Origin of the sequence: Blautia sp. An81 (genome assembly GCF_002161285.1) — a bacterium.
Taxonomy (GTDB): domain Bacteria; phylum Bacillota; class Clostridia; order Lachnospirales; family Lachnospiraceae; genus Blautia; species Blautia ornithocaccae.
Genome location: NZ_NFHH01000007.1, coordinates 57672 through 114415 on the forward strand (window position 1 = coordinate 57672; position 56744 = coordinate 114415).

General features: G+C 44.9%; 60 protein-coding genes (2 of these 60 cut by a window edge). 11 read left to right on the top strand and 49 right to left on the bottom strand.

The annotated features are described in order from the left end of the window. Positions 1-152, top strand: partial view of a flavodoxin gene (locus tag B5G33_RS08025; protein ID WP_087417262.1) — the end only. Its footprint begins 325 nt before the window's first position; the window shows 152 of its 477 coding nt (coding positions 326-477); the start codon falls outside the window, past its left edge; its stop codon occupies positions 150-152. 13 nt (positions 153-165) lie between these two features. Here the strand turns inward: B5G33_RS08025 and B5G33_RS08030 are convergent, their stop codons facing one another. The 5 genes from B5G33_RS08030 to B5G33_RS08050 all read right to left on the bottom strand — a co-directional run bounded on the left by B5G33_RS08030 (position 166) and on the right by B5G33_RS08050 (position 4168). After that, a complete protein-coding gene (locus B5G33_RS08030; protein WP_087417263.1) occupies positions 166-1194 on the bottom strand; it encodes an aromatic acid exporter family protein in 1029 nt (342 codons plus the stop codon). Between the two features lie 118 nt (positions 1195-1312). Beyond that, positions 1313-1882 carry a hypothetical protein gene (locus B5G33_RS08035; protein ID WP_442856603.1) on the bottom strand — a complete coding sequence of 190 codons (570 nt, stop codon included), beginning with the start codon at positions 1880-1882 and terminating at the stop codon, positions 1313-1315. Positions 1883-1888: 6 nt separating this feature from the next. Beyond that, positions 1889-2983, bottom strand: a complete 1095-nt coding sequence (locus tag B5G33_RS08040) for a HAMP domain-containing sensor histidine kinase (RefSeq protein WP_087417265.1) — start codon at positions 2981-2983, stop codon at positions 1889-1891. Beyond that, on the bottom strand, positions 2980-3651 hold the full coding sequence (locus B5G33_RS08045) for a response regulator transcription factor (protein WP_087417266.1): 672 nt from the start codon (positions 3649-3651) through the stop codon (positions 2980-2982). The genes B5G33_RS08040 and B5G33_RS08045 overlap by 4 nt, the downstream gene beginning before the upstream one ends. An 88-nt stretch (positions 3652-3739) precedes the next feature. After that, entirely contained in the window at positions 3740-4168 is a 429-nt protein-coding gene (locus B5G33_RS08050) for an Rrf2 family transcriptional regulator (RefSeq protein ID WP_087274841.1), read from the bottom strand. Positions 4169-4593: 425 nt separating this feature from the next. Here B5G33_RS08050 and B5G33_RS08055 point away from each other — a divergent pair, with 425 nt between their 5' ends. Next, the gene (locus B5G33_RS08055) at positions 4594-5223 is read left to right on the top strand and encodes a PBECR4 domain-containing protein (RefSeq protein ID WP_087417267.1); all 630 of its coding nucleotides are present in this window, start codon (positions 4594-4596) and stop codon (positions 5221-5223) included. A 98-nt stretch (positions 5224-5321) separates the two neighbouring features. On the opposite strand, the gene B5G33_RS08060 is transcribed toward B5G33_RS08055, so the two are convergent. Continuing rightward, on the bottom strand, positions 5322-6704 hold the full coding sequence (locus B5G33_RS08060) for a vWA domain-containing protein (protein WP_087417268.1): 1383 nt from the start codon (positions 6702-6704) through the stop codon (positions 5322-5324). 243 nt (positions 6705-6947) lie between these two features. Here B5G33_RS08060 and thiW point away from each other — a divergent pair, with 243 nt between their 5' ends. The 3 genes from thiW to B5G33_RS08075 all read left to right on the top strand — a co-directional run bounded on the left by thiW (position 6948) and on the right by B5G33_RS08075 (position 9409). Next, complete coding sequence (thiW, locus tag B5G33_RS08065; RefSeq protein ID WP_087417269.1) at positions 6948-7472, top strand: energy coupling factor transporter S component ThiW; 525 nt, start codon at positions 6948-6950, stop codon at positions 7470-7472. A gap of 326 nt (positions 7473-7798) precedes the next feature. After that, positions 7799-8362, top strand: coding sequence for a sigma-70 family RNA polymerase sigma factor (locus B5G33_RS08070; RefSeq protein ID WP_087274837.1), 564 nt, complete (start codon positions 7799-7801; stop codon positions 8360-8362). A gap of 3 nt (positions 8363-8365) precedes the next feature. Continuing rightward, positions 8366-9409, top strand: a complete 1044-nt coding sequence (locus B5G33_RS08075; protein ID WP_087274836.1) for a DUF4179 domain-containing protein — start codon at positions 8366-8368, stop codon at positions 9407-9409. A 77-nt stretch (positions 9410-9486) separates the two neighbouring features. Here the strand turns inward: B5G33_RS08075 and folK are convergent, their stop codons facing one another. The 26 genes from folK to B5G33_RS08200 form a co-directional block, all read right to left on the bottom strand. Further along, positions 9487-10305, bottom strand: coding sequence for a 2-amino-4-hydroxy-6-hydroxymethyldihydropteridine diphosphokinase (folK, locus tag B5G33_RS08080; protein WP_087417270.1), 819 nt, complete (start codon positions 10303-10305; stop codon positions 9487-9489). Between the two features lie 3 nt (positions 10306-10308). Next, entirely contained in the window at positions 10309-11124 is an 816-nt protein-coding gene (folP, locus tag B5G33_RS08085) for a dihydropteroate synthase (RefSeq protein WP_204247349.1), read from the bottom strand. Positions 11125-11143: 19 nt separating this feature from the next. Further along, positions 11144-11626 carry an HD domain-containing protein gene (locus tag B5G33_RS08090; RefSeq protein ID WP_087417271.1) on the bottom strand — a complete coding sequence of 161 codons (483 nt, stop codon included), beginning with the start codon at positions 11624-11626 and terminating at the stop codon, positions 11144-11146. 1 nt (position 11627) lies between these two features. After that, positions 11628-12185, bottom strand: a complete 558-nt coding sequence (folE, locus tag B5G33_RS08095) for a GTP cyclohydrolase I FolE (RefSeq protein WP_087417272.1) — start codon at positions 12183-12185, stop codon at positions 11628-11630. Beyond that, positions 12155-12394: a hypothetical protein gene (locus tag B5G33_RS21625; RefSeq protein ID WP_204247350.1), complete on the bottom strand. Its 240-nt coding sequence runs from the start codon at positions 12392-12394 to the stop codon at positions 12155-12157. Before B5G33_RS21625 ends, folE begins: the two co-directional genes overlap by 31 nt. A 71-nt stretch (positions 12395-12465) precedes the next feature. Then, on the bottom strand, positions 12466-13254 hold the full coding sequence (locus B5G33_RS08100; RefSeq protein ID WP_087417273.1) for a hydroxypyruvate isomerase family protein: 789 nt from the start codon (positions 13252-13254) through the stop codon (positions 12466-12468). A 117-nt stretch (positions 13255-13371) separates the two neighbouring features. After that, entirely contained in the window at positions 13372-15183 is a 1812-nt protein-coding gene (locus tag B5G33_RS08105; RefSeq protein ID WP_087417274.1) for an ABC transporter ATP-binding protein, read from the bottom strand. 2 nt (positions 15184-15185) lie between these two features. After that, positions 15186-16910 carry an ABC transporter ATP-binding protein gene (locus B5G33_RS08110; RefSeq protein ID WP_087417275.1) on the bottom strand — a complete coding sequence of 575 codons (1725 nt, stop codon included), beginning with the start codon at positions 16908-16910 and terminating at the stop codon, positions 15186-15188. Positions 16911-16946: 36 nt separating this feature from the next. Next, complete coding sequence (locus tag B5G33_RS08115) at positions 16947-17390, bottom strand: MarR family winged helix-turn-helix transcriptional regulator (RefSeq protein ID WP_087417276.1); 444 nt, start codon at positions 17388-17390, stop codon at positions 16947-16949. 201 nt (positions 17391-17591) lie between these two features. Further along, positions 17592-18023, bottom strand: coding sequence for an MOSC domain-containing protein (locus B5G33_RS08120; RefSeq protein WP_087274828.1), 432 nt, complete (start codon positions 18021-18023; stop codon positions 17592-17594). 41 nt (positions 18024-18064) lie between these two features. Continuing rightward, positions 18065-19039: a GTP 3',8-cyclase MoaA gene (moaA, locus tag B5G33_RS08125; RefSeq protein ID WP_087417277.1), complete on the bottom strand. Its 975-nt coding sequence runs from the start codon at positions 19037-19039 to the stop codon at positions 18065-18067. A gap of 26 nt (positions 19040-19065) precedes the next feature. Further along, entirely contained in the window at positions 19066-20088 is a 1023-nt protein-coding gene (locus B5G33_RS08130; protein WP_087274826.1) for a molybdopterin-binding protein, read from the bottom strand. Further along, positions 20085-21149 carry a sulfate/molybdate ABC transporter ATP-binding protein gene (locus B5G33_RS08135; RefSeq protein WP_087417278.1) on the bottom strand — a complete coding sequence of 355 codons (1065 nt, stop codon included), beginning with the start codon at positions 21147-21149 and terminating at the stop codon, positions 20085-20087. Before B5G33_RS08135 ends, B5G33_RS08130 begins: the two co-directional genes overlap by 4 nt. Next, entirely contained in the window at positions 21146-21820 is a 675-nt protein-coding gene (gene modB, locus B5G33_RS08140; RefSeq protein WP_330396665.1) for a molybdate ABC transporter permease subunit, read from the bottom strand. The genes B5G33_RS08135 and modB overlap by 4 nt, the downstream gene beginning before the upstream one ends. After that, positions 21817-22740, bottom strand: a complete 924-nt coding sequence (gene modA, locus B5G33_RS08145; protein ID WP_242974589.1) for a molybdate ABC transporter substrate-binding protein — start codon at positions 22738-22740, stop codon at positions 21817-21819. The genes modB and modA overlap by 4 nt, the downstream gene beginning before the upstream one ends. A gap of 164 nt (positions 22741-22904) precedes the next feature. Next, entirely contained in the window at positions 22905-23579 is a 675-nt protein-coding gene (locus B5G33_RS08150; protein WP_158229587.1) for an HAD family hydrolase, read from the bottom strand. Further along, on the bottom strand, positions 23521-23922 hold the full coding sequence (locus B5G33_RS08155; RefSeq protein WP_087274823.1) for a winged helix-turn-helix domain-containing protein: 402 nt from the start codon (positions 23920-23922) through the stop codon (positions 23521-23523). Before B5G33_RS08155 ends, B5G33_RS08150 begins: the two co-directional genes overlap by 59 nt. Positions 23923-23951: 29 nt before the next feature. After that, positions 23952-25160, bottom strand: coding sequence for a DVU_1553 family AMP-dependent CoA ligase (locus B5G33_RS08160; RefSeq protein WP_087417280.1), 1209 nt, complete (start codon positions 25158-25160; stop codon positions 23952-23954). After that, entirely contained in the window at positions 25157-26839 is a 1683-nt protein-coding gene (gene trsS / locus B5G33_RS08165; RefSeq protein WP_242974594.1) for a radical SAM (seleno)protein TrsS, read from the bottom strand. Before trsS ends, B5G33_RS08160 begins: the two co-directional genes overlap by 4 nt. Before the next feature lie 22 nt (positions 26840-26861). Continuing rightward, positions 26862-28010 (bottom strand): aminotransferase class V-fold PLP-dependent enzyme, encoded by a 1149-nt coding sequence (locus B5G33_RS08170; protein ID WP_087417281.1) that lies wholly within the window; start codon positions 28008-28010, stop codon positions 26862-26864. Further along, a complete protein-coding gene (locus B5G33_RS08175) occupies positions 27997-29076 on the bottom strand; it encodes an NTP transferase domain-containing protein (RefSeq protein ID WP_158229588.1) in 1080 nt (359 codons plus the stop codon). Before B5G33_RS08175 ends, B5G33_RS08170 begins: the two co-directional genes overlap by 14 nt. Further along, positions 29073-29501: a DVU_1555 family C-GCAxxG-C-C protein gene (locus B5G33_RS08180; protein ID WP_087274819.1), complete on the bottom strand. Its 429-nt coding sequence runs from the start codon at positions 29499-29501 to the stop codon at positions 29073-29075. Before B5G33_RS08180 ends, B5G33_RS08175 begins: the two co-directional genes overlap by 4 nt. Continuing rightward, positions 29488-30087 carry a class I SAM-dependent methyltransferase gene (locus tag B5G33_RS08185; protein WP_158229589.1) on the bottom strand — a complete coding sequence of 200 codons (600 nt, stop codon included), beginning with the start codon at positions 30085-30087 and terminating at the stop codon, positions 29488-29490. Before B5G33_RS08185 ends, B5G33_RS08180 begins: the two co-directional genes overlap by 14 nt. After that, positions 30084-30302 carry a DVU_1557 family redox protein gene (locus B5G33_RS08190; RefSeq protein WP_087274817.1) on the bottom strand — a complete coding sequence of 73 codons (219 nt, stop codon included), beginning with the start codon at positions 30300-30302 and terminating at the stop codon, positions 30084-30086. Before B5G33_RS08190 ends, B5G33_RS08185 begins: the two co-directional genes overlap by 4 nt. Before the next feature lie 11 nt (positions 30303-30313). Further along, entirely contained in the window at positions 30314-32536 is a 2223-nt protein-coding gene (locus B5G33_RS08195) for a pyridine nucleotide-disulfide oxidoreductase/dicluster-binding protein (protein WP_087417283.1), read from the bottom strand. 100 nt (positions 32537-32636) lie between these two features. After that, positions 32637-35384 carry a molybdopterin-dependent aldehyde oxidoreductase gene (locus B5G33_RS08200; RefSeq protein ID WP_087417284.1) on the bottom strand — a complete coding sequence of 916 codons (2748 nt, stop codon included), beginning with the start codon at positions 35382-35384 and terminating at the stop codon, positions 32637-32639. Positions 35385-35545: 161 nt separating this feature from the next. Here B5G33_RS08200 and B5G33_RS08205 point away from each other — a divergent pair, with 161 nt between their 5' ends. From B5G33_RS08205 to B5G33_RS08215, 3 genes are all read left to right on the top strand, one after another. Continuing rightward, positions 35546-35791 (top strand): hypothetical protein, encoded by a 246-nt coding sequence (locus B5G33_RS08205; protein ID WP_242974596.1) that lies wholly within the window; start codon positions 35546-35548, stop codon positions 35789-35791. A gap of 121 nt (positions 35792-35912) precedes the next feature. Then, positions 35913-36767 (top strand): TylF/MycF/NovP-related O-methyltransferase, encoded by an 855-nt coding sequence (locus tag B5G33_RS08210; protein ID WP_087417286.1) that lies wholly within the window; start codon positions 35913-35915, stop codon positions 36765-36767. A gap of 67 nt (positions 36768-36834) precedes the next feature. Then, positions 36835-37863, top strand: a complete 1029-nt coding sequence (locus B5G33_RS08215) for an XdhC/CoxI family protein (protein ID WP_087274812.1) — start codon at positions 36835-36837, stop codon at positions 37861-37863. 283 nt (positions 37864-38146) lie between these two features. On the opposite strand, the gene B5G33_RS08220 is transcribed toward B5G33_RS08215, so the two are convergent. The 3 genes from B5G33_RS08220 to dcm all read right to left on the bottom strand — a co-directional run bounded on the left by B5G33_RS08220 (position 38147) and on the right by dcm (position 42286). Then, the gene (locus B5G33_RS08220; RefSeq protein ID WP_087417287.1) at positions 38147-39700 is read right to left on the bottom strand and encodes an ATP-binding protein; all 1554 of its coding nucleotides are present in this window, start codon (positions 39698-39700) and stop codon (positions 38147-38149) included. 146 nt (positions 39701-39846) lie between these two features. Then, positions 39847-40815: an NgoBV family restriction endonuclease gene (locus tag B5G33_RS08225; protein ID WP_087274902.1), complete on the bottom strand. Its 969-nt coding sequence runs from the start codon at positions 40813-40815 to the stop codon at positions 39847-39849. Further along, positions 40787-42286, bottom strand: a complete 1500-nt coding sequence (gene dcm, locus B5G33_RS08230; protein ID WP_087274901.1) for a DNA (cytosine-5-)-methyltransferase — start codon at positions 42284-42286, stop codon at positions 40787-40789. The genes B5G33_RS08225 and dcm overlap by 29 nt, the downstream gene beginning before the upstream one ends. Positions 42287-42447: 161 nt before the next feature. Between dcm and B5G33_RS08235 the strand changes: the two genes are divergently transcribed. After that, a complete protein-coding gene (locus B5G33_RS08235; protein WP_330396666.1) occupies positions 42448-42915 on the top strand; it encodes a very short patch repair endonuclease in 468 nt (155 codons plus the stop codon). A 49-nt stretch (positions 42916-42964) separates the two neighbouring features. On the opposite strand, the gene B5G33_RS08240 is transcribed toward B5G33_RS08235, so the two are convergent. The 8 genes from B5G33_RS08240 to B5G33_RS08270 form a co-directional block, all read right to left on the bottom strand. Further along, complete coding sequence (locus B5G33_RS08240) at positions 42965-43339, bottom strand: TnpV protein (protein ID WP_087274899.1); 375 nt, start codon at positions 43337-43339, stop codon at positions 42965-42967. Positions 43340-43343: 4 nt separating this feature from the next. Beyond that, the gene (locus tag B5G33_RS08245) at positions 43344-44759 is read right to left on the bottom strand and encodes a plasmid recombination protein (RefSeq protein WP_275532793.1); all 1416 of its coding nucleotides are present in this window, start codon (positions 44757-44759) and stop codon (positions 43344-43346) included. Between the two features lie 242 nt (positions 44760-45001). Then, on the bottom strand, positions 45002-45229 hold the full coding sequence (locus tag B5G33_RS08250) for a DUF5348 domain-containing protein (RefSeq protein WP_087417289.1): 228 nt from the start codon (positions 45227-45229) through the stop codon (positions 45002-45004). Positions 45230-45346: 117 nt separating this feature from the next. Then, positions 45347-46684 (bottom strand): virulence-associated E family protein, encoded by a 1338-nt coding sequence (locus B5G33_RS08255; RefSeq protein ID WP_087417290.1) that lies wholly within the window; start codon positions 46682-46684, stop codon positions 45347-45349. After that, positions 46659-47303, bottom strand: a complete 645-nt coding sequence (locus B5G33_RS08260) for a CHC2 zinc finger domain-containing protein (RefSeq protein ID WP_087417291.1) — start codon at positions 47301-47303, stop codon at positions 46659-46661. The genes B5G33_RS08255 and B5G33_RS08260 overlap by 26 nt, the downstream gene beginning before the upstream one ends. 187 nt (positions 47304-47490) lie before the next feature. Continuing rightward, positions 47491-47661 carry a hypothetical protein gene (locus B5G33_RS21630; protein ID WP_009243121.1) on the bottom strand — a complete coding sequence of 57 codons (171 nt, stop codon included), beginning with the start codon at positions 47659-47661 and terminating at the stop codon, positions 47491-47493. A 17-nt stretch (positions 47662-47678) separates the two neighbouring features. Continuing rightward, positions 47679-48731, bottom strand: coding sequence for a site-specific integrase (locus tag B5G33_RS08265; RefSeq protein WP_087417292.1), 1053 nt, complete (start codon positions 48729-48731; stop codon positions 47679-47681). A gap of 13 nt (positions 48732-48744) precedes the next feature. Beyond that, positions 48745-48936, bottom strand: a complete 192-nt coding sequence (locus B5G33_RS08270; protein WP_009243123.1) for a helix-turn-helix domain-containing protein — start codon at positions 48934-48936, stop codon at positions 48745-48747. Between the two features lie 202 nt (positions 48937-49138). Between B5G33_RS08270 and B5G33_RS08275 the strand changes: the two genes are divergently transcribed. Further along, a complete protein-coding gene (locus B5G33_RS08275) occupies positions 49139-49672 on the top strand; it encodes a helix-turn-helix domain-containing protein (protein ID WP_087417293.1) in 534 nt (177 codons plus the stop codon). Positions 49673-49688: 16 nt separating this feature from the next. Next, positions 49689-50516, top strand: a complete 828-nt coding sequence (locus B5G33_RS08280) for a DUF2971 domain-containing protein (protein WP_087417294.1) — start codon at positions 49689-49691, stop codon at positions 50514-50516. A gap of 205 nt (positions 50517-50721) precedes the next feature. Here B5G33_RS08280 and tuf read toward each other — a convergent pair whose 3' ends face one another. The 6 genes from tuf to B5G33_RS08310 form a co-directional block, all read right to left on the bottom strand. Then, the gene (tuf, locus tag B5G33_RS08285; protein WP_087417295.1) at positions 50722-51915 is read right to left on the bottom strand and encodes an elongation factor Tu; all 1194 of its coding nucleotides are present in this window, start codon (positions 51913-51915) and stop codon (positions 50722-50724) included. 135 nt (positions 51916-52050) lie between these two features. Beyond that, positions 52051-54171: an elongation factor G gene (fusA, locus tag B5G33_RS08290; protein ID WP_087274890.1), complete on the bottom strand. Its 2121-nt coding sequence runs from the start codon at positions 54169-54171 to the stop codon at positions 52051-52053. A gap of 15 nt (positions 54172-54186) precedes the next feature. Further along, the gene (gene rpsG / locus B5G33_RS08295) at positions 54187-54657 is read right to left on the bottom strand and encodes a 30S ribosomal protein S7 (RefSeq protein WP_206423809.1); all 471 of its coding nucleotides are present in this window, start codon (positions 54655-54657) and stop codon (positions 54187-54189) included. Between the two features lie 210 nt (positions 54658-54867). Next, positions 54868-55281 carry a 30S ribosomal protein S12 gene (gene rpsL, locus B5G33_RS08300; protein WP_087274888.1) on the bottom strand — a complete coding sequence of 138 codons (414 nt, stop codon included), beginning with the start codon at positions 55279-55281 and terminating at the stop codon, positions 54868-54870. A 288-nt stretch (positions 55282-55569) separates the two neighbouring features. Further along, positions 55570-56409 (bottom strand): carbohydrate ABC transporter permease, encoded by an 840-nt coding sequence (locus B5G33_RS08305; protein ID WP_087417296.1) that lies wholly within the window; start codon positions 56407-56409, stop codon positions 55570-55572. Next, positions 56410-56744: the 3' end of a carbohydrate ABC transporter permease gene (locus B5G33_RS08310; protein ID WP_087417297.1), read on the bottom strand. Its footprint extends 508 nt past the window's final position; only the last 335 of its 843 coding nucleotides appear in the window; its start codon lies off the right edge, out of view; the stop codon is at positions 56410-56412.

The window sequence follows — 56744 nt, forward strand, 5'->3', positions numbered from 1 at the left end:
TTCCTTTCGCTACTTCCGGCAGCAGCGGTGTGGAAAATTGCGAGAAAAAACTCCGTCAGCAATATCCATCTATAAACTGGAAGCCAGGAAAGCTTCTCAACGGCGCCCCAACGAAAGAGGCTCTGGCAGCTTGGGTAAATACACTGGAATAAAGAAAACGCAGGTTTAACTCCCTGCGTTTTCTTTATTCCAGTAAATCCTCAATTTCTTCTCATCAAGTGATTCTACAAATCTTTTCTTATATATCAGAAATTCTTCCAAATCCATCATAATATGATATACTTTTGCTTTTCCTTCAAATTCCTCCCAGTTTTCAGGCAAAGGAGTCTTTTCCATATCTGCCAGAACCTGGTGGAGGCGTTCCAGCTGAACTTTTGGATTATTCATTTCTGTTACGTGTTCTTTCATGTAAAGGATGTATTCTGCTACTACTTCCGCCTGTTCCGGCATATTCCTTATCTTTTTAATCTCATAGTGGAGATTATGCAAAATCCCATACTGTTTTTCTCTCATCTCAAAATAATCAATGTAATAAGCTGGATGAAAATGCCAGGTATTGTTCTGATACTCATAAGCCTGTTCAATAAAAAATTTCAGTTTATCCTCCAAACGGATAATATCCGCCCATATGCTTCCCACAGTTTCCTCTCTCCTCAGGTAGCCCGCCAGTCTTTCCAGGATTATCTGAAGCTGCTGCTCCGTATAGCGCATATTTTTTATAAGCATTTTTTTGTGAGCCCTATTCCCGTTGAAAAGATTCAGGACGAAAGCCAGGCCAACTCCAATCAGCACCAGGAAAAATTCATTGAGTAAAAAGTCCACCGAAAAATCCTGGGCCGCCAGAATATGGGTAGCAATAACTGCGTTTACCGAAAGGGTATTTCTAAGACCGGTCAGTTCACAAAGCCCTACCATGAAAAAAAGAAAAATTCCAAATCCTATCCAGTCTCCCCGGACGTACTGAAGAATCAGCCAGCATCCTGCTGCAGTTATGAGAAATGTAAGAATACGCAGAAGAGAAAGTTTCAGTGTTCCCCACTTTGTGGTCAAAACAGACAGAAGGGTAATGATCCCCGCAGAAGCAGCATACTCCAGCTGAAGGTATTCTGCTATGTAAATAGCCAGACTGGCTCCTATTGCGATTTTTACAGACAGCAGTAAAATTTTTCCCGCCTTCAGTCTTTTCTCCCCCATTGTCTCCTCCCCGAGCAGTAAAATATAAACCAACTTGTTTTTTTCATTATAACTTACCGGCTTTTATTTGTATACACAAAAGCCGCCTCTTTCCGCTATTCATGTCTTTATATTTCTTTTAATTCAGCAGCTTATTCCCTTTTTCACAGATTTCATAAATCTCATCATATTTCGCTTCTATGAGAGGATTCATCTTTTCTGTCTGTTTTCTGACTCCCCATTTATACAGAAAAAAGGGAAATATCCAGCCCAGAAATCCCGGAACAGCCAAAATAATGCATAACAGTATCAGAGGAGGATCTGCTGTTACTGCAAAAGTGGAGCCGGCCATAAAGGCAGTTCCTATGATTCCCACAGACAGCGCCTGTATCCCAGGACGGGAAGTCTTTTCTTTCTCCAGGTTCTTGATTTCTGCCACACAGGCCTCAAAGTTTCTCTGAAGTCTTGTAAGCTCCATTTTATTGACGATTTTCCTGTTTCTCTTCAATCGCAGCATTATTTTTCTTTGGTGGGGAGCCCCTGTCTTCTCTGGGTATCTGTCATTTCCATACTGCACCGCATTCTCATCCACTTCCCAGCCGAAATTTTCGTATCCGTCTATAAGAAAAGAAATCTGCCCTGGCTCCGCTGATACTTCTTTATATTCATATCCTATAAAGTCCCTATGTCTTCTACTCTCATTCTCCAACATTTATCAACCTCCAATGGCCTCTTTTCCTTCCTTCTGTCTGGGAAGCTTTACTGTAAAGGTACTCCCTTTTCCCTTTTCACTGATAACCTGGATCTCTCCATTCATCAAATCCAGGATTCGCCTTACCAGAGCCAGGCCAAGTCCGTTTCCTTCTTTTGAATGGGAAGTATCTCCCTGATAAAATTTGTCAAATATATGCCGGACGCTTTCTCTGCTCATGCCGCAGCCAGTGTCTGAGACAGACACCTCCACATGATCACTGGTTCCAGTCTGACGTATGGTTACTTTTCCTCCCGGTTCCGTAAACTTAATGGCATTGGAAATCAGGTTATTCCACACCAGTTCCATAAGACTGGGGTCTGCCTGTATTACAGCCCCTTCCTCTATATCTACCTCCAGCTCCAGTTCCTTCTCATCCCATAGTTCTTCGTACTGCAGGATGCATTCTTCCAGCTGACCGCATAGGTCGTAGCTCTCAATCTCCGGGTCGATCCGCTGGTTCTCCAGCTTGTTCAGCTTCAGGATATTGCTGATCAGTGCAGACAGCTTTCCTGCGGCCTCTCGAATATTTTCTGCATATTCCAGCTTTTCTTCTTCACTTACGTTTTTCATCTGGAGCAGTTCCGCATAATTTTTGATAATGGCAATAGGGGTCTTCATCTCATGGGAAACATTGGAAACAAAATCTGTCTTCAAGGTCTCTACGCTTCCCAGTTCTTCCACCATCTTGTTAAAGTCCAAAATCATCACATCCAGATAATCCAGTTTGTCAGAGGTGTGAACTGTGGGAACATACACAGAAAAATCCCCTCCGGCTACCTGCTCGGTAGCTTCTGCCAGCCTGTGAAGAGGTGCCTCGTAAGTATCCTTTATTTTCTTCCTTGTAAAGAAGGTCAGACCTACTGCCACGGCACTCCAGTATATGGTAGGAATAAGGGTCTGAATGACGCTGTTCAATGCAAGAGCGTTCATAAGCACTACCAGTCCCTGATGGATTCCTGACATCAGAAGAATGACTCCCAGATAGATAGCGAAAAGAGAAACTGGAAAAAGGCTGTCCTTAATGATCCGTTTCCCGGTTTTATCTTTCCTGGTCATTGAAGCACCGCCTTATATCCCAGTCCCCGTACTGTCACAATCTTAAATCCATCACAACCAGACAGTTTATTTCTAAGTTTTGTCATATATACATCCACCGCCCTAAGGCTGGTGTCGCTGTCCAGGTCCCAGAATTCGTCCATTAGCTGAGCTCTGGAAAAAGTCTTTTTGGGATAAGAAAGAAGCTTATATATAATATTGAATTCTCTGGTAGTCAGGCTGATTTCCTCTCCATCTACTTCTGCACTCATTCCATCGGCGTCCAGCACCAGGTTTCCCACTGTGATCTTTCTCTCCAGCTCGATATTGGCCCGGCGCAGAAGGGCTCGTACCCGAAGGACAAGTTCATCCAGTTCCACAGGCTTTACCATATAATCGTCGATTCCCAACTGGAATCCTTTCTGCTTGGAAGGAAGATCATCCTTGGCAGACATGAAGAGAATGGGGATTCTCTGGTTCACCTTCCGCACCGTTCGGGCAAATTCGAATCCATCAATTTCCGGCATCATAATGTCTGAAATGATCAGGTCGTAAAGCTGATTGTACATTTCATCATAAGCCTCCCTGGCATTCAGACAGCCCTTCGCCTGAAAACCACTGTCATTCAGATAAGTACAGACAATCCGGTTCAGTTTCTCATCATCTTCCACCACGAGGATGTGTACCATCTTCTTTTCCTCCTTTTCTCTGTCTCTGACAAACAGGATAACTTCTTTCTGTTGCTGTAATGTTTAACTTTTGTTTCTGAATTGTTAATTATACATATTTATTCAGGTCTTTCATTACATCTGCCAGAGTAATGGCCTTCAGCTCTTTTTCCATAGCTTCCTGGACTCTGAGCAGCTTATCATCCAGGATGTTATGGATATTCTTTCCCACAGGACAGTTCATATTAGGATTTTCATGAAAATGGAACAGCGTATTTTCCTCTATGCATTCTACTGCCTGATATACATCCAGAAAAGTAATCTCTTCCAGAGGCTTTACCACAGCGGCGCCTCCGGTTCCTCTCTTTACTTCGATAAGGCCTTTCTCTTTCAGCTGTGACAAGATCCTGCGGATGATCACAGGGTTCACATTAATGCTGGAGGCCAGGAAGTCACTGGTTATCTTATATTCATCCTTAAAATTTTCCATACATGTAAGCATATGTATGGCAATGGTAAATCTGCTTGAAATCTGCATGGGCGTCTCCTTTCTTTGTATTTTATTTTAACTGGCAGCTATTGTAATGTCAATTATTACATTTTCACTCAGACTTTCCAGAAATTTCAGCCTGCCCTCTGTTCGAAACAATCTGTCATAAACTTTCAGCTTAGAATCAAAGTTATTGACATGCTCAAAACAGACGTTTATACTATGATTAACAGTTAAGTTCAACTGTTCTTCTCTGTTGCGGAGAAGTAAAAAATGAGCAAAAAGTATACTTTTTAAAATTACAGCATAAAGTATATAATCAGGTGCAGCTCCTGGTTTCTCTGCTGCGGAGAGTTTAAATATGAGCAGAATAAATTTAGCTGCGTGGAAGGGTTCTGGTCAGTGCAGAACCCTTTCTTTTTCAGAAGAACAGGTCACTTGTCCTACGTCTTTTATCTTATTTCGGAGGTCAAATGTATAGTGCTACCGATTTAAATAATCTTACTATAAAACCAAAGATAAACGACATCACTCTGGAAGTCTTGAGAGAATTCTACGAAATGTTCTTATATCCCTTCATTTTCACATATACTGTCACTGCAAATAACAGTTCCCGCAAAATCAAGTTAGCATTTAATACTCGTAATTTTTGCCATTTATTGGGAGTAGAGTCTATTGCCAAACGCTCTGTAAAATATTCCGATTTACATAATTACCGGGGTGAAGATGGATGGAATAATATTAAAAATGGATTGATAGACATAAAACAGTTAAAGCAATTAAATAAAAAACAGTTTAATAATGTTAAGGCAAAATATGTCTATTTTTATCTGCTTCCTTCATTGTTAGAGAATCCATTAGCTGTAAACTATAATAAAAATAAAGTGAAACCGCCTACAAATATCGACTGTGAACTGCTGTTTTACAGCACATATGATAATGCTGTTATCCACTTAGGCATAGATTGGGATTCACATGAAAATTATTACATCCCCAGAATTTTCTTCGTAGAAAAATTGAGAAAATCAAAAACTATAGATATTCACACAGAAAATCAAGAGCAAGTCACTGTTAAAAAAGAGGATAGAATTATCTTGATATAGGCTGCTCAAAAATTTGTATAAAGATTATTTTTCTTCCAGTTTTTAATCAGGGGTACCCCAAGTCATTTCTGACCTGGGGTACCCCTCCTTTATCAAATCTAGATGTTGACTACAGACTCACAGCATCTGAAGTCTGTATCAATGGTATTAGCGATTACCTGAGCCTTAAATTTTCTTTCTTCGCACATTGTCCCTGGAGTTCCTCCGCATACATTTATGTCATCCGGAACCACAAATTTAACGCATTTTACCTGAATATCCCGGCATCCAGGATAGTGGTGGGCAGGAATTGTCATGGTTTTCAGGCCTCTCTGGTACTCCTTTCCATAGCAGTCAACTTCTGTAAGGATAATCCCCAGAGCCACTCTTTTATCCGGGCACACATTCTTAATGGTGAGGTTAAGTTCCAGTATTCTTCCCTGGGATTCCAGATATACATCCCCCAGATCTATCACAGCAAAGTCCTTACATCCTTCCACTTTAAAGTCTATGGGGCGTGGGCATTTCTCCGGGGTCACCGGCTTCTCGCAGTCTACAATCACATAAGGTTCCGGGAAAATCACCTTATTTCCATCTTTATCGGAATAGGTAATAGAAGCATTCACAAGTTTTTTCCCCGAGGTCTGGCCTATATGCTTAATAAAGAACTCCAGGGAAGCTCCCTCATTTCCGGAAACCCCCAGCTCAGAAATTTTCCACTGAAGTGTGGTGGAATTTACCATCTCAGCGGTACCTTTGCTGGGAGGATTGATGCTCACGATGCTGAAATCTGGGTTTACTTCCTCGTCAATAACAATATCAAGGGCCCCAGGTTTTGAAATGTCAGCCGCTAAATCTGCAAATAAATCCTCCAGTTCTTCCTCATCCGGCGTCACCGCCACATGAGATGCATCCGGGTCTGTGGCCCAGTCGTTAAGCACTTCCACGTCTATTCCATCGTCCCCCAGAAGTCCGATACAGTAGATGACGATTCCTGCATCCCTGGCTTCTGCCGCCACAGGGGCTGGAGGAGCTCCGGCTGTGGTTTTTCCATCTGTAAACATAATGATCACCCTGGCATTGGAGGAGGCGGGATCGAAAAGCTGGATAGCCTTGGAAAAAGCGTCTGCATGGTTGGTTGCTCCCCCGGCAATAAGTCCGTCCACAGCATTTTTTAAATCCTCTGTTGAAGTAATAAGCCCCGTGTCAGCCACGGCAACGCTGGCAAAGCTTACAATACCGATGTGGCTCCCGGAGCCGATATTTCCATCCTGGGAGCTGTCCGTAGACTCATCAATAATATCTATAAAAGTCTTTGCCCCTTCTTTCATATTGGCAAGGGGACTTCCCGTCATGCTCCCGGAACGGTCCAGCACCAGAACAATATCTGTGGGATTGGAAGAAATATCCGGTGCTGCAGAGAGCCCCAGAGTTACTTTCACGATTCCATCGCAGTCTATTTTGGAAACATCTATTTCTTTATTCGCATTTGTTATGCCCATAACATTACCTCCATATTATGATAAGAGAGCAGATAGTTTTGCCCTCAATCTCATAATATGTTGGAAAAACCCGGTGGTCATAGCTGACTTAGCCCCGGGCAGGAATTCTTATTTTAAGGTTGTTTTTGAAAGCCGGGACCTGGAGTACCAGGTAAAAAAGCCCACAGATTTTTTTCAAATTTTCTTTGCTCTGTGATACAATAAGGCCTGGAGAAATTTTTTTAATGAAAGGTTTTGATCAATATGAAAAGTGTAAATGTCCGCAAGCTTGCCCTGGCAGGCATCCTTGTTGCGGTGGGAATTGTATGCTCCCCTCTGTCCATTCCTGTAGGAGCTTCCAGGTGTGCCCCAGTCCAGCATTTCATCAATATACTGGGCGGAGTCTTCTTAGGTCCCTGGTATGCTGTGGGAATGGCTTTTGTCACAAGTCTTCTGAGAAATCTCATGGGAACCGGAACTCTTCTGGCTTTTCCTGGTTCCATGTGCGGCGCCCTGATCTGTGGCCTGCTCTACCACTATACTCGGAAACTTCCCATGGCATACCTGGGAGAACTCTTTGGCACTTCTGTCATCGGCGGAATTTTAAGCTATCCAATAGCTATACTCCTTATGGGAGACTCCTGTGCTGTGTTTGCTTTTGTTCTTCCCTTCTTTGTGTCCAGCTTTGGAGGAACTCTCATTGCCCTGGTACTTGTAACTGCTCTGAAACGTACCAAAGTTCTGGATACCTATCTGGAAAGACTCCCAAAGCCGAAAAAAGGCCTTTAAACCATGGTCCTGTTCTCCCATAACCGTACTTCTGCCCTGGTACGGTCATGTCTGCCAATTTCTCTTATGTAACCGTACTCTCGGACTCAATGGTACGGTTGCATCTCCCATTTTCACTTTTGTAACCGTTCCTGGCAAGATCCGGCTTTTCTGGCCTGAAATTAATTATTTTTTCTATTTTCTGTTGAAAACGGATAGATTTTCCTCTTTTTTTACGAATATAAGGTATAACCATCAGATGAGTTTTACGCTATACTATTTTCATATGGCGCCGGCAGACCATTCTGCCGGATCTTGTATGCATACTTAAGCCAGAAGGAGAGTTTATGAAAATAACGGAACAAAATTTTATAAAGGAGATAAGTCTTGGGAATGAAAAAGCCCTGGAATACTGTATGCTCCACTACGGCGGTCTTGTCCGTTCTGTGATACACCGGCATATCGGCAGTCTGACCCAATATGAGGAAGACTGTATCAATGAAGTGTTCTTCGCAGTCTGGGAAAACATCGCTTCCTACAGGCCGGAGAAAAACCCTTTCGCCAACTGGATCGCAGGGGTAGCCAGACTGAAGGCTCTGGACTGTCTGAGAAGATATTCCCACCATCTTATGGAGCATAGCTGGGAGGAAAATCTGCCTGCCACAGCTGCCCAGGAGGATACGGCCCTTCAGGCCATTGAAGAAGAAATTTCCCGGGAGACCCAGCAGATGCTGGACTGCCTGAAGCCCCAGGATAAAGACTTATTCCTCCGCCTTTATGTAGAAGAACAGGATATGGAAGAAATCAGCCGGGACACAGGTATGTCCAGGCCGATGATCTACAACCATCTGTCCCGTGGAAAGCGAAAGATCCGAAAATTATTTCCCGGAAGAGTCCAGAAAGGAGACTGACCTATGAAAGAATCCATCTACGATTTATTAAACGATATTGACAGCAGTCCGGAGTCCTACCCAGCTGCTCAGGCAACCCAAGAAGACGTAAAAAACTGGAAAAAAGCTTTTAACAAAAAGAGGATTTCCACTTCTTCAGACAGAAAAGCCGCCGGAAAACACCGATGGAGAAAATATGCAGCTGCCGCTGCGGCTGCAGTTGTCCTGATTGGCGTCGGTTCCCTTCCATCGGTCAGAATCACAGCTTACGCTGCAGTAAAATCTGTCACCTATAATCTGGGACAGCTCCTGGGGATTTCCGCAGATCTGTCCCCCTATACTACAGTAGTCGGAGAGTCCGTGTCCAAAGACGGGTTCACTGTAACTTTAAACGAAGTGATACTGGATGAAAATATGATGTACATTACCGATACGCTGACCACTTCCGAAAAGATGGACACTGTAGAGAAACAAATGAAGTATACCGCCGATGCCATGGTATTTATCAACGGCAAAATGGCTTCCAGCGGAGCCAGCGGCGGCATTGAACAGGCAGACGACTATAACCTGGTATCTACTATGGAAATCGACCTTCCCGATGTTGATACCAGCGGCACTGTGGATATGGAAATCCGCTATTCCGTAGCCGGCAAAGAGATTGGCACCATAGCCTTTACCTCCTCAGGGGCAGAGCTCCTTGCCGATACCGTAACCATTCCTTTGAAGGAAGACATTACCCTGCCTGATGGTACTACATTATCCCTGGAAAAATACACCACCAGTGAAGTAGGCCAGAAGATCTTTTTCACCCTTTCTTCTGAAAAGGCGGTCTACGATGTTATCCTGAAAGGAGAAGACAATCTGGGGAATCCGGTGGAATTTATCACCCGTTCCATTCATGACGGCCAGGGCCGTATGGAAGTCAGCACCATAGACAACGGCTATGTAAACGACCAGGCGGAAAGCCTGACTCTGACCCCATATGCCGTAAAATTCCCGGAGACCAGCGGAAAGATGAGCAATGATTATCAGCCTGTGGGAGAGGCCTTTACCATTCAGCTTAAGTAACTATAAGATAAACAATACAAGTCCGGGACAGGCGTTGAAAAATCAGTCTGTCCCGGACTTATATTTTACTCCGAACCTTACCCCAGTTCCTTCAGAAGCTGGGAAATTGTTTTTTTGTAAATAGGATGCCGCACATTGGGGGCGATTTCACTTAACGGCTTCAATACAAAATCTCTCATATGCATTTCTACATGAGGAATGATAAGTTTATCATTTTCCATAACCAGGTCATCGTATAATAAAATGTCCAAGTCTAAGGTTCTCGGTCCCCAGCGGATGATCCGCTCCCGGTGTGCCTCTTTCTCAATATCATGAAGCTTTTCTAAAAGCTCCTCCGGAGAAAGAAGGGTTTTCAGAAGGAGGCAGGCATTCAGGAAATCATCCTGTTCTACTCCTCCGTAAGGCTCTGTCACCAGATAATCGGATACTTTTTCCACCTTGCAGCCGTTTTCTTCGTTCAGCCGTTTCACTGCATAGTCCAGATATCCCTTCTTATCTCCCATATTTGAGCCAAGGCCCAGATATGCCTTGTGCCAGCATCTGCTGATTTTTACAGATACATATTCCAGAGGCAGCCCCACAGGAGCCCAGGGTTTTTTCAGCTCCAGATCCACCCCTTCCAGCAGAGGATACCGAAGCAGCAGCTCCCGGGCAAGGTTTTCCGCCGCCGCCTCGATAAGCTTAAAGGTATTTTTCTGCATATACTCTGTAATAAAATGGCTGACTGCGCCGTAATCTACAGACAGCTCCAGATCATCCCTTTTCCCAGCCCCCTGGGTATTGGTATACATGACCAGAGAAATTATAAATTTCTGTCCCAGTTTCGTCTCTTCTGGAAAAACTCCGTGCCTGGCATAAAATTCCAGATTTTCTATATGTATTTCATCGTATTTCATTTTTTACTGCTCCCTCAGAATAGCCTGGGTCATCTGTATCGCTCTTTTGTTTTCCTTTACATCATGGACACGGACAAAAGAAGCTCCCTTTTCCACGCCCATTACCGTTGTTACCACTGTCCCCTCAACTCTCTGGTCCGATGGCAGGTCCAGGGCCCGTCCGATCACGGACTTTCTTGAGGTTGCCAGCAGTACCGGATATCCGATTTCCTTCAGAAGTTCCAAATGATTTATAGCCTGGAGGTTCTGTTCATAGGTCTTGCCAAATCCCACTCCCACTCCCGGATCCAGGATAATGTTTTCATCAGGAATCCCTGCTGCTTTTGCGATCTCTACAGATTCCCTCAGGTCCTGGCACATTTCTGTCAGAAAATCTTTATAATCTGTATTATCACGGTTATGCATCAGGCAGCATGGAACCTGAAACTGTGCTGTCAGCTCAGCCACTCTTCTGTCATATTTAAATCCCCAGATATCGTTTACCATATCTGCTCCGGCCTTTAAAGCAGCTTCCACAACATGGCTTTTATAACTGTCAATAGATACCGGAATGTTAAAATTTTCCTTTATCATCCGGATAACAGGAACCACCCTTTGGATTTCTTCTTCAATAGTAATCTGGGTATGGCCCGGACGGGTGGATTCTCCTCCTACGTCAATGATTGCCGCTCCCTCTTCGATCATATCTGCCACATGTTTTCTGGCCTTATCTATGTCATTCCACTGTCCGCCGTCGGAAAAAGAATCCGGGGTAACGTTTAAAATGCCCATAATATAACATTCATGTTCTGTATCAAAATATCGGTTTCCAATTTTCATGATGTCTCTCCTTATCTCCTCATACACGGATCTGCCTGTTTTTCTTTTCTTCACTCCAGTTGCATTCCGGCTCTGCACTGCAGAAACAGCAGATCCTGGACTGCTTATCTGCCCGGTAGATCAGCCCGGCAAGCTGGCTGCTGTCTTTTGTGTCCTTATCTCTGTGCCGGGAAACAGCTTCCAGGATTTCTTCCTGCTCTTCTTCGGAAAAGCCGCTGTCCTTCAGGATTTCCAAAGCCAGCTCTTCTCCGGCTTTCTCATGGGGGATTCCTTCTGTGTATTGGAGATATCTCCCGATATCATGAAGAAGAGCCGCCCCATAAATGATTTCTTTGGAGATGCCTCTGTTGTTTTCCAGATTCTCTATATAAGCAATTCTGGCCACGTCCAGCAGATGTTCCATTCCATGTCTGCAGAATATCCGGTCTTTCTCATATTCTGCCAGTCGTTCCATATGCCATTTCCATACAGGATGTTCACATATTCTGTTTACTCTTTCCATATTATCTCCGTTCCAGCATACGATAGAATTGGTTCTGGAGTTTCTCATCTTCATTGAAAACACCCCTTGTAACCACAGTGACTGTTTTAGTCCCAGGCTTTTTAATTCCCCGCATAGTCATGCACATATGCTCTGCTTCGATCAGCACCATGACGCCATGGGGCTTTAATTCTTCCATAAATACGTCGGCAATCTGCGCAGTCAAACGTTCCTGTAATTGAAACCGCTTTGCAAAAACCTCTAAGGTGCGGGCAATTTTGCTCAATCCCACCACTTCCCCGTCAGGAATGTAGGCAACTGCCGCTGTTCCGTAAAAAGGTAACATATGGTGTTCACAAAAAGAATAAAAATGAATATCTTTTTCCATGACCATGTCATTATTGTCTACATGGAACCTTTTCTTTAAATGTACTGCAGCGTCATCTGTATATCCTGCTGCCAGTTCCTCGTACATTCTGGCAATACGGTCCGGGGTCTCCACAAGCCCTTCTCTATGTATATCTTCTCCGATACCCTCCAGGATAAGCCTTACTCCCTCTTGTATTTTTTCCTTATCCATGTGCCTTCCCTCCTTTTCCGGCTCGTTTCTGTAAGCCTTCTGAGGAAAGAACTGTCTCTGAGTTCTTCAAACCAAGTCCACTTCCGTATTTGGATTCCATCTCCAAATATACTCTTGCTTCTTCTTTCATCTTTGGGTTCTCCTATCTGAGATAATATTTTCATCTCATTATAGAACTGTTTTTTCTCAAGTGCAATATATTTTGACATTTAAAGTCATAAAATATCCCTGGAGAAACTTTTGCCCCATAGTTTCCCCAGGGATATAGTAAAACAGTATCTCAACATTCTTCCATAATAGCTTGTACTGCCGACTTAGTATCTGTAAGAGGGAACAGTTCATATCCTACCAGACCTTTATAGCCACAGCTTTCTAAATGCCGAAGAACCTTTTTGTACTGGATTTCTCCGGTCCCCGGCTCATGACGGCCCGGAACATCTGCCACATGGATATGCCCCATCTGGTCTGCGTAGGCAGAGATTGTGTCGCAAAGGTTTCCTTCGTTAATCTGCATATGATACACATCATATAAAATCTTCAGTCTTGGGGAAGCAATCAGCCGGCAGATCTCTGCCCCCATCCTGGTAGTACTCAGAAAATTCCCCACATGGTCCACTGAAATATTCAAGGCCTCCAGGTTCAAATTGATATTTTCCTGCTCTGCCAGCCTGGCGCAGGCCAGTAAGCCATCATACATACAGCAGATCTTAACTGTGTCCGAAAGCTCCTCATAATCCTTCACTACAACGCCTCCTTCTCCCAATGCGTTGGAATGAATAGTCAGGCTGAATGCTCCTACCTTCTTGGCCGCTTCTATGGATTTTTTCAGTTCTTCCAGATATTTCTCTCTGTGTTCCGGATCTACCAGAGAATAGTCTGCATCTCCGTTAAATCCGCTGATAAGGATTTCTGCACTTTCAGCAGCCTCCTTGGTATCCTTCAGATCTTTGTCCCTCCAATCCCAGAATTCCACTGCAGCAAATCCATCCTCCTTCGCTGCCTGAAACCGCTCCTTCCAGGGAAGTTCTGTGTATAACGTATCAATACACGCACATTTCCGAAGACTCATCTTTTACACCTCATTTTACAAAAATATTTACCCTCAGTATACAGAGTCAAACACTCCTTTGTCCACTGAGGGTACTGTATTTTTTATGCGCTGTCAATATCTGAGAAAAAATTTTGATTACGCAAACTGGCTGTTATAAAGCTGGGCGTAGGCCCCTCCTTTTTCTAACAGCTCTCTGTGCCGTCCCTGCTCAATAATGTTTCCATTCTCCATAAATAAGATCAGGTCTGCGTCCACAATAGTAGAAAGCCGGTGGGCGATCACAAAGCTGGTCCGGTTTTTCATCAGGCTGTGCATAGCCTTTCCGATTTCCATCTCTGTCCGGGTGTCTACGCTGGAAGTAGCCTCGTCCAGTATAAGAATTGGCGGATTGCAGAGAAAGACTCTCGCTATAGTCAGCAGCTGTCTCTGTCCCACAGAAATGTTCTCCGCTTCATTCTGCAGCACCGTATCATATCCCTTAGGCAGTGTCCTTACAAAGAAATCCACTCTGGCTGCTTTGGCAGCGGCAACGATTTCTTCTCTGGTAGCGTCCGGTTTTCCGTAAGCAATATTCTCTGCAATGGTTCCCTGAAAAAGCCAGGTATCCTGAAGGACCATGCCGAAATTTTCTCTCAAGTTTCCTCTTGTGAGATTTCTGGTATCCACTCCCTCCAGAAGGATCCTGCCTCCATTTACCTCATAGAACCTCATAAGAAGATTGATCAATGTGGTCTTGCCTGCTCCTGTGCTTCCTACCACTGCGATCTTCTGTCCCGGTTTTGCCTGGAAGCTGATATTTTCCATAAGGATTTTTTCCGGAGAATAGCCAAAGCGTACATTTTCAAATTCTACAAGGCCCCTGGCCTTCTCTACTACTTCTGGTTTTTCCGGTTCCGGAGATATTTCTTCTTCATCTAAGAGCTGGTAAACTCTCTCCACACAGGCCAGAGCAGACTGCATGGAATTTATCATATAAGCCCCTTCTGTCAAAGGCTCTCCTGCCTGATACACATACTGGAAAAAAGCCTGGAACCGTCCTACAGTAAGGGCGCCGTCCAGCAGAAGTTTCCCTGCAAACACCGCAATGCCCACCTGCCCCAGCCGGTTGATAAAGCGGATTGTGGGGTTAATGGCGTTGGTCACGAAATCCGCCCATTTGGAGGCCTGAGCCAGTTCCTCGTTCACCCGGTGCATATCCCTGGAGCTGTTTTCTTCCTGGGTAAAGGCCTTAATAATATTTCTGCCGCTGTATGCCTCTTCCACTTGTCTGGTGACCTGGCTGACACACTGCTGCCGCCTGGCGGCAAACTCCAGTGTCTTGGCAGAAAAAACCTTGGTAGAAAGAAGGGAAAAGGCCATAAACACCAGAAAGATCAGGGTCAGCCCCACATGAAAGCGGAACATCATGATGAGAGAGCCCACCACAAGTCCCACTGCGGAAAACAGTTTCAGAAGTCCCGTCTGAAGAGCCTCTGCGTTTTTGTCCAGATCGTTTACTGCCCGGCTCATGATCTCTCCAGGCTGATGGCCGTCAAAGTAGGAGAGGGGAAGCCGGTCCAGTTTCTGACTGATATCTGTCCTCAGCTTCAGGCTGAGGCGTTCTGCAAAACTGGCCATAAGAAAATTCTGAAGGCCGTAAAACAGGGAAGTAACCCCATATATTACCAGAAGAGTACAGATTTCTTTTCCTCCTGATTCCCAGGTCACTGAAAATGCCTGTCCCCCTCTGGCTGCCTCCTGTATCTTTTCCCAGAGCAGGTCAATGATCCCTGCACTGTAAACAGGAGCTAAAATAGAAAGCAGGGTGTAAAATATTACAGATACAAAAACCACCAGCAGCCGTCCATGCTGTTCTTCTACCGAGTTCCACATCCGTTTCAAAGTCTCCAGCGGACGGCTGGGCATTTCAAATTCTTCTTCAAATAAGGCCTGATTGTTCTCTTCCATACTTACTCCCCTCCTTTCATCTGGGATCTGGCAATATCCCTGTAAACGTCACAGTTTTCCATCAGATATTCGTGGGTTCCTATTCCTGCGATTTCGCCCTCATCCAGGACTACGATCTGGCTGGCATGTAAGATGGTGCTGATCCTCTGGGCAATGATCAATACCGCCGCTTCTTTTGTCTCTTCTTTCAAAGCCTCTCTCAGAGCCTTGTCTGTCTTAAAGTCCAGGGCTGAAAAGCTGTCGTCAAAAATATAAAGGTCGCTGTCCTTCATCAGGGCTCTGGCAATACAAAGCCTCTGCTTCTGACCGCCTGAGAAATTCGTTCCTCCCTGGGCAACTCTTGTCTCCAGGCCCTGGGGCAGATTTTTTACAAAGTCTGCCTGGGCAATCTCCAGAGCATGGAGCATTTCTTCTTTTCCGGCGTTTTCTTTCCCATGGGCCAGATTTTCCCCGATGGTCCCGGAAAAAAGCCAGGCTTTCTGAGGCACATAAGAAATCTCCTGCCGCAGTTCTTTCTGGGGGAGGTTACGAAGGTCCTGTCCTTTCAGTAGAATGCTCCCCTGGCTGACATCATGAAATCTCAGGATCAGTCTGGCTATGGTAGATTTTCCGCTTCCTGTGCTTCCGATAATGGCCGTGGTTTCTCCCCTTCTGCAGGAGAAGCTGATGTTCTTCAAGGTGTTTTCCTCTGCATCAGAAAACCGGAAATTTACGTCTTCAAAGCGGAGTACCTCCTGGGTATTATCCCAGTTCCCTTTGACGCAGTCTTTAGAGTCCTGGATTTCCGGCTCTGTTTTCAGCACTTCCTCCATACGGCGGATGCAGACTCTGGCCCTGGGTAAAAGTATGATCACCATCTGGGCCATGATAATATAAAATAATATTAAAATGGCATATTCCGCCAGTGCCGTAATGTCCCCGATCTGCATAAATCCTTTTCCGATTCTGTTTCCTCCCAGCCACAGGATCAGAACAATACACAGATTGATAACTGTGAAAGCTGCTACGTCCAGGCCGGCAAAAAGCCTGTTTGCCTGAATAGAAGACTCTGCATAATTCTCAAAGGTTTTCCTCATTCTGCCTTCTTCTCTTTTTTCCTTGTGGAAAGCCCGTATTACCCGGACTCCTGTGATATTTTCCCGAAGGACCACATTCATCCTGTCCAGGAATCGCTGCAGCCGGTCAAAAATTTCCGACGCTTTTCTGGTCACAACCAGAGCCAGTACAACAATAAGAACTGTCACTCCAATGAGCAGCAGTCCCATCTGGCTGTCTATGGCAAAGGCCATAGAGGTTCCCATGATACATACCACCGGAACCGGGATTACCATCTGAATACACCAGACTACCGCCTGCTGGATTACATTAATGTCATTTAAGGTCCTGGTGATCATAGAGCCAGTTCCAAATCTCTGGAAATCCTCTCCTGAAAATTCCAGGGATTTGTCATATACTGCATTTCTCATATCCTGGCCAATCTTTGCGGAAAGCTCCGCACAGAGATAGCTGCCTGCCAGAGCGCCGGCGCCGGCAAGAAAAGCGATCAGGATCATCTGACCGCCTTTTTCCAGCATATAGCTTAAGTTGCCTCCTGCCACTCCCATATTTACCATATCTGCCGTCAGTCTGGGTATCAAGAGTCCTCCTGCCACATCCAGTATGGTTACCAGCAGCGTAAAAAAACACAATCCTTTATACGGTTTCATAAACCGCAGTACCGTTTTCATAAAATCCTCCTGTCATGTCTTTCTTTTCCGTAATTGTCAGATTTTCTCTGCTCCTTCCCTCATAAATCTGGTATATTTTCGGAGGATCTGCGTAATCTTTTCCTGTTCCTCCACTTCCAGATTTTCGAAAACCTGGTGTTCCAGGCTCAGCACCCGGTCCACAGTCTTTTTGGCAAACGCTTCTCCTTCTTCTGTAAAGGAAAGAGTCTTGTTTCTTCTGTCACCGGAAACTGCTTCCAGCTGAAGATATCCCTGTTTTTCCAGGTTTTTAATTGCAGAATTTACCGTCTGCCGGCTCATGGACATCTCCTGGGCAATTTCCGACTGGGTCAGTTCCCTGTTTGCCTCCCTCATAGTACACAGTATCCACATGGCGCTGTCGGAAAGTCCAAACTTCAGAGCCAGCATGTGGTATACATCATCTATTTCCTTAGAGGCGCTGATAAATTCCTGATATCGTTTCTCTGTTCCTGCTTCCAAATATCCTCCTCCTTATCCTCAAAAAATCAAAAGCCCCGATGCAGGCATGTCTCTTTGACTTTGTTGCCCGCAGAAATAATCCGAAATCGGAGTATAGAGAGTATATTACGATTTCGGATTATTGTCAAGATAAAACTCCTAAATATAAGGGGTTTTTCTTTATTTTTGCCCTTATATTTAGGAGTTTTTATAATTGTTCCTTTATTCCAGAACCGTAAGCTCGTCTCCTTCCCGGATCCGCCCGCCCCGGATCACTCTGGCAAACACCCCTTCTCTTGGCATAATGCAGTCTCCCATGATCTTGTATATCTCACATCCGCTGTGACATTCCTTCCCGATCTGGGTCATCTCCAGCACCACATCCCCGGATTGAAAACGGGTGCCTACAGGAAGATTTTTAAAATCTATACCGCTGACAATGAGATTTTCTCCGAAGGCCCCGTCTTCCACAGGGGCTCCCTTTTTCTTGAAGTCCTGTATCTTTTCGTAGGAAAGCAGACTTACCTGACGATGCCATTTACCTGCATGGGCATCATTTTCCAGCCCAAAATCTTCTATAAACAAAGCTTCATGGACATTTCTCTTCTGCGTGCCTTTCTTTTCGCTGATACAGATTGCCATGACTTTTCCCATTTCTCCACCTCCATGAAAAACTGTAAACTGCCCCTCCAGAGCTATCCGCCAATCTGGGACATCATATGGGTCTCCACTTCCCCAGTATCCTTCTCTCCGAATCTGTGACTCTGGGGCTTATCTCTGATCGCCTGTTCCACAGCCCTTTTCAGAGTTTCCTGACTGGCCCCTTCTCTCAGCAGCTTTCTCAAATCTGTCCCTGTCTCATACTGAAGGCAGGTTTTTAAAAATCCCTGAGAGGTCAGCCGTACCCGGTTGCAGCTGCCGCAGAATTTATGGCTCAGTGCACTGATAAAGCCGATTTTTCCAAAAAATCCTGGAAAGCTATAGTAATGGGCTGGTCCGTTACCCAGTTTTTCCTGGCAGGGACTAGGTGTCCCATATTTTTCCCGGAGCTGTTTAAGCAGCTCTTCTTCTCCCACTGACCTGAACTGTCTTCCCAAGCCAATAGGCATCATCTCTATATAACGCACATGTACAGGATAGTGTCTGGCCAGTTCTGCTATTTCCAGAACTTCCTGGTCTTCCCTTCCCAGAGGCACACAGTTGATCTTCAGGGGAATTTCCGGATATTTCAGCGCCTCGTAAAATCCCTCCAGAACTTTATCTAATCCCCTTCTTCTGGTAATCTCTGCAAAAACCTCCGGATTCAGGGTATCCAGGCTCAGATTGATCCCGTCTATTCCTGCCTCCCCAAGTTCTCCCAGAGCTTCCTTCAAAAACAGACCGTTGGTGGTCAGAGTAACCTTTTCTATTCCCGGCAGTACCTTTAACTTTTTTACCAGCCAGGGAAGGTCCCTGCGCACCAGAGGTTCTCCTCCGGTCAGCTTGATCTTCCGGATCCCCAGACTGGCAAAGACCTCCGCCAAAGTGACGATTTCGTCATAGCTGAGAATTTCTTCATGGGAAACCATGGACACGCCTTCCTCAGGCATACAATAGAGGCATCTCAGATTACAGCGGTCTGTCACTGAAATCCGTATATAATCGATTTCTCTTCCATATTTGTCAAACATATCTCCGGTCTCCCTCCTTTGTGATATCAGCCCGTTCCAAATCCGCAGTCCGGCCAGCGGCATTCCTCACATCCCAGGCACAGGCCGCCGTTTCCAAGTCTGGTAATATCCTTTCTGGAGACCTGTATTCCAGCCGCAGTCTTAGGCAGGACCAGATCAAAAATCGTAGTCTTCGCATACATTACACAGCCTGGCAGTCCCATGACCGGAGTTCCATCAGGAAAATAAGCCAGACAGAACATAGCTCCCGGAAGCACCGGAGCTCCATAGGTGACCACCTGAGCGCCGCTTTCCTTTATGGCTCCCGGCGTCTGGTCGTCGGGATCTACACTCATGCCTCCTGTGGCTATAATAAGCTCGCAGCCTCTGGCTTTCAGTTCCAGGATTGCCTCTGTGATCTTCTCTTTTTCATCTCCAACAATAATATGCTCCTCTGCCTGTATTCCGTACTGTTCCAGCTTTTTCTTCACCACAGGAGTAAATTTGTCCTGAATTCTTCCATAAAATACTTCGTTTCCTGTAGTCACGATCCCGGCTTTTTTCAGCCGGTAAGGCAAGAGCTGGCAGAGAGGTTTTTCCCCTGCAGTCTTTTTGACCAGCTCCATTTTTTCTTTTTTGATCACCAGAGGGATCACCCTGGTTCCCAGGAGCTTATCCCCTTTTTTCACCGGAGTATTGCTGTGCCTGGTAGCGATCATTACCTGGTCGATCTCATTAATGGCATTCAGTCTTTCCACGTCAACCAGAAACAATCCGTCACAGGCTGCAGTCAGCTCGATTTTACCCTCTTTTACCTCAGAAGGGATCATATTTTCTCCCTGACATACCTGGCATAAAATCTCCGCCCCTTCGTTTTCGTGATAAACAGTATCATCCTTTTCCCACACATAAAGCTGGTCTTTTCCCATGCTCAGAAGTACGGGAATATCTTCCCGGGCAACAATATGCCCTTTCCGAAACCGGGGGCCTTTCACTACTCCCGGAATGATCTGGGTCAGATCGTGGCAGAGCACCTGTCCTACCGCGTCCTCCGTCCGTATTAATTTCATATATCATCCTCCTGTGGCTCCGGATACAGAAGCAGGACATTCTGGGGGGCAATACCAAGTTTCTCCGGCATGGTCCTGGGATTTCTGTCCTTAGGCAGTCTCCACCACAAATCCGGCGTCCCTTCTTTTTGTCCTGCATACCGGAACAATATTCTCATTTCAAAAGGTTCTTCTTTTTCCGATGCATAGGAAACCGGAAAAATATTTTCCCTGGCTTTGGGGTTAAAGTAATGAGCCCGGAGGCCCACGGCGCACACATGATCTTTTACTGGTTTTCCTGTACGCAGACGGATTCCCCAATCTGGAACTTCCACCTCATATTCCCCGGTCTTTCTGGCCTCAGCAATATTTTTGCAGCCGGTCAGCTCTGCTCCTGCCCAGCTTCCCGGGTCGGCAAAAAGTTTTTTTGTATCATCGGTCTTCAGGATTTTTCCATTTTCCATAACTGCTGTCCGGCCACAGAGATAATATATTTCATCCCGGCTGTGACTTACCAGCAGCACATCCTTTCCATACCCTGCAAGGATGTCTTTTACCTGTATCTGCAGCAGCTCCCGCAGATAAGAATCCAAGGCGCTGAAAGGCTCATCCAGCAAAAGCACCTCCGGCTCACTGACCAGGATCCGGGCCAGGGCCGTCCTCTGCTGCTGTCCTCCGCTGAGCTGTCCCGGATACAGCTTCCTCTGAGCTGTAAGATCCATTTTCTCAAGCATTTCCTCCATTTTCTTTCTGCGAATGCCTTTATCCTTCTCCCTGGATAAACCGCAGAGAATATTCTTCTCCACTGTCATATTGGGAAACAGCGCATAATTCTGGAACAGATATCCTACTCTTCGTTCCTGAGGTTTCAGATTAATTTTCTTTTCACTGTCAAAAAGCACTCTGTCATCCAAAACAATCCTTCCTCTGTCAGGCTTTTCAATGCCGGCAATGGCCTTCAAAGTCATACTCTTTCCGCAGCCGGAAGCCCCCAAAAGGCCAGTGATGCCTCCCGGATGTTCCAGATCCACAGATAATCGGAAGCTGCCCAGTTTTTTCTCTATATGAACGGAAAGGCTCATATCCTGCCACCTGCCTTTCTGTTTCGGCGTTCCAGCATATTCACCGCCAGAAGGATTATTATTGAGATTACTACATTTACCATGACCCAGAAAAAGGCTTCCTGCTCATTATTGGTCCGCCAAAGCTGATAAACCGTGGTAGATATGGTGGCCGTCCGCCCCGGAACATATCCGATGAGCATACTGGTGGCTCCGTATTCTCCCAGAGCCCTGGCAAAAGCCAGGACCGTTCCTGCCAGGATTCCCTGACGGCAGGCCGGCATCCGGATACGCCAGAAAATATAGGTATTGGAAAGGCCCAGGGTCTGCCCGGAATATGCCAGGGTAGTGTCAAAACTTTCAAAGGCTCCCCTGGCTGTCCGGTACATCAACGGAAAAGCTACTACCGCCGAAGCTACAATGCCTCCATACCAGGTCATTGCAAACTGTATGCCGAAATTAGCCAGAAATCTGCCCAGGGGCCTTTGAGGCCCCAGAAGTATCAGCAGAAAATAACCGCATACCGTAGGAGGAAGTACCATGGGCAGAGTCAGTATCACATCTAAAATCCCTTTCACGGCCCTGGGAAGCCTGGCTATATAGTAAGCGGAAGGGATTCCCAGGAAAAATACAGCCGTACAGCTGATGGCCGCAATCCGCAGAGAGTTCCATAAAGGATACCAATCGATCATCCTTCTGTCACCCTGGAGAAGCCAACCTCTTCAAAGATTTCCATACAGGCATCTGTCTGAAGGAAATCCAGAAAAGCCTGAGCCTCTTCCTGATGCTGACTGTTCTTCATAACAGCGGCAGGATAGATCACCTGTCCGCACATTTCCGGCGTAGCATAGTCAGAAGCTGTAAGCCCTGCAGAGTAAGCATCTGTGCAATAAATAACGCCGCAGTCCACGGTGCCTTCAGAAACCTGTGTGGTTACTTCTTTTACATTACTGCCGTAAGAGATCCGGCCATTTGCAGCCAGTTCTTCTTCATTCAGTCCATAATACTCCAGGATCTTCTGGGTATACTGTCCTACCGGCACATCGCTGTTTCCCATTCCAAGAAGAATTGTTCCTTCCTTCAATGCTGCCGCCATATCATCAAATGTCTCTAACGGCACACTGCTGTTTTCGCTGACGCAGAGCACGACCTTATTTTCCAAAATATCGATCCTGGAGTCCTCCAGGACCAGATCAAGCCCTTCTGTGTTCGCCGACGGGTCTGCTGTACTGTCCATCTGATCCATCTGGGTCTGTCCTGCAGAAATAAAAAGATCACAGACAGCGCCTTCCTGGATCTGGGTCTTTAAAGTTCCTGAGGAGTCAAAGTTAAAGACCAGACTTACATTGGGCTGCTCTTCTTTATAGAGTTCGCTGATTTCTGTAAGAGTCTCTGTGAGAGAAGCTGCTGCAAATACAGTCAGTTCCACCTCTTCTCCTTCTTCAGTCGTTTCCTGGCTGTCAGAAGCTGTTTCTGCAGCGTCTGTTTCCTCTGCTGCAGCGTCTTCTCCTCCGGCGGTCTCAGATGTCTCTGTGCCGCTTCCCTGGCCGCATGCCCCCATGGCCAATGCCATTGCGCCTGCCAGCAGTACTGCTAAAACCTTTTTTTTCATTTGCTTTCTCCTTTCTTATTCAGAAATTTTATATACAAAACGTGGATTTACACGCTTTGCTCCTAAAGCTATCAGAAAAATACTGGCCCTCATCCTGCAAGCAAAAAATATTCGTCAAATCTCCGAAAATTGTATAATAAGTATAGCAATTTTTTTGGGGTTTCTCAAGCAAATTCCTCTATTTTAACTATTTCTCCTTCTTGGATCAGATAACTTTCTTCATTATTTTTTCTCCATCTCAGATCTTCTCTTTTATCTCCAAGGAAAAATAACTTCTGTTCTTCTTCTGGTGCTGCTACAGCAAAAAATTTATCTCTTTTATTCCATATAGTAAGGATTTCTCCGTATCCTACAGGGTTTTCCCCTGCATAATAAAGCTCATTGGCCAGCACCTGGATCCCCGTTTCCCAAATTCCCTGTGCCTCCAGCCAGAAGCGGATCACATTTCCCAAGCCTGCAGAGACGATCCAGACCGGCAAAGTTTCCTTTCTGCAAAACTCCAGGAGTTCCAGAGTTTCTCTCCTGGGAGGCAGCAGCTTTGCCGCCTTTTTTAGTATCTCTTCACCAATGCCCTCTCTCACATACAATTCCATCTGTTCCTTCCACCAGTTCTCTGCCCTTTTGTTCAAAGTTGCCTTCTCCTGCCCCTTCTTTGCAGCATGCAAAATCTCTCTTCCCATTTTCTGAAAAAGCCGGTCTCGCCCTGCGGCCAGTCCCGAAGTTTCCCCCAGTACGTGAACCGCCCCGTGAAGGGAACTGCCGAAGAGGGTCAGGGTCCCGTCAAAGTCCGTCACCAGCATTCCCCTGTTCTGGAGCAGTTCCTCTTTGATCCTGTTCATTCCCCGTTCCTCCATAATAACGTTCTATCACTGCATCTGCTGCTGCCCAGGCGGCCTGTTCCGCCTCTTCATAAACTTCAAGCATCTTCCGGCCTTCTGCTGTAAGGGTGGAACCGTTTTTTCTCATACGGTGCAGCAGCTGTATGCCCAGCGCCGCTTCTGCCTGGCGTACGATCCGCCAGGCCTTGCTGTAAGCCATTCCCATATGCCGGGCTGCCAGGTTCAGTGAGGAAAACTGATCTACACCGTGAAGAAGATCCGCCACTCCCCTTCCAAAGTATTCATTTCCTTTATCCTCTCTGCGCTTGATACGCAGCCGGGCAATATAATAAAATTCATTCATCTGCGTTCCCCCTGCCTCTGTCCCTTCTCTTAGTTCTCTATCCTGCGCTTTCCCCGGTAGCAGGGCTCATCCTCTGGTTCTGCAGATTTCCAGGTACAGTTGAGTTTTCTCCCTTTCCACTCTCCGGGAAGCAGGCCTCCGGCTTTTTCCTCTATGCCTTTTTCCGTTGTCAGCCCCTCTATTTCCAGAATTTCTCCTTTCCTGGATATCCGGTAATCCACGATCCATGGGATCTGGAATATATAGTCATCAAGTTCTTCCATTTCTCTTCCTTCCCCAATCCTGCTGACGGAATCCAGCCGCCGCAGGCAGCAGCCGCAGGGACAGATTCCCGGCAAAAAGCGGCTTATGTCCCCTGTGCGGTAGCGAATCAGAGGCATAGCCCCGGCCTCTATGAGAGTCACTGTAAGCTCCCCCCACTCTCCTTCCGGTACTGCTTTTCCCTTTTCGTCTACAATCTCCCCAATAATATCATTTTCCCGCAGGTGCATACCCTGAAAAGCCGGACAGGTGACAGCACCTCCAAGTCCCATTTCCCTGGACCCATAGTGGGGGTACAGTCTGGTACCCAGACGCTCTTCGATTGCTTTCATGATTCCCGGGGGACAGGCGTCGCCGCTGACCAATCCTCTTTTGATACTGCTCTTTGGCCTCATACGGAGCAGAGACAGCAGCAGTACAGGAGGGCCTATAAACGTCTCCGGTTTCTCTTCGTCCAGAAGTTCCAGCATCTCCCCGAAGCTTCTCATGTTTCCTGCAGGCACAGGCACGGCGCCCAGCCCTTCCACAGCCTCCTGTATCAATTCGCCCAGTCCCCTGTCTCCCGTAAAAGGCATGGCGATCAAGGCCTTTTCCCCCCAATGGATCAGCTCGGAAAGTCCTGCCGAAAAAAAGGATACTGTCCGATCATTGTCCCGGGCGGTATAAAAGACCCTTTTTGCAGGTCCCGTGGTTCCTGAGGTTTCCCAGCTTCTCACTCTCTCGATCTTTGACTGGCTGACCAGAAGCATCCGATTCCCCTGTTCTTTCAGATCCTGCTCTGTAGTAAAGGGCAGGGTTTCCAGTTCCTTCAGAGAGTTCAGGCGCCGGGGCAGGTTCCGGTAAAATCCCTGTCTGGCGTATTCTCTTTCCAGAAGCCGGTTCAGTTTTTCCAGCTGCCGGCTTTCTATCGCCTGACGGTCCAGGATTTTTATCCCTTCCTTCTCCTTTACCCAGGAATCCAGTTTCGCTATATTCATCTATACAAAGCCCTCCCGTCAGATCCTGTCAGATTATAAATGCAGAAAGGCACCATGCCATACCGGCTGTCTGATTCCAGAATATAACACCGGCGTAAACGGTCCAGTTCCAGATTCCAGGCGTCCTGGAACAGCATACCGGAAACCGCCAGCGTATTTCTGTGGATCTCCCTCAGAAAATTGTCCAGAGAAGAAGTATCCAGAGTCAGTCTTCCCGTTTCTTCCCCGCAGCAGCAGTTTTCTTCCCGAGGCGGCTCTGTGCAGCGGCTTTCGCCGGTTCTTTCTTCCCCGCAGCAGCCATCTCCGGCCTGAAGACCTTCCCTGCAGCAGTTTCCGCTCCACTGGCGGGCCACAAAATCCCGGGCCTGTTCCGACAGGCCGGAAGTCCTTGGCTCCCCATGAGCCAGAAGTTTCATGGAACCATCTTTCTGCCTAAGGTAGTTGGCCTGAAAGGTACAGTAAGGATTAGTGGCGCCTCCTCCGGTAAAATCTCCGGCATGGATCCAGCCTCCTGTCTGTTCTTCCAGAAGCCTCAGCATTTTCGGTATGGTTATCCGATAGCTGCCTTTTGACTCGCTGCAGCGTCCGAAATAACTGACTGGCTGAAAATGAACGCCTCTTATCACAGGCATCCGGCTTCTTGCATAAAAAAGAATTTCCCCGGCCTGGTCTTCGTTAACTCCCGGAGCAATGACCGGAACCAGCACGACTCCCAGTCCCGCTGCCTCGCAGGCATCGATGGCTTTCTTTTTGATCTCCAGCAGAGGACGGCCCCTTAAAACCTGATATGGGGCCTCTTTCAGTCCGTCAAACTGCAGGAAAACACAGGAAAGTCCTGCTCTTTTCAGCTTCTCTGCATATCCCGGTTCTTCTGCCAGACGGATCCCGTTGGTGTTCAGCTGAAAAAATGTAAAACCCAGTTTTTTCCCAAATCGAAGGATTTCTTCCAGATCTTCCCGGACCGTAGGCTCTCCCCCGGAAATCTGAAGATTAAAAGGCCCTCCCTGTTCCATGAGATACTGCATCTGGTCTTTCAGTTCCTCCAATGGTACATCCCGGCCTTGCGGGCCGGATCCGGCGAAGCAGGTCGGGCACTGAAGATTACACCTTCCGGTTACTTCCAGCAGAACACAGCAGCCCCGGCGCTGATGGTTTTCGCAGAGGCCGCAGTCCAGAGGGCATCCCTGCTTTTCAGGAAGGGCGGCGGGAATCCTGTCTGAAGGAAGGATATGTTTTCCCCAGTCCCGGTAGCTTTCCTGTGTTCCTTCCCAGATCAGCGCTTCAAATCTTCCGTGTTCCGGACATTCTTTTACCAGATAGATCCCGTCTTCTCTTACTGCTTTTTGGGCCGGCAGGACTTTCAGGCATACCGGGCAGATGCTCTCTCCTTTTTCCTCCATATAAATTTCCTGGTTTTTCATCCAGGCCTCCATCCGGTTCTTTTCCTCTTCCCAGTTTTCTGCTGTATAATTGATCTTCACAACCTTTTCCTTCAGGATTCCCTTGACCTCCAGAGCCCCCTTCTTTGCCGAAAAAACCGGGCGGCGGAACCGATGGTTTTCTTTTACTTCAAACCCCTCCAGCCTTGCAGCCAGCTCCTCTCCGGTAATAGGAAGTTCATATTCATACGTTCTGGCTTCTGCAAAACAGTTTTCTGTCTTTTTCCATTTAAATTCCATCTTTAAAATGTATCCTCCGTTTTCAGGTTTCTTCCATCTGGTCTCCGCACATAGCGGTCACAGCTTCCAGTACCCGGTCTGCATCCGCCCTTTTCGTAAAACGGGACAGACTCAGGCGTATAGTCCCCTGGGGCGTTCCAAGGTTCTCCATGATCCTGGGCGAACAGTGGAGCCCTGTCCGGCAGATAATGTCATAACTGCCGGATAAAATATCTCCGGCCTCTCCCGGATGCCAGCCTGGAATTGTAAAAGAAAGCACCGGCGTAACCGGAGGTTCCGGCTGGATCACCCGGCAGCCCAGATCCCTCAGCCCCTTTTTCAGATACCGAAGGATTTCCTCCGTTTTCTCCCGGTCCAAAGGATTTTCTTCTGCCCATTGCAAGGCGGCAAGAAGGCCATGGTAAGAAGGCTCGTTTCCGGTTCCTGCCTCCAGATGGAGAGGCATTTCTTCCGGCATTTCCTTCAGATTGCTTTTTACGCCGGTGCCTCCCAGTACATAGGGATCCAAAGTAAGCCCCGGCCGGACGTAAAGCCCTCCGGTTCCCTGGGGCCCCAGCAGATACTTATGTCCTGTAAAAGCTGCCATATCTGCTCCCCATTTTTCCATTTCAACAGAGATCCAGCCCAGACTCTGGGATATATCCAGAAGCATAGCGGCTCCGGCGTCTTTTGCCATGGCCGTCAGGGTCTCTGCGTCATTGACAGCACCTGTCACATTGGAAGCATGAATCAGCACACACAGTCTGGGCCGGTATTTCCTCACGGCTGTTTTCCACACCTCCGGCTCTAACCGGCCGGTCTTATCCACATCCAGGCAGATCACCTGGATCCCCTGTTTTTCCAGCCGATATAAAGGCCGGAGCACTGCATTGTGTTCCGCCTTTGTAGTCAGCACCCGGTCTCCCGGTTCCAGAGGAAAACCGAAAATAGCCTGGTTCAGGCCCCAGGTAGAATTACTTCCCAGAGCAATCCTTTCCGGACAGGCAACTCCCAGCAAAGCAGCCAGTTTTTTCCGTACCTGATCAAACACATCAAACTCCCGGATCCCGCCTCTGCCGGCGTCTCCCGGCAGGCTCCTGAGAGCCTGGGAAACGGCCAGGGCTACACAGTCCGGTTTCGGCCAGGAGGTGGCAGCATTGTTTAAATATACTTTTTGCTCATAACCTTTCACCTGTCATCACCTCAAATTCTTTTATCAGCCGACGGCAGATTTCAATATCCTGTAAAATACGCTTTTTTACTTCTTTTTTCTCCAGGGCTTTCCTATATCTCTCCTCCAGAGATACACGCCTGTTCTCCATGATCAGTTTATCCGCCAGACACACCAGTACATCCTCTCTGCAAAGAGTATCCGGCTCCTGCTCAAAACCTCTGTGGGCTCCCGTTACTGCTGCCAGAGCCAGATACCCCTTTTCTTCCAGAAACTTTCTCACCGCTTTTTCATGAAAGGGCTCCAGCCGCAGCAGATCATGAAGGCAGCCTCCGCTTCTGCAAAGCTCTATATCCAGAAAAGCACCTGCTTCTGTCAGACGCCGGGCCATCCAGGCCGCCAGATCCCCCACCGCCATGCAGTGGGCCCGGATATGAGCCGGGAGATTTACTTCATCATAGAGTTTTTCACACAACTTGGGGGAAATCCCTCTGTACTTTCTGGCATAGGCCCGGATGCGGGCAAGGTCTTTCTGATCATCAGCGTCCATCTGTGCTCCTCCATCTGCTGTCTCTACTGTTTTTGTCTTCATGACACCAAAGGCTCCCTGAAGTCCCTGGCTGCCCTGATAGTCCAGTGCTTTCTGACAGCCTGCCGGAAACAGAAAGGGGGGATGGAAAGTCTTCCCTCCTGAAGCAGGGATCAGAGCCTCTGCTTCCGGCTCTGCTGCCAAAATTCCCTCTCTCAGCTTTTGAAATGTTCCCGGAGAGGTTAGCGGAATGTCTCCGGGAAGAAAAAATACGCCCTGTCTCCTGTCCACAGCCTCAAGTCCCAGTTTCACAGAAGCCAGCATATCCGTGTCCTGCCAGCAGGGGTTTTCTACGATCTTTACCTCCAGAGCCTTCAAGGCCCTCCTTACCTCTTCTCCCCGGTATCCCACAACCACCGTAATATCTCTTATCCCGGCATTTTCCATACTTTGGACAGTCATAGCGATCATGGGAAAGCCGTTTATCTCCAGCAGCGGTTTAAATCCTTCCATCCGTCTGGATCTTCCTGCCGCGGCGATCAGCCCTGCTCCTTTCATGGCAATCCTCCTTTTTCCGAAAGGAGTTCCACGCATTTCTGATATACTTCTTCTACAAGTTCCGGGCATCTTTTCATTTTATTTCCCGGATCTCCCTCCAGGATCTCCCGGCAGGTACAGCCGCCATACCGGCTTTTGGTCCATTCTTCAAACCAGTCCGCCAGCTTTTGGATCAGGATCGGGGCCTCCGGGTCTTCCAGTTCTTCCGCCTCTCCTTTTCCCAGAAAATATCCCAAGAAACAGCAGCCTCCCGTAAGAGCGCCGCAGACTCTTCCGGAAAATCCAAGGCCTCCGTTTAATCCGCTCATGGCCCGTATCAGATCCGGGTCCTCCTTTTCTTCCGATTCCAGCGCCAGGATCATCAAAATCTGGGCGCAGTAGAATCCCTGTCCTGACAGTTCCAGCATACGCTCAAATAAATCCATTTTTCTCTCCTTTCCTGAGACAGGCCAGGAAGTATCCGCACCCGGCTTTTCCTGCCTCTATGAAGAAATCCACACAGCTTTCCTCTGCATTTCCGTTCCAAAGACTTTCCAAAAAAAATTCCTTCCATGCTTCCGTTTCGTCCTCCCCCTTTTCTATCTGGAATCCTGCTTTTTCAAAAGCTTCCTTCCAGCAGTTCCATATCAGAGGCTCTCTCATAGAGAGGGAAGGCGCCTTTTTCTTTTTGAAAAAAACATCGGCTATCAGCAGACAGCCATTTTTTTTCAGTACCCGGAATGCCTCTTTGAGGGCCGCATTTCCGTCTCCGCATCCGGAGACCGTACATTCCGCCAGGCAACAGTCAAAACTTTCCCCGGCAAAATCCAGCCTTCTTATGTCTCCCTGCTCTACTCCCGGGCCTGATGGCTTCAGATCCACTGCCCTTACTTCAAATCCCAATGTTCTTAGATATGCCGCTGTTTTTCCCTCTCCAGCTCCCAGTTCCAGGATCCTGGCAGGAGGACGGAGTCCCGAAAGGGTCAGCAGTCTGGCTGTCATCTCCTGCCCGCCGGGATGACTGCCAATCATTTGTCCTCCAGACTGCGTTCCACAGAAAGGACTTTGCCTACTGCCAGCTCCTCGGGTACGTAAATATAACCGCATTCCGGACATACCGGCAGTTCTACCGGGAACGCATTGCCGAGATAGCTGAAAACCGCCCTTCCTCTGACCAGTTCTTTTTTGCATTTATGGCACTTCAGTTTTCCCATGGGATCCATAGAATAATAAGTTTTTTCTCCCATCTGCGCCTCCTTTACTCCACAGTCATCCGGTGGCTGTAAGCCCCATATACCAGGTATCCTTTCTCTGTCTCGGTAAACTTTACCCAGAAAGTAACATTGCCGATCCTGGCGGAAGCAGCCAGCCAGCCCTTTTCCGGGTCCTCCACCGCTTCTCCTGAGGCTTCATAATCTTTCAGTACAGCTTCCACGTCGCTTTTCAGGATCATACGCCTGTCCATTTCTTCTTCCGCTCCATTTTCATAAAAGACCGGCAGCATAGCTTCCCTCCTTATTTCTTCCTTCCAGATTTCTTGCTGGAGTTTTTCCTTCAGTTTCAGACGGTTCGCTCTACGCCGGGACAGATCCGGCACCGAAGGAGCGCCGGTTCCATAGGCCAGTTCTAGGATATGTATGGAGTCCGCTCCTGCCCGGGTCAGCTGGTCCCTGCAGGCCATGCAGTAGGTCAGGATCTTTCTGGAGGTCCTGCCGGCTGCAAAAGAAGCTTTTTTTTCTGCCATCTCGGGATTCGCAAAGCGGACCATTCCCCCGTATCCGCAGCAGGGAGACAGGTCTTTGGAAAAGGGGGCTTCTTCTACTTTACATCCCAAAGCCCCTGCAAAATCCCGGATCTGTTCCTGGATTTTCTGATCTCCTCTTGCCCCGCAGGCATCCTGTATAGCCACTGTCTGATCTGTCACCGGATCTTTTCCCAGTTCCAGGAGTATCTGCCATACTCCCACCGCAGAAATTTCCGTTCTTTCCCTTAATATCTTCATGCAGGTGGGACAGGCGCAGATCACTTCCGGCTCTCCCATCTCTTTCCAGACGCTGCGGATCTTTTCCAATGCCTCTGAAGCCAGATCTTCTCTTCCTGCCCATTGGGCCAGAGCCCCGCAGCAGCCAAGAAGCAGGCCTACGCCTCCGGTAAGTCTGCCTGACAGATCCCTGTAAGCAGCTTCTACTGTATCCGGTGACACGGCAGAAGCCTGGCATCCGGGGAAAAACATATATCTGCAGTGTTCATATCCCGGCTCAGGCCTGGCCAGAAATGCTTCATTGCAGGAGAACTGCTGGTCCAGAAGGCCGAATTCATGAACAGAAGGCGGCATTTTCTCTGTCTCCACCATGATCTTCCGGGCCATTTTGCATACTTCCGGGTAGTCAAATCCATTAGGACAGGCAGACTTGCACTGTCCGCACAGATCACAGGCATTGATCATTCCGTTTGCCATATGATTTCCCATTACAATAGAAAGATTGTTGTAAATTTCCCGGACAGCTCCTCTGGGATTCCGTTTATACTCCTGGAAATAGACGCAGCCCTTTATACATTCCAGGCACTGGCACTGTATACAGCGTCCGGCCTCTGCTGCCGCCAGCTCTCTGTCCGGTTTCTCCGGTCCTGTAAAAGCCCGGCTTCCTTCCACACCGTCCATGGTTACATGTAAGCGGCTCTCCTGAGGACCCGGCTGCCGCATTCCTTCCCAAGAGGCCCCCTGAAGATAGCGTTCCACTTTAGCTGATACATATTTGGCCCAGGCCAGTATCCAGGCAGCTCCGTCTTTCTTTTCCCATTTCTTTTCTGTTCCAAAAACATTTTCCGGCAGGCCGGTACGCCAAAGGCAAGGAGACAGACAGACTGCGTCCCCACATGCACCCCATTCTGAGGCTTCCCCTTCTCTAACTTTTTGGGTCATTCGAAAAAGTTCCAGAGAAGCCGTATCTGCTTCTGCTTCCTCTTCTGTAAGCCCCCAGGAAATCAGAGGTTCTCTCTGGTTTTCACACCGGGTATACCAGAAAATCTCATAGCCTTTTCTGCCCAGTTCCCAGCAGCAGGCCAGGGCAAAAAGGTCATCTCCCCCTACGATCACCTTTTTATTTTTCCGGGGGATCAGAAAACGGCTGCCTCTTTCTTTTCCTCCATACAGGGCGCAGGCTTTTTCCAAAGCCCTCACCTGGATCCCTTCCCCGACCCGGGACAAGGCGCAGGCCTCCTTGCAGGCTCCGGGACAGCCCTTTGCCAGAAGGTGGAGAAAAGGGGTAACGCTCCGGATCACTCCTGCTGCTTTTGCAAAATCCCCTTTTGCCGCATAGGCGCAGACTGCCCGCATATCCAGATGAAGAGGGCATACTGCCGAGCAGCCCGGAGGATCTTCTCTGGTACAGACAGCTTCCCTCTGATGAAGTTCTTCCTGGCCGAAAGCCTGCTTCATTAAATAATGTTTTCCCACAAATCCCCGATCCTTATGTTCCATATATTCTCTCCTGTGTTTAATTATCTATTTCAAGAATAATATTCGGGTAAAACAAAGCGGGGATCCCCCGCTTTGTCCTGTCTTTTCGTTTCCGCATTTTTTACAGAGCATCCAGTGCAGCTTTTACCACTTCCGGTCTGGCCGGAACTCTGGTGATCCTTGCTCCGGTAGCGCTGTATATAGCGTTCAGGATTGCCGGATGAGGTGCGGCCAAAGGTCCCTCGCCGCAGCCGGCAGCGCCGTATGGGCCAAGAGGTCTCGGGTGATTTTCCTGGTAAACCAGCTCAATGTCGTCAGGAATGTCATTGGGGTAAGGAATTCCGCACTTTAAGAGACTGGTATGTTTCTTCAGGTCCTCAAAGTCTTCTGACAGAGCCAGACCGATTCCCTGAGCAATGGCGCCCATGACCTGGCCGTCCACAACTGTCTTATTAATGATGGTGCCAAAATCAGATACCATGGTAAATTTCACAACCTTTACCTTGCCGGTCTCCATATTGACCTGTACTACAGGCAGGTTAATACAATACATGTATACAGAGAAAGGATTTCCCTGGGCCGTTTCCTGGTCACAGTCCGTGCATGCGGTTGCCACCCATTTTCCTTCATACTTCAGCGGAAGCTTCTCTTCTACCATTTCCTCATAGGTACGATAAGTACCATCTGGTTTTCTCATGGCATTTATCAGCATCTCCGAGGCAACACGCACCGCATTTCCGGTCATGACATTGGAACGTGATCCTCCGGCGGGACCGGAATTCGGAGTCTTTCCTGTATCATTCATCACCAGTTTGATCTGGTCCGGTGTAAATCCTGCCTGACGGAGAGTTTCATGGGCGTGGGTAAGGGTACCGATATCCGCTCCCTGTCCGTGATCCTCCCAGGAATCATAAATCGTCACCGTGTTGTCCGGATTCAGTTCTGCCCAAGCTTCTGAGGAGTCCACGCCGTCCAGGCCGCAGCCATAAACCCCCAGGGACACGCCGGCTCCATACTTGAATTTGCCGTTTTCTCCCTTTTCCCTGTTTAGAGTCTCTGCATAAGCTTTATTCTTCTGGTAATAAGGTCTTGCCAGATCATACAGATCCTCCAGGCAGTATACGTCTGGTTTGCAGCCATTTGGGGTCGTAGATCCTTCCGCTTCTTTATAGCAGTTCATGGCACGGAACTCAAAAGGATCGATCCCCATTTTCGCTGCCATCATATCCATTGCGATATCTCCGCCCATGAAAGACTGAGGCGCTCCGTATCCCCGGAAAGCGGCTCCGTATGCATGATTGGTGCAGACCGTCCGTGACCGGTTGCGGATATTGGGAATGTCCACTCCGGCTCCTACAAACTGGCTGAGACGCATAGTCAGCAGGTCGCCGAATTCTGAGTATGGACCGTGGTCAATAAGGTTGTCGCCTTCAAGGGCCAGGATCTTGCCTTTCTCATCCGCCGCCAGTTTGATATGCATAAAACCGGGACTTCTCTTTCCGGTATAAGTGATCATCTGATACATGTTAAAATTCAGAGCCACCGGACGTCCTGTGACAAGGGCGGCTACCCCTACCAGCGCTTCTATGGTAGGTGAGAATTTATAGCCGAAGGTTCCTCCTGCATGGAGCTGTATCAGCCGGAGTTTTTCCGGCTCTACGCCGATGCCTGCACAGATCATGGCATGATGAAGATGGATCCCGATAGATTTGGAGTGTATGGTCACTCTTCCTTCCTCATCCATATATGCATAGGCCACGTCTGGTTCAATGGGCATATGAGGCTGTCTGGAACAATAGGCGTCCATCTCTATGACATTGGGAGCTGTCTCCATAATAGGAGCCGTATCTTCTCCCTTTATGCAGTTGGTCTCATAGTAAACATTCGGTGTTCCCGGATGGATTTCCATAGCGTCCGGGTCCATAGCTTCCGGTGCAGACATGTACGCAGGAAGCACTTCCAGATCAACCTTCACATACTTGGCTGCTTCCCTGGCATGGGCGACTGTATCTGCACATACCATAGCGATAGCATCTCCGTACTGGAACACTTTCTCGTCACAGAGGATCGGACGGTCCCAGCCGTCGCCTTTATTTGTGGGGAATGTGATAAGTCCGGTGATCCGGTTCTTTCCGGGAACATCTTTATAGGTAATGACCCGGTATACTCCCGGCATCTGCTCTGCCTGAGAGGTATCGATCCCCTTGATCCATGCATGGGATACTTCTGCCTGGACCAGTGCGATCTGCAGGGTATCCTCCGGAAGGGTCTTGATCTCATCGGCTCCAAAATCCCAGGATCCGGTCACTTTTGCTGCCGCCGAAGGACGGGCATAGCTGGTTCCCAAGATCCGATTATCCGTTGGCTGGAACATAAGATCTTCTTTTGTAATCTCTCCCCGCAGTACTCTGGCTGCGTCCATCACCGCATCTATCAGCGGCTTATATCCTGTACAGCGGCAGAGATTCCGGTTCTTATTGAACCATTCCCGGACCTCCGTTCTGGAGGGAGAGGGATTATTCTCCAGAAGCACTTTGGCGCTCATAATAAAGCCTGGCGAACAGAATCCGCACTGTGCGCAGCCATGTGCGATCCAGGCTGCCTGCAGAGGATGAAGGTCCTCCAGAGTACCTATACCTTCGATAGTTTCAATTTTTGCATAATCCGGCACTTTCGCTATTTTGGTAATACAAGAGCGGGTCACTTTTCCGTCCACGATCACATTGCAGGCTCCGCAATGTCCCTCTCCGCAGCCGATCTTACAGCCTGTAAGAAGCAGTCTGTCCCTGAGCACTTCAGCTAAAGACTCGTGTCCCTCTACAACTAAAGTCCGCTGTGTGCCGTTAATCATAAGGATTTTTTTAATCATCCTTCCACCTCCCTATTCTGGTTTTCTTCCTGAATACTGCCGCCGTCAGATCCCTTCTGCAGCGGCGCTCTATCTTTAAGGCGCTGATCCTTAAATTCTTATCTTTTTCTGGTCAAAGCTTTTTTCCTTTGCTACAATAGGCTTATAAAGGAGAAATGCTTATGGAACTGAAAGAAATTCATGCAAAACAAGTTACGGTAGAGGTCAGAGACGAAGCTACCGGAGAAGTCTTTCGCCGTACTCTGCCTATGGAATATTATGAAACCGCTAATTTTCTCCGTCTCAGCGGAGAAGACAGAAAAGGAAAACCCAGTGAACTGGTTTTTCTGTCGGATACCGGAATGCGGCGTCTCAGAGATCTGACAGGAAAAGGTCCGGACAAAGATCCCTGTGGTACTCATCAATAATTTTCTGAATCTTTTGCTTTAATTATAATTTGTTTTCAAAATAGAGTCAATAAATTCGCTTTTTTCCAATTATTCTATTTTGAGAATAATATAATTCTCATTCTCAAAGGGGGAATTTTTCATGAAGATCATCATATTTGGCTGCGGCCAGGGAGGCCAAACCCTGGGTAATCTGCTGTCCGCCTCTGTCCGCCTTCTGGCATTTGCCGACAATAATCCCCAGACCTGGGGAAAAGAATATGAGGGAATCCCTGTAATATCCCCTGCACAGATTCCTCAAATGGATCCCGACCTGGTCTGGATCGCCATCAAAAATCCAGCGGCCGCCTCCTCTGTACTTTCACAGCTTCAGGATCTGGGATACACCGGTCCTGTGCAGAATCTGTCTGCCCTTCTGGATCAGATAGACTTCCGGCTTGCCACGATCCGGCTTCTGGCGAAAGAGATCCGGCAGCGCTGTCTGCCCGGGGAAATTGCCGAGCTTGGGGTACACCAGGGCGCTTCCGCCCGGGAACTGAATCGGCTGTTCCCGGAAAGAAAGCTTTATCTTTTTGATACTTTTCAGGGCTTTCCGGAAAAAGCCCTTGCTGCAGAAGCTGAAAGAAATCCATCGGTCCGGTGGAAAGATGCTTTTCAGGATACCTCTGTTTCTCAGGTATTGGAACAGCTTCCTTATCCGGATCAGGCAGTAATCTGTGCCGGATACTTTCCGGATTCTCTGCCCTCTGCGCCTCCCCGTTTTGCTTTTGTACATCTGGATCCGGACTTATACGAGTCTGTTGCCCAGGGGCTCCGGATTTTCTGGCCACTTCTGGTGTGCGGCGGTGTCATTTTTGTCCATGATTACCGCAGTCTTCAGTTTCCCGGAGCCGGACAGGCAGTAAAAGAGTTCTGCAGGAAACACCGGCTTACCCCTCTGCCGCTGCCAGATCTCCATGGAAGCGCTTTACTTGTCAAGCAGTCGGAAGACTCCTAAACGCAAGCTAAAAATATGTTTAAAAACGGCAGTCTCAGATCCTGCCGCCAGGAAAGGAGTTCAGATTATGTCAGAATTATATAATCTCATCGCCTCCTGTAATCCCAATCGCCAGAGCCTTATCCTCACAGCTCTGGATGGAACAGCAGCAGGTGAAAAGGCTTTTTTTGCAGATGGTTCTCTTCAGTGGGAATCCGGAAAAGAAGGATTCTTCTCTCATTTTGCCGAAAATCTTCCGGATATTTCTGCCCCCGGTATTATCACCGAGAACAGTACACGGATCTTCTGTGAGTTTCCGGCGCATGAACAAAAGCTGGTGATCTGCGGCGCCGGTCATGTATCCATTCCAGTGATCCAGATCGGACGTATGATCGGCTGTACTGTCACAGTCCTGGAAGACCGCCCCAAATTTGCCGACAATGCCAGAAGAGCCGGTGCAGATACTGTGCTCTGCCAGCCTTTTGAAGAAGGGCTGAAAAAAATCCCCGGGGATAGGGATACCTATTTTATCATTGTGACCAGAGGCCACCGTTACGATCAGGTGTGTCTGGAAAAGATCATGAAAAAAGAGCATGCCTATATCGGCATGATGGGAAGCCGGGCCCGGACTGTCAAAGTAAAACAGGCTCTGCTGGAACAAGGCGCTGATCCCCAGATACTGGAATCCGTACACACTCCCATCGGTCTGCCTATCGGAGGAGAAACACCTGAAGAGATCGGCGTCTCCATCATAGCTGAAGTGATACAGGAAAAAAACCGCTGCCGGAAGCGGGGCGGTTTTACAAAAGAGATCCTCAGGGCAATTTTAGATGAAAAGGACAAAGACATCAAAAAAGTCCTGGCCACTATTGTGACCAAAAAAGGCTCCTCTCCCAGAGAAGCCGGGACAAAAATGCTGGTTTACCAGGATGGTCGGACTGTGGGAACCATCGGCGGAGGATGCCTGGAAGCAGATATCATCCAGAGATCCCTCCGTCTTATGTCTCAGGAAAGCCTCCCCCTGGTACTCCATCACGCTGATATGACCGGAAAAGATGCTGAAGACGAAGGCATGGTCTGCGGCGGTATGGTGGATGTTTTATTAGAAGTTCTGTAACAGAAAAACCCCGGCAGTCTTTCGGCTCCGGGGTAATCTTATGCTTGGACACAAAGTTATCTTTTGATAACAGATTCTATTTTTATACTGGTTCTTCTCGAATGATTACTCGATGATAGAAGCAACACGACCTGAACCTACAGTTCTACCACCCTCACGATATCAGACTGATGTATTGCGGTGTGCAAATGGTGATTTTTCGTGTGATTTGTGTGAAAAAATCCGGATTTTCCGTTGTGTCCGTGTGGTTTTTTGGGATTTTGTTATCATGGTGTTATCATGATTATGGCTCAACAATTCCAGCTGCACTCTGCTGTTCGATAAACGTTCGCATTAAGTCTATGGATTGCTTTAATTCTTCTCTTGTATACCTTGGATTATTTTTATTTTCCGGATGATGTATCTGATGTCGTATATATTCTGTCAAAACTTTCTGTTCATCTATAATAGAGTTATTCCTACCTATGCGTTTGTATAATCTCGTTGGCCTTCCTTGAATATACGAGCTTTTCCATCCCTGAAATTCTATAAATGAATATAATTCATCATGATATTCCTCTGTAACTTCATTAAATGCTATATAATTTACTTCATTTAATGACGGATATTGAAGTTGTCCCGGAAGAACGCCTAATATTTCTTTATTTCCTTCTTCATTTTCTTTAATAAGGCGTAAATCTGTAAACTGTAATTGCTTAACAATGTAAGAACTATGTGTTGTCAATATAACCTGCGTATTTGCGACTGAAGCTAATGTCTTAAAGGCTTCTATTAATATCCGCTGATTATCTGAATGTTGTGAAGTTTCTGGCTCTTCTATTGCATATATTACACCCGTATTACCTTGTTCTTGGCAGCGCCTCTCCGCCTCAGCCCTGAAAAAATTTAACAATACAAGTCTTTTTACTCCGCTTCCCCGTTTATTAATTGGAATATCTTCATCGCCTGATATTGATACATTTTTAAAGACATCCTGCCACTTAAGACTGTCTGCTGATGGGATTATCGGATTCAAACTTGCTGCAATTGCTGGATCCATTTCTCGAAGTTTAGTTAATGTTCTATCTGCTACTTCTTTTAATTTGTTTTCAACCTCAGTTGCAACCTCTGCCAATGTTGCCTGTAATTCTGTATCACTCAAAATTTGTTTTACAGCTGTTTTCAATGGATCTTGTATTTCGTCATCTCCATCGCTATTTTTTCTATCTGACTGAAATAATGAATATGTCGGTAAATAATTCGATAATTTTTCCCAGATCTTCTTCGCATCTTCTTTTGATGCATCAATCTCTATGACATCCTGCTGCAAATCATCGGAAAATTTATTCCAAATTGCTTTCCTCATTTCAGCATTTACAGTTTGATTTTCACATTCAATATTTTCACTTTTTATTATCTTTTTTAAATCACTATTCTTTTTTAATAATAATTCTGCACATTTACCATTCGTTGGATGCTTAGCTTTAATAAATACCTTGGCCGCCCCACCATTTTTATATCTCTTTATGACTTCCAGCTGCCCATCAGCATTAAGCATAAATTCATCTTGCAACGAAGTCTCAACTGTCGAATCTATAATTATCTTTTCTGGTAACTCCGAGAAACATACAGAAATTTCTATATCTAAATCTTCTTCCTTTTTGCCTCTCACATTAACATCCGTTTTATCTAATTTTATTACACCTTTTCCATCATTAAAAAATATATCTAAGGCTTCTAAAATCGTAGATTTTCCAATATCATTTTTTCCAACAAAGACTGTTAAATCATTTAATTCTATTTTTGTTTCGTCTTTGTATCCTCGAAAATTCTTAATTTTTATAGAATCTATTTTCACCTAATCTCCTCCATTTCTATATTTTTCCGTTCATTGTTAGCGCTCTTGTTCAACGAGTGCTATTTTAGTTTATTATAGACTGCTCGTATATTCTTGTCAATTCTAAAAAATGGACAATCCATCTTAGACTGTCCATTCTTTCTATCTTACCCTTCCAATTCATCAATTTTAGCTTGCGCTTTATTTATTTTTTCTTTAGCCTTTTCCGCATTCTTTTTTTGCTTTTCTATATCATCCTGTATTTTTCCAACTTTACCCACATTATTTTTTTCTTGCTCTGCATGCAATTTTTGATGATACAGTTGTATTCTCTCTTTAATTTTCTCATACTGATCTGTTGCCTTTGCCAAATCACTTTTTGCTTTTTCTAACTTCCTAACAGATTTTAAATCATATTTATCTTTTATTTCAGACCATCTCGGAATACTAAGATCAATCCCCGTTTCCTGTTTATAACTTCTCAAAAAAGTTGCTTTCCAAGTTCCAGCATTATTATGTGTCTTAGGATTTTGAAAAACTGCCTCTTCTATGGCTGAAATGAAATCTTCAAGTGATTCAAAAACTGTATAGTCTGTTCTTGCCGTATCCTCCGCATACCAAATTCCTGGTCTTATTTTATGTACAACATTATCTTTGATTTGTAAATTAATAGGCCAATCTTCCATTCTTCTTGTAATCTCCCAAACCTTTTTCAACCATACATCTTTTATTGTAACAACTCCATCGTCATTCATATCATATCCAAAAATCAAGTAATCAACATTTAACATATATGGTTTATTGATTATTTCTTCTTCATACATTCTAAAATCAGCAATATCAAATCCTGGTCCACGGTTTCGGTTAAAGGCTTTTACTTCCAACAAATTTTTGGTTTTATCATCTGGATTTAAGAAAAAATCTGGTGGCATCTGAGTATTTTCACTTGGAGCATACTCTATTCCTCTCTTATCCAGCCACCCTTGCAACCATTCCTGCATGATATTTCCCACAACATCTCTCTGCTTTACAATAATGTTCACATCACCTAAATAAAATTTTATCTGTCCTTCTAACTGTAAAATTCCATCTTCATTTACCAATTTATCATATACTTCTTGCGCTGTTAATCTCATGTACGTTCCCCTTTCTACATTTTTCCCCGATTCTTTTTGATATAGCTTTTATAACAGGAACACAGACTGTATTTCCTAATAAATCAAATGCCTCTTTTTCATTCACAATAGATAAATCATATTCTTCTGGATATCCGCAAAGTCTCTGTCCCTCACGTATTGTTAATCTTCGAAGGCCTCCATTATCAATTATTCCTAATTTAGAAACATCCATTGCTACTAAAGTTGGTGCGAGTTCATTAGGATCTAATATTTTTGAAAATTCAAATGACAATTTACCGGCAACAATATTATATCCTTTTTTCTTTGTTTCGTCTGGTATCCGTCTTCCCTCTTCCAATTTTCTCGGATATTCGTATGTCAAATATCCTTTCTTTTTTAAATCCTTTAACATCGTATGCAATTCTGGATTATCATAAAAAGTTTTAATTTGCTTTTCTGTTAAAGGCATTCCGTCCATCCAGTCAATTCCTATCTCCTCTGCCCATTTCTTTTTTCTCCGTTCCCTTAACATCAAATTCAGTAATGTTCTCTCTTCTTTACTTGTAGAACCTTTTAATTCAATTTCCCATGAATGTATGTTGTTTTCTCCTCCCCTTTTATCTTTAATGGATTTTCCAACAACTTCTTCCGGTGTATAATTTTTAAATAATTTCTTCGTGAAATTGCTCTCTACTGTAGGCAATCCATGTTCTAACACTTCTCCAAGTGTAACTGTTTTCTTTTCAAAATTATCCAAATTAATTTTTGCATCTAACATGCCAACAATATACACTCTTTTTCTACTTTGCGGTAAACCAAAATATTGTGAATCTATAAGTTTATAATTTACATTATATCCCAATTTTTGTAGGTGATCCACAATTACTGCTAATGTATTACCACCATCATGATTTACCAATCCCTCAACATTCTCTAACAAAAATCCTTTTGCTGCCTTACCTGCATCCATTTTCTCCTTTAAAATTCTTTCAATTTCAAAGAACATCGTCCCCCTTGTATCAGCAAATCCCAAGCCTTTTCCTGCTGAACTAAATGGCTGACATGGAAATCCTGCTAAAAGAAAATCAAAATCCGGTATCGTATCTGTCTCTATCTGTGTTATATCCCCATATACCTTTTCATTTCCAAAGTATCCCTGATACGCTTTAATTGCATATTTTTTAATTTCAGATGAAAAAACACATTTTGCTTCAAGTCCTACTTCACGCAAGCCTTCTTCAAACCCAAGTCTAATGCCACCTAACCCAGCAAACAAATCAATAAATCGAATTGTACTATCAAAGGATTCTTTTTCTTCTTGAATTCTTTTTGCAATAAGGTTTGCACACTTTTCTGAGAATGAAGCTCCTACTCCATAATAATTTATTTCTTCTTGTAATTCTGGTGTTAAATAAACTTTAAAACCAACCTTTTTTTCTTTCAATGACACGGATTTTCTTCCAGCATTAACTCTTTTTCCGCCTTGCATATTAATCCTCCATAGCAAATATAAACGTTATTTTTATTATATCAATTACATTTGATTTTTCAACCCTTAAAATTCATTTTTCAAGGGACCAAATATATGTATTTTAAGAATCCTTATTGAAAAAAAGAAACTTCCCTGATAAAATCTATCAATAAAGGTAGGTGATAGTATTGACCCGCACATCCACTACTATTTCAAACAATATGCGTAAGATCCACAGCAAAGATACTTCCATAGAATTATTACTCAGAAAAGCTCTATGGCACAAAGGTTATCGCTATCGTAAAAATTATAAGGCTCTCCCTGGTTCTCCTGACATTGTTCTTACCAAATATAAAATTGCTATTTTTTGCGATAGTGAATTTTTTCACGGAAAGGATTGGGAGATTCTCAAACTTCGCCTTGAAAAAGGGAAAAATCCAGACTTTTGGATCAAAAAAATTGAGCGAAATCGTAATCGTGATTATGAAAACGATAAAAAGCTTCTATTTCTAGGCTACACTGTCCTTCACTTCTGGGGGCAGGACATTTCCAAACATACAGATGAATGTTTACAGGCCATTGAAGAAGCCATTTGGGATACAAAATTTTCTGATACAGCCACCGACTATGATATATCTGAAGAATAGCCCCTCCTATACAGGAGGCTGTCCACAACGCCTGCAAACAGCCTCTTTTCTACATAAAGATTATATTTTTATATACTATTTCTTCAGCAGTTGCTTTGATATTATTCATCCTCCGCACCCATTCCATCTGATTCTGCCTCTTCAGCTCTTCCGTCACTCCCCACTGTTCAGCCATCTGCTCCATCAGCATCTCAACTTTTTCTCTTGCTTCCTTATCAACCTGATTCAGATGCTTCGTCAGTTTCCCGGTCAATACAAGATACTGATACCTGGCACTCCGGTGCTCTTTCAGAAACTGCTTCCGGATTATTCCATATTTTCCATATGTAGGTTCTTCCTCATTGATTTCCAGATCCGGCAGATAATAATCTCCATGCAATGTGTAACTCAGTCCGTTCTTTTCATCATAAATCTGTTTCTTCATATTCTTACAACTCCATTCCTCTGTACTTTGCTTTATTCTTCTTAATTTGTGCATTGTATTCTTCACTTCGCTCTTTTGCCCACGGTATACGATCACTTATTTTTTCCGGCATCTGCTCTTTCTGCTTTTTCGCTTCAAGTTCCTCCTGCATCCGGATATCGTCCTGCACCAGTCTTTCTACCATATCTTTCCCCAGCATGCGTAAAAGTCGATTGTATCTGTCTGCGAGCTTCTGCAGTATTTCTTTCTCACCGGATAATTTCTGATAATCCTTCTGAACTTCCGCCAGTTCCTTTTTTGTTTTTTCATGCTCCTGCTTTTTCTGCTGGAACTTACTTTTCCAGTTATCTCTTTCTCTTGTAAGTTCTTTCACCTGTGCAGCCATCGCACCAATTTTATTCTTCATTTCAATGAACAATGGTTTGATTTTCTTATCCCGGTAAGTTACCGCACGTTCCAATGCTGTCGCTTCCGGCAGAAATGTTTTGATCATTCCATATTCTTTTATTTCCTTGCTGACATTATCCATCACTGGTTGCAGAAATTCTCTTCTGTCTTCCAGTTTTTTCAATTCCGTTTCTGCTTTCTCTGCACGTTTTTCTGCGGTTTCTTTATCTTTCTGGAACTGAATTTTTTCTTCTTCCAGCAGCTTAATGTCTGCTCGTGCTTCTGCAATCTGAGAAGTCAGACCTTCTTTTTCAACCGTCAGATATTCTTTTTCCTGTTCCAGTTCCTGCACTTCCTTTTTGCGTTCTTTCTTCTTAAAATTATAAACATCCAGGTGCTCTTCATGTGTACCTTTCTGCTCCCATTCAATTCCATGTTGCTTTGCGATTTCCGCCAGCACTTCCTTTTCATGATTTATCCACTGATTCAGTTCTGTATCATGCTTATTTCCACCTTGAAATCCAAGACTTTTCAGTGCCTGTTTCAGTGAAACTCTGGTATCCATTCCTTTTCCCTTCCAGTTGGTCACATAAGGAACAAAGTCAATATGCAGATGAGGAGTAGCTTCGTCCTGATGCAGAAAGCAGTTAAATACCCGAAGTGTCGGATTCCGCTTCTGGAACTCTTTCACATATTCGTCCAGTACCTTTACAGCCAGATTTCCTCCTGTCGTTCCTACTGCCATATCCTCTCGATTTCCAATCTGGAATATCACTTCATGGAACAACTTTTCCTGTTTGCCCTGTCGGATTTTTTCATAATAATTTACAATTTTCCGGTCCTTTCTTTTCCCGACATTGTATCTCTCAACCGCATCGTCAAACAGCTCTTTATAAACTTCTTTCAGATTCTCATTCTTATAACAAATGTTCAATTGTACTCTGTCCGGATCTACATTTTCTGCTACAAAATCCCGTCTGTTATGAGCCAGTGAACCGACTCCGATCATGCCACTGATTGTCCGTTTCATCATAAATTTTCTCACCTCTTTTTTGCTCGAGTGCCAGACATGGCACATAATTTTTATTTACGCTAATTATGGCGATATTAAGAAACTTTCGCCGGATACGGCGGTTTTGTTACTTTTGTCAAAAGTAACGCAAAAGCACTTTCGACAGCCGTACCGTCCATCAAAAGTCCCCTTGCGCCCTGCCGGGGGCATAACGTCCGCATGGACGTCTGTTCCGCACCGACTGAAGCGGATCGTAGACCTGTTTATTTCGGTATCCTTGCCTGCACATATTCCAGATCTCCACAATAAGGCGTCCCTACCAGATACCATTCTCTCGCCAGATTCATCTCCATTCTGGTCTGTACCCATTCATCATCTACCAGCACTTCCAGCCCTTCTCCACAGTGAAATCCTGTATCGATCCATAGATCTGATGATAATAATCCATATCTTCCATTACTGCTGTTATATCCTAATCTTCCCTGTTTCATCATTTTCTGCTCCTTTCCAGTCTGTAAACGAAATTTGTAAACGGGGCTCAAAAGATTTTAAAAGTTAACTTTTTAAGTTTTTCCATCAAGTTCCGTTTACATCGTTTACAATAATCTTTACTCAAACGGTATTTCCAACTGTTCCGGTACTTCCATAAATCCGTCTTTATCTTTCTTCACAGAATCTTCCATCCTTTTCCATGACCGCTGTATTCCATATTCCTTTCCAAACCGATGTGTACCATGTGGTTTCCAGCCTTCAATCGCATTGTTCATAATATTAGCAATTTCTTTACCTTCCCACTGTTTCATTTCTCCGGTTCGATGTAACGCTTCATCGAACAGAATTCTTGTACATACATAATCGTCATCGTAGTCATCAAGAAATGCCTGTATGATTCCGGCATTGGTATCCTCCGGCATAAATTCTTTTTGCAGACGCTTTGCCTCTTCCTCAATTTCCTTTGTGAATCCTAAGAACACATTTCCCTGTCGATACAGCACCATTGCCTCTGCCCAAGCCTGCTCGATATAGGCTTTGCTCTCTGCCTCATTGTCCAGAATATGAACTTCTGCTTTCGATATATCTGTCATTACTGGAGCAAAACGTCTATTTCCAGTTCTGTCCAGAGGAAGAAAGTTCAGATCATTTGATGTTCCGCAAAATACACACTGTCTCGGTCTGTCTTCCGGGTGAACTTCATAAGGTACTTTGTAAGTTTCTTTCTGCCTGCTCAGAAACGATTTTATCTGTTCAATATTTTTTGCTGTGATAGTTGCCTTCATTTCTCCCATTTCGATAATCCAGTGGTTCTGCAGTTTTCTGTAAATATTTTCATCATCCAGATGATCCAGATTGTCACTGAACCATTCTTCTTTTATCGCCAGATATTTGAAAAATGTGGACTTCCCGGCTCCCTGACTTCCAACCAGGCACAACATAATGTCATATTTTATTCCTGGTTCATAAATTCTTGAAATCGCTGCCAGCATATGCATTTTCATTACTCCAATCGTATAATTGGTCTTTTCTGCTCCCAGGAAATGCGGAAGCATATTTTCTATTCTTGGAATTCCGTCCCAGACCAGACTTTCCAGATAATCTCTGATTGGGTGATATTTATTTTCATTGGAAACAATATCTACTCCTGCTTTGATCACACGCTCACTCGTCAGTTCATAATTTTCTTCCAGATACATTTTCAGATTATTTTCATCCGTATCTGTAACTGTAAGACTGTTGTTTCTCCGTTCCCAGGGCATCTCTTTCACAATGTCCATTCTTCCGGAAAGTTCATTCCTCTTAATCGCTTTTTTCAGCACTGGATCTTTTTGTAATACCGTTACACAATTTCTGATTGTCTGTTTTGTTCTTCCTTTATCCGTATGCTCCAGCATTTCATTGACATCTTCTACTGTAAGCATCTCCTCATTCACAATATCTTCTAATTCCATCAAGGACTTCTCGCTGATATTCGTTAATTCTTTTCTCAATTCGATCAACCTCCCTTCTCTTCATCTTGAAAAACTCTACAATTTCTTCTCCTGTACCAAACATCAGCACGTCCAGATAGTCATTTATCTTTCTTTTATTTGCCAATGCCTCCGTAAATAATTCGTGCCACTCTTCTTCCGGTTCTGGTCTGTAAAACTCTTTCCAGAACTGAATCCATTTCAGATACCTGATCAGCACGTCTGTTGCATGTTTCAACCACTGCTCCAGTTTTTCTCTAATTATCACAACTTTAGGTTTCTTTGATATCAAAGTATTCCTGCTTTGGTGTGTCCTTTTGTATTTGTTTCTGTCTTCGACTTTTATATCCAGTCCAAAATCTTCTATCAGCTTTTTCGTAGCTTCATACTGTGATATTCCAAATAACCTTGCTGTAAAATCTATTGCATCACCACCCACTCCACATGCAAAGCAATGATACATTTTATCCGCCTTCATACTTGGGTGTCGGTCTTTATGAAACGGACAACACGCCATTCCATTTCTTTTTACTTTAATCCCGTAATGCTCCGCAGCCTGTCTGGCTGTCACACATTCTTTCACCTGTTCAAATAATGTCACTTCTACCTCCTGCTCCACCGGGCAAGTCTCTGATGAACAGATATTCGGGAATTGTTGTATCTTTCAATTCGTGATATACTTAGCTTGTCAAGATGGTATATCAGTGAATCTGATTATCAGAGAACTTGCTCAGATATTTTGTCTGGGCTTTTTCTTTTTGTCTGTCAGTAGTCATAGCTTTTGCTCCTTATACAAATCTCCTTGTAGGAATAATGATAATTTCAAATTTGCTTCCGTCTTCTAATTCAAGAAGAATCACATAATCTGAATCCCGATCTGGTAATATGGAACTTATCTTCAACTTCTTACTATAGTTAATTGCATCAAATATTTTTCCGACTACTTTCTTTGTTTTCATTTACTTCTTCCTCCGTGTTAACGTTTGTTGTCCAGCATCTCAGCTACTTTTTTCTGCTGTGACGGGTACAGATGCCCATAAGTGTTCAGTGTCATCTGAATATCTTTGTGCCCCAATCTTTCCTTGATAATCAATGGTTCTATGCCCTGATAGATTAAATATGCTACATGGCTATGCCGGATATCATGCACTCTGATTGGTTTTACACCGGTCAATGCTTCATATTTCTTGAGACGTTTCTGCAGCGTTCTCGCCACAATCGGAAATAACCGCTGATTTTCCGGAAATCCATAATGCTTCTTCGCATACTCCTGCACCTCTTCTTTAAGAAAATTAGGAATATCAATGGTACGGACTGAATTTTCTGTTTTTGGAGTATCAATCACATCTCTTTTCCTGATCCGGTTATAAGTCTTATTGATATGCAAAAGATTACCACTCATATCAAAGTCTGAAAGACTCAATGCCAGAAGTTCTCCTTCCCTGATTCCTGTCCAGAACAGGATTTCAAATATCAGATAATCCTCACTCTCTGGCTCAATCCCGGCGATAAAGCTGTCATATTCTGCTTTCGTCCAAAATTCCAGCTTATTAGCATCCGATTTCCCCATCTTTTTTACTTTCTTACATGGATTTTCCTTCAGATTGTAAATTTTCTGTGCATGATTAAACAGTGCATTTAACTGATTCTGAATCATACGCTCATAAGTCTTGCTGTAACCTTTTTCCTGAATGGTGTTCTGCCACTGGATAATCTCTGCCGGTGTGATCTCATTCATTTTTCTTGTTCCAAAATACGGAACAATGTGCTTGTTCATCATGTGCTGCTTGTTACGGATTGAATTTTCTTTCAGTTCATTCTTTTTATCTTCAAAATAGACTTGAATAAAACTGTTCATCTCCATTTTCATATCCGCTGCAGTCTTTCTTATGAATTCCTTTTCATAATTCAATGCTTCTTTCTTTGTCTTGAACCCTCTTTTCAGCTTCTGCGTTTTCTTACCTGTCCAGTCAATATAGCGGAAGCTCACATACCAGGTTCCCTGTGTTTTGTCCTTGTAAGCTGACATCTTAAAACCTCCTTCACACTGCTCTCTGAGAGCATCCATAAAATTTTGTTTCCCAGTAGGGACGTGGAATCTTTCCACGAACTGCCACATATCCTTCCTTTGCAAGTTCATCATTAAGCTGCTTCAGAATGGAATATGCTTTACTGCGTTTCACGCCTAATTCTTCCATGACATCATCAACAGTCATCATATAATTAGTTCTCATAGCGTCCTCCTTTTTAGTCACTTTTGTGACTCTTTCGATGTTTTATACTATAATTCACTTTTGTGACTTTGTCAATAACCTTTTGCGAATTTTATTTTTATATTCCATTCTACATTTTCATACTCTGCGAAAATCAACCTCTTTCGTATCATTCACTTTTGTGCTAGAATAGAATCACAAATATAACTAAGGAGGCAGCATTATGGTAGGTAAAAAAATCCGGGCATACCGGGAATTCAGAGGGTACAGTCAGATACAGTTAGCCGAGCTGTCCGGCATTAACGTAGGTACGATCAGAAAATATGAACTTGGAATCCGGAATCCAAAACCGGATCAGTTAGAAAAGATAGCAACTGCACTGGGATTAAATGTAAGTGTTTTTCTGGATTTTAATATTGAAACAGTCGGAGATGTACTCTCCCTGTTGTTTTCTATTGATGATTCAGTAAACCTCTCGCTTGCAGAAACACCTGATCAGAAGGTTTCACTGACGTTCGATAATCCTACAATGCAGGACTTTTTCAGGAAATGGTGTCAATTTAAAAATGTCTATGAAAAGGAAAAAGCTGAAATATTAGCTATCGAAAATGAAGATAAAAGACAGGAAGAACTAGATAAGCTGAACGCTACTCAGGAAGAATGGAAACTGCGTGCTATGGGAACTACGATAGGTTGTCATACTGTCGTAAAAAAGGGTACTGAAGATACTATTATCAAGACATATGATCTTACATAAGGAGGTGTTAAAACTCATGAATCAATGTACTGATTTTTTGTACCATTATACAAGTATTGAAACTTTGGCGTTGATTCTTAGCAATCGAACATTCAGATTAAATTCTCTTGATCAGATGGACGATTTGCAAGAAAAAGAAACTTCTGATATAAAGAATATCGGACAATTTTGTTATATCAGTTCATGGACCGATGATGAAACTGAAAGTATACCGATGTGGAAAATGTACAGTTCTCTTGATTCCGGTGTTAGAATAAAATTAAAAGCAAATCCTTTCAAGTTATTTGAGAATACTCCTGAATCAATAAAAGAGGTTAGTGTCCTTCCTGTAACTGATGAATCCAATGGTGTTTATCTTAAATCGATAATTCCTATAGCTGACATGATGAAAAAAGGCTACATCTGTCCTGCAGCAATGAGTAATAACATTTTGCATAAAGTTGAATATACTTCGGATCCTAGTAAATTATATCCAAAACTAGTTACTTATGAGGGTGATAAATTTTCTATTTCCCTAGGAACCCTGGGAATTCATAAAAATATACATTGGGAATTTCAACATGAATGGAGATATATTTTACAATTTTATCCTGTAAATATTAATCAAGATCCTAATATACTTCCAACGTCTGTCCAAATAATGGCAAATAAGATTTTACATGGACTTGAAAAGCAACCATTCCCGTTCTATGATTTACAACTAGACGATGTTGCTTTTTCCGAAATGGAAATTACTCTAAGCCCCAAAATAAGTGCTGGATATCGTTTAATCGTAAATTCCCTTATAGAAAAATATAATCCTAGTGCCTTAATTCATAATAGTTCTTTATTAGGTTTAATATAATTTGGAAATTTTGTTATCATTCTGTTATCACAAGCGGTTGTCAGGATAATCTCCCGGCAACCGTTTTTCTATACTGTTCGTTATTCTTTTCTACCCTTTTATATATTTCCAGGCAACAGAAAAACCCGTAGAACCGAAGTTCTACGGGCTTCTTACGTTTGGACACAACGTTATCTTGCGATAACAAATCTATATTCAGATTATATTACTCGATAACGGAAGCCACACGTCCAGATCCTACAGTACGTCCGCCCTCACGGATAGCGAATGTAAGACCCTGGCTCATAGCGATTGGGTGGATCAGTTCGATTGTCATTTCTACGTTATCACCAGGCATGCACATTTCTGTACCTTCTGGCAGTAAGCAAACACCAGTTACGTCTGTTGTTCTGAAGTAGAACTGTGGACGGTAGTTGTTGAAGAATGGTGTATGACGGCCACCTTCGTCTTTTGTCAGAACGTAAACCTGAGCTGTGAATTTTGTATGGCAGGTAATTGTTCCTGGTTTAGCCAGAACCTGTCCTCTTTCGATTTCGTTTCTCTGAACACCACGAAGCAGAGCACCGATGTTATCACCAGCCTGAGCCTCGTCTAACAGCTTACGGAACATTTCGATTCCAGTTACAACAACTTTACGTGTTTCTTCTTTCAGACCAACGATTTCAACTTCTTCAGATACATGCAGTGTACCAGCTTCTACTCTACCAGTAGCAACTGTACCACGTCCTGTGATGGAGAATACGTCCTCTACAGGCATGATGAATGGTTTGTCTGTGTCACGCTGTGGATCTGGGATATAGCTGTCAACAGCATCCATCAGTTCCATAACTTTGTCGCCCCACTCGCTGTCTGGATCTTCCAGAGCTTTCAGAGCAGAACCCTGGATGATTGGTGTGTCATCGCCTGGGAACTCGTACTCGTTCAGCAGTTCACGGATTTCCATATCTACCAGCTCAAGAAGCTCTTCGTCGTCAACCATATCACATTTGTTCATGAAAACAACGATGTAAGGAACGCCTACCTGACGAGACAGCAGGATGTGCTCTTTTGTCTGAGCCATAACACCGTCTGTAGCAGCTACTACTAAGATAGCTCCATCCATCTGAGCTGCACCTGTGATCATGTTCTTAACGTAGTCAGCATGTCCTGGGCAGTCAACGTGTGCATAGTGACGTTTTTCTGTTTCATACTCAACGTGTGCTGTAGAGATTGTGATACCACGTTCTCTTTCTTCTGGAGCTTTATCAATGTTCTCGAAATCTGTAGCTGTGTTACCAGCAACTCTGTGAGAAAGTACTTTTGTGATAGCAGCTGTTAAAGTTGTTTTACCATGGTCAACGTGTCCGATGGTACCAATGTTACAATGCGGTTTGCTTCTTTCAAATTTAGCTTTAGCCATTTTGAATGTCCTCCTTGTTTAACATGCGCCCCGTCTGGGCAAATTTTAATTTTTGTTGTTGCCTCATAACGAGGCGGTTGATATAGTCAACCTGCTATCCTTGATTATATTGCAAATCAAGGATATTTGCAAGGTTTATTTACCTGATTTTCCTGCCAGAACCTTTTCCTGTACAGACTTGGGAACCTGCTCATATTTCTCAAAGAACATAGAGTAGTTACCACGTCCCTGAGTTCTGGAACGCAGGTCTGTTGCGTATCCGAACATCTCTGCCAGAGGAACGAATCCACGGATCATTTTACCTCCGCCGATATCGTCCATACCTTCGATACGTCCGCGGCGGGAGTTGATATCACCGATAACATCACCCATGTAGTCTTCAGGAGTTGTAACTTCGACTCTCATGATAGGCTCCAGAAGGATCGGAGCTCCTTTTGACATAGCATCTTTGAATGCAAGAGAACCTGCAATGTGGAATGCCATTTCAGAGGAGTCCACTTCATGGTAGGATCCGTCATATACATTTGCATGGATGCCCACTACAGGGAATCCGCCCAGGATACCGGCTCTCATAGCCTCTTCGATACCTTCGCCTACTGCTGGAATGTATTCCTTCGGAATAGCACCACCAACAACAGTAGATTCAAACTTATAAGTTTCCTCACCGTTTGCATCCATAGGCTCGAATTTAACTTTACAGTGACCGTACTGTCCACGACCACCAGACTGTTTTGCATATTTGCTGTCAACATCAACTGGTTTTGTGATTGTCTCTTTGTAAGCAACCTGAGGAGCACCTACGTTAGCTTCTACTTTGAACTCACGAAGAAGACGGTCAACGATGATCTCCAGGTGAAGCTCACCCATACCGGCGATAATCGTCTGTCCAGTTTCCTGATCTGTATGAGCACGGAAAGTTGGGTCTTCCTCTGCAAGTTTTGCAAGAGCTTCGCCCAGTTTGCCCTGACCTGCTTTTGTCTTAGGCTCAATAGCCAGCTCGATAACAGGATCCGGGAATTCCATGGACTCCAGGATTACAGGATGCTGCTCATCACAGAGTGTATCACCTGTAGTTGTGAACTTGAAGCCGATAGCGGCTGCAATATCACCGGAATATACTTTATCCAGCTCCTGACGCTTGTTGGCATGCATCTGCAGGATACGTCCAACACGCTCTTTTTTGCCTTTTGTAGCGTTCAGTACATAAGAACCGGAGTTCATAGTACCTGAATAAACTCTGAAGTATGCCAGCTTACCAACGAATGGGTCTGTCATGATCTTGAATGCCAGAGCTGCGAAAGGCTCTTCATCAGAAGCATGTTTCTCGATTTCATTTCCTTCAAGGTCTGTACCTTTGATAGCAGGAATATCTGTAGGTGCAGGCATGTACTCCAGGATCGCATCCAGAAGTTTCTGTACACCTTTGTTTCTGTAAGCAGATCCGCAGCATACAGGAACAGCTGCACACTCGCAGGTAGCCTTTCTCAGAACTTTTTTCAGTTCCTCAATGCTTGGCTCTTCACCTTCCAGATATGCCATCATCAGGTCGTCGTCCAGCTCACAGATTTTTTCTACTAATTCTGTGTGGTACAGCTCAGCCTCTTCCTGCATATCTTCAGGGATATCGGTAACAGAAATATCGTCACCTTTCTCATCATTGTAGATGTAAGCCTGCATTTCAAACAGGTCGATGATTCCTTTGAATTCATCTTCCTTACCGATTGGAAGCTGAACGCAGATCGCATTCTTTCCCAAACGGGTTTTGATCTGGTCTACAGCATTGTAGAAGTTTGCACCTAAAATGTCCATCTTATTGATGAAAGCCATACGTGGTACATTGTAAGTGTCAGCCTGACGCCATACGTTTTCTGACTGGGGTTCTACACCGCCCTTAGCACAGAATACACCAACAGCGCCGTCCAGAACACGCAGAGAACGCTCAACCTCTACAGTAAAGTCTACGTGTCCAGGTGTATCAATGATATTGATACGATGCTCTAAAGCACCGGCCTTTGGTTTTGTCTTCTCTTCCAGTGTCCAGTGACATGTTGTGGCAGCGGAAGTAATTGTGATACCTCTTTCCTGCTCCTGCTCCATCCAGTCCATGGTAGCAGTACCTTCATGAGTATCACCAATCTTATAGTTTACACCGGTATAGTATAAGATACGCTCTGTCAGAGTTGTCTTACCGGCATCGATGTGTGCCATAATACCAATGTTTCTGGTTCTCTCTAATGGATATTCTCTTCCAGCCAATTGGATTTCCTCCTCTTAGAAACGATAGTGAGCAAATGCTTTATTTGCTTCAGCCATCTTATGCATGTCTTCTTTTCTCTTAACAGCTGCGCCGGTATTGTTCATAGCGTCCAGCAGCTCATTAGCCAGTCTTTCTTCCATGGTTTTCTCGCCTCTTTTGCGGGAGAACATGGTCAGCCAGCGAAGAGCCAGAGCCTGACGTCTGTCCGGTCTTACTTCGATAGGCACCTGATAGGTAGCACCACCGATACGTCTAGCTTTTACCTCTAATACAGGCATGATGTTGTTCATTGCCTCTTCAAATACTTCGATAGCTGGTTTTCCAGCTTTTTCTTCCACTCTGGCGAATGCTCCGTATACGATCTTCTGAGCTACACCTTTCTTACCGTCCAGCATAATGCTGTTGATAAGTTTTGTAACTACCTTGCTGTTGTACATTGGATCAGCCAGAACGTCTCTTTTCTGAATATGTCCTTTACGTGGCACGTTACTTCCCTCCTTAATCATTTTCGATTAAATCATAGGTACTCACACAAACTATTCTGCATGTTCGCACTCGGTATCTTCTCTATATAAACCCGCAGCCACTTATGGGCTTATGGAATCCCGGTACAATTTAATAGTTCTCTGTGACTTCTATGAATTCATCATAACAGCCTTGGCTGTTATTCTGGATTTATAAATTTAGTCGCTTAATTATTTTTTCGGTCTCTTAGCGCCGTATTTAGAACGGGCCTGACGTCTGTTAGCAACGCCTGCGGTATCTAATGTACCACGGATGATGTGGTATCTGGTACCTGGTAAGTCTTTTACCCTACCGCCACGGATCAGAACAACGCTGTGCTCCTGTAAGTTGTGACCTTCTCCTGGAATGTAGCTTGTTACTTCGATTCCATTTGAAAGACGAACTCTGGCGATCTTTCTAAGAGCTGAGTTAGGCTTCTTAGGTGTAGCAGTCTTAACAGCAGTACATACACCTCTCTTCTGTGGAGAAGACATATCGGAAGTTTTTTTCCGTAAAGAGTTGTAGCTCTTCTGAAGTGCAGGTGCTGTAGACTTCTTGGTTGTAGTCTGGCGTCCTTTTCTTACTAACTGATTAAATGTTGGCATTCCTTTTCACCTCCTGTAGAATTTGCGGGTCCTTCTATAATATATATAGAAGGAATAGTGGCTGCCAGTTATTCATCCTCATGAATAAACTTTTTCGCACACAAAAAAAACTTGCGTATTTTTGCACGCTCTCTCATTATATCCACCAGTATTTTTCCTGTCAAGGATTTTTTTTAAATTTCTCAAGTTTTGCCCCTAGAAATCCCCGAAACGCGCAAAAAAGCTATGGGCCCTTTTCAGTACCCACAGCTTTTCTTCTATTTTTAAAATTCTTCCCGGCTTTCTGTCTCAGCCTTTCACTGCTCCTGCTGCCACGCCTTTAATGATATGTTTCTGGCAGGACAGATAGAAGATGATCACGGGAATGACCGCCAGGATCAGAGCAGCCATGATAGCGCCCATGTCTACTCTTCCATAGCTTCCCTTCATATACTGGATTGCAATAGAAATTGTCTTATACTTATTCAGGTCCAGTACCAGATAAGGAAGGAGGAAATCGTTCCAGATCCACATGGTTTCCAAAATTCCTACAGAAATATAAGTCGGTTTCATAATAGGAAGAACCACGCTGAAAAAAGTCCTGAGAGGAGAGCAGCCGTCGATCATTGCCGCCTCTTCTATTTCCAGAGGTATGGATTTTACAAATCCGCAGAACATAAATACTGCAAGCCCCGCTCCAAAGCCCAGATAAATTATGATAATGCCCCAGGGTGTGCGCAGGCCTGTACGGTCTGCCACCAGAGCCAGGGTAAACATTACCATCTGGAAAGGCACCACCATGGAAAATACGCACAGTAGATACAGCGTCTTTGTAAATTTCGTATTAATCCTGGTAATATACCAAGCACACATAGAAGTGCAGATTAAAATCACAAACACAGAACCTACTGTAATAAATACGGTCCAGCCTACTGCGTCCAGAAGCTCATATTTGTCAATGGCCGTTATATAGTTTTCAATTCCCGCCATGGTCTTATCTGTTGGAAGCTGGAAGGGCATTTTGTTAATATATACCTTTTTCTTAAAGGAGTTCATCAGCACAATAAGTATAGGCATGATATATATGATCCCCAGCACAGTAAAGATTCCTGTTCCTATCCAGCTGAGCACATTGTTTTTCTTTTTCATTTACTGCTGCACCTCCTTGGATCTTGTGGCGCGAAGCTGCACCAGTCCTATGGCAACCACCAGAATAAAGAACAGAACTGCTTTTGCCTGTCCTACGCCTTCCCATCCAGTTCTTCCATAGAAAGTATTGAAGATATTAAGGGCCATCATTTCTGACATTTTGGCCGGTTCTCCTGCTGTCAGAGACAGGTTCTGGTCAAAGAGTTTAAATCCGTTGGTAATAGATAAAAACATACATATGGTAATAGAAGGCATCATCATGGGAATCGTAACTTTCCAGAGCTTCTGCCATCTTCCTGCTCCGTCGATTTCTGCGGCTTCCAGCACATCTCCCG

What these genes read in the sequence shown, in the direction of transcription:
- B5G33_RS08210 (WP_087417286.1), top strand. Translation starts at nt 35,913, where the DNA reads ATGAAGATCATCATATTTGGCTGCGGCCAGGGAGGCCAAACCCTGGGT.
- tuf (WP_087417295.1), bottom strand. Translation starts at nt 51,915, where the DNA reads ATGGCTAAAGCTAAATTTGAAAGAAGCAAACCGCATTGTAACATTGGT.
- B5G33_RS08265 (WP_087417292.1), bottom strand. Translation starts at nt 48,731, where the DNA reads ATGTCAGCTTACAAGGACAAAACACAGGGAACCTGGTATGTGAGCTTC.
- B5G33_RS08100 (WP_087417273.1), bottom strand. Translation starts at nt 13,254, where the DNA reads ATGAGTCTTCGGAAATGTGCGTGTATTGATACGTTATACACAGAACTT.
- B5G33_RS08055 (WP_087417267.1), top strand. Translation starts at nt 4,594, where the DNA reads ATGTATAGTGCTACCGATTTAAATAATCTTACTATAAAACCAAAGATA.
- B5G33_RS08215 (WP_087274812.1), top strand. Translation starts at nt 36,835, where the DNA reads ATGTCAGAATTATATAATCTCATCGCCTCCTGTAATCCCAATCGCCAG.
- moaA (WP_087417277.1), bottom strand. Translation starts at nt 19,039, where the DNA reads ATGTTTGACAAATATGGAAGAGAAATCGATTATATACGGATTTCAGTG.
- B5G33_RS08305 (WP_087417296.1), bottom strand. Translation starts at nt 56,409, where the DNA reads ATGAAAAAGAAAAACAATGTGCTCAGCTGGATAGGAACAGGAATCTTT.
- B5G33_RS08275 (WP_087417293.1), top strand. Translation starts at nt 49,139, where the DNA reads ATGGTAGGTAAAAAAATCCGGGCATACCGGGAATTCAGAGGGTACAGT.
- dcm (WP_087274901.1), bottom strand. Translation starts at nt 42,286, where the DNA reads ATGCAAGGCGGAAAAAGAGTTAATGCTGGAAGAAAATCCGTGTCATTG.
- B5G33_RS08130 (WP_087274826.1), bottom strand. Translation starts at nt 20,088, where the DNA reads ATGAAATTAATACGGACGGAGGACGCGGTAGGACAGGTGCTCTGCCAC.
- B5G33_RS08050 (WP_087274841.1), bottom strand. Translation starts at nt 4,168, where the DNA reads ATGCAGATTTCAAGCAGATTTACCATTGCCATACATATGCTTACATGT.
- B5G33_RS08155 (WP_087274823.1), bottom strand. Translation starts at nt 23,922, where the DNA reads ATGAATGAATTTTATTATATTGCCCGGCTGCGTATCAAGCGCAGAGAG.
- B5G33_RS08030 (WP_087417263.1), bottom strand. Translation starts at nt 1,194, where the DNA reads ATGGGGGAGAAAAGACTGAAGGCGGGAAAAATTTTACTGCTGTCTGTA.
- B5G33_RS08250 (WP_087417289.1), bottom strand. Translation starts at nt 45,229, where the DNA reads ATGAAACAGGGAAGATTAGGATATAACAGCAGTAATGGAAGATATGGA.
- B5G33_RS08075 (WP_087274836.1), top strand. Translation starts at nt 8,366, where the DNA reads ATGAAAGAATCCATCTACGATTTATTAAACGATATTGACAGCAGTCCG.
- B5G33_RS08205 (WP_242974596.1), top strand. Translation starts at nt 35,546, where the DNA reads ATGGAACTGAAAGAAATTCATGCAAAACAAGTTACGGTAGAGGTCAGA.
- B5G33_RS08150 (WP_158229587.1), bottom strand. Translation starts at nt 23,579, where the DNA reads ATGAACAGGATCAAAGAGGAACTGCTCCAGAACAGGGGAATGCTGGTG.
- modA (WP_242974589.1), bottom strand. Translation starts at nt 22,740, where the DNA reads ATGAAAAAAAAGGTTTTAGCAGTACTGCTGGCAGGCGCAATGGCATTG.
- B5G33_RS08245 (WP_275532793.1), bottom strand. Translation starts at nt 44,759, where the DNA reads ATGATGAAACGGACAATCAGTGGCATGATCGGAGTCGGTTCACTGGCT.
- B5G33_RS08185 (WP_158229589.1), bottom strand. Translation starts at nt 30,087, where the DNA reads ATGATTGGCAGTCATCCCGGCGGGCAGGAGATGACAGCCAGACTGCTG.
- B5G33_RS08160 (WP_087417280.1), bottom strand. Translation starts at nt 25,160, where the DNA reads ATGAATATAGCGAAACTGGATTCCTGGGTAAAGGAGAAGGAAGGGATA.
- B5G33_RS08280 (WP_087417294.1), top strand. Translation starts at nt 49,689, where the DNA reads ATGAATCAATGTACTGATTTTTTGTACCATTATACAAGTATTGAAACT.
- B5G33_RS08045 (WP_087417266.1), bottom strand. Translation starts at nt 3,651, where the DNA reads ATGGTACACATCCTCGTGGTGGAAGATGATGAGAAACTGAACCGGATT.
- B5G33_RS08040 (WP_087417265.1), bottom strand. Translation starts at nt 2,983, where the DNA reads ATGACCAGGAAAGATAAAACCGGGAAACGGATCATTAAGGACAGCCTT.
- B5G33_RS08060 (WP_087417268.1), bottom strand. Translation starts at nt 6,704, where the DNA reads ATGGGCATAACAAATGCGAATAAAGAAATAGATGTTTCCAAAATAGAC.
- B5G33_RS08225 (WP_087274902.1), bottom strand. Translation starts at nt 40,815, where the DNA reads ATGAGATTAACAGCGCAAGAAGTATATGATAAATTGGTAAATGAAGAT.
- folP (WP_204247349.1), bottom strand. Translation starts at nt 11,124, where the DNA reads ATGAAAATTGGAAACCGATATTTTGATACAGAACATGAATGTTATATT.
- trsS (WP_242974594.1), bottom strand. Translation starts at nt 26,839, where the DNA reads ATGGAATTTAAATGGAAAAAGACAGAAAACTGTTTTGCAGAAGCCAGA.
- folE (WP_087417272.1), bottom strand. Translation starts at nt 12,185, where the DNA reads ATGGATAAGGAAAAAATACAAGAGGGAGTAAGGCTTATCCTGGAGGGT.
- B5G33_RS08135 (WP_087417278.1), bottom strand. Translation starts at nt 21,149, where the DNA reads ATGAGCCTTTCCGTTCATATAGAGAAAAAACTGGGCAGCTTCCGATTA.
- B5G33_RS08175 (WP_158229588.1), bottom strand. Translation starts at nt 29,076, where the DNA reads ATGAAAGGAGCAGGGCTGATCGCCGCGGCAGGAAGATCCAGACGGATG.
- B5G33_RS08195 (WP_087417283.1), bottom strand. Translation starts at nt 32,536, where the DNA reads ATGGAACATAAGGATCGGGGATTTGTGGGAAAACATTATTTAATGAAG.
- B5G33_RS08120 (WP_087274828.1), bottom strand. Translation starts at nt 18,023, where the DNA reads ATGGGAAAAGTCATGGCAATCTGTATCAGCGAAAAGAAAGGCACGCAG.
- B5G33_RS08200 (WP_087417284.1), bottom strand. Translation starts at nt 35,384, where the DNA reads ATGATTAAAAAAATCCTTATGATTAACGGCACACAGCGGACTTTAGTT.
- B5G33_RS08105 (WP_087417274.1), bottom strand. Translation starts at nt 15,183, where the DNA reads ATGGAAGAGAACAATCAGGCCTTATTTGAAGAAGAATTTGAAATGCCC.
- rpsL (WP_087274888.1), bottom strand. Translation starts at nt 55,281, where the DNA reads ATGCCAACATTTAATCAGTTAGTAAGAAAAGGACGCCAGACTACAACC.
- B5G33_RS08090 (WP_087417271.1), bottom strand. Translation starts at nt 11,626, where the DNA reads ATGGAAAGAGTAAACAGAATATGTGAACATCCTGTATGGAAATGGCAT.
- B5G33_RS21630 (WP_009243121.1), bottom strand. Translation starts at nt 47,661, where the DNA reads ATGAAAACAAAGAAAGTAGTCGGAAAAATATTTGATGCAATTAACTAT.
- B5G33_RS21625 (WP_204247350.1), bottom strand. Translation starts at nt 12,394, where the DNA reads ATGTCAAAATATATTGCACTTGAGAAAAAACAGTTCTATAATGAGATG.
- B5G33_RS08270 (WP_009243123.1), bottom strand. Translation starts at nt 48,936, where the DNA reads ATGAGAACTAATTATATGATGACTGTTGATGATGTCATGGAAGAATTA.
- B5G33_RS08255 (WP_087417290.1), bottom strand. Translation starts at nt 46,684, where the DNA reads ATGGAATTAGAAGATATTGTGAATGAGGAGATGCTTACAGTAGAAGAT.
- B5G33_RS08110 (WP_087417275.1), bottom strand. Translation starts at nt 16,910, where the DNA reads ATGAAAACGGTACTGCGGTTTATGAAACCGTATAAAGGATTGTGTTTT.
- thiW (WP_087417269.1), top strand. Translation starts at nt 6,948, where the DNA reads ATGAAAAGTGTAAATGTCCGCAAGCTTGCCCTGGCAGGCATCCTTGTT.
- B5G33_RS08190 (WP_087274817.1), bottom strand. Translation starts at nt 30,302, where the DNA reads ATGGGAGAAAAAACTTATTATTCTATGGATCCCATGGGAAAACTGAAG.
- B5G33_RS08240 (WP_087274899.1), bottom strand. Translation starts at nt 43,339, where the DNA reads ATGAAGAAACAGATTTATGATGAAAAGAACGGACTGAGTTACACATTG.
- B5G33_RS08070 (WP_087274837.1), top strand. Translation starts at nt 7,799, where the DNA reads ATGAAAATAACGGAACAAAATTTTATAAAGGAGATAAGTCTTGGGAAT.
- B5G33_RS08180 (WP_087274819.1), bottom strand. Translation starts at nt 29,501, where the DNA reads ATGGATTTATTTGAGCGTATGCTGGAACTGTCAGGACAGGGATTCTAC.
- folK (WP_087417270.1), bottom strand. Translation starts at nt 10,305, where the DNA reads ATGAAATACGATGAAATACATATAGAAAATCTGGAATTTTATGCCAGG.
- modB (WP_330396665.1), bottom strand. Translation starts at nt 21,820, where the DNA reads ATGATCGATTGGTATCCTTTATGGAACTCTCTGCGGATTGCGGCCATC.